The sequence below is a fragment of the Actinophytocola sp. KF-1 genome, from assembly GCF_054661535.1.
The window spans coordinates 166,908-224,578 of the sequence record NZ_BAAFVK010000013.1 but is presented as its reverse complement, the minus strand read 5'-3'; the positions used below and the strand labels follow the sequence as shown (position 1 = coordinate 224,578).

The 57,671-nt window shown below is 71.1% G+C and carries 51 protein-coding genes and 1 tRNA gene (2 of these 52 cut by a window edge); 38 read left to right on the top strand and 14 right to left on the bottom strand.

The features are described 5' to 3' along the window. Both ACYQ77_RS34625 and ACYQ77_RS34620 read left to right on the top strand, forming a co-directional pair. Positions 1–76, top strand: partial view of a Fic family protein gene (locus tag ACYQ77_RS34625; protein WP_459719119.1) — the end only. The gene continues 656 nt to the left of window position 1, outside the view; 76 of the gene's 732 nt are visible here — the last part of the coding sequence; its start codon lies off the left edge, out of view; its stop codon occupies positions 74–76. A gap of 149 nt (positions 77–225) precedes the next feature. Beyond that, positions 226–846, top strand: coding sequence for a LysE family translocator (locus tag ACYQ77_RS34620; protein ID WP_459719117.1), 621 nt, complete (start codon positions 226–228; stop codon positions 844–846). Here ACYQ77_RS34620 and ACYQ77_RS34615 read toward each other — a convergent pair whose 3' ends face one another. The 6 genes from ACYQ77_RS34615 to ACYQ77_RS34590 form a co-directional block, all read right to left on the bottom strand. Next, positions 847–1,773: an N-acetylmuramic acid 6-phosphate etherase gene (locus tag ACYQ77_RS34615; protein WP_459719114.1), complete on the bottom strand. Its 927-nt coding sequence runs from the start codon at positions 1,771–1,773 to the stop codon at positions 847–849. Between the two features lie 22 nt (positions 1,774–1,795). Next, the gene (locus tag ACYQ77_RS34610; RefSeq protein WP_459719111.1) at positions 1,796–2,713 is read right to left on the bottom strand and encodes a MurR/RpiR family transcriptional regulator; all 918 of its coding nucleotides are present in this window, start codon (positions 2,711–2,713) and stop codon (positions 1,796–1,798) included. Positions 2,714–2,891: 178 nt separating this feature from the next. Beyond that, a complete protein-coding gene (locus tag ACYQ77_RS34605) occupies positions 2,892–4,643 on the bottom strand; it encodes a serine hydrolase domain-containing protein (RefSeq protein WP_459719108.1) in 1,752 nt (583 codons plus the stop codon). Between the two features lie 19 nt (positions 4,644–4,662). Next, positions 4,663–5,925, bottom strand: a complete 1,263-nt coding sequence (locus ACYQ77_RS34600; RefSeq protein WP_459719425.1) for an exo-beta-N-acetylmuramidase NamZ family protein — start codon at positions 5,923–5,925, stop codon at positions 4,663–4,665. A gap of 17 nt (positions 5,926–5,942) precedes the next feature. Continuing rightward, positions 5,943–7,697, bottom strand: a complete 1,755-nt coding sequence (locus ACYQ77_RS34595) for a glycoside hydrolase family 3 protein (protein WP_459719422.1) — start codon at positions 7,695–7,697, stop codon at positions 5,943–5,945. Between the two features lie 658 nt (positions 7,698–8,355). Further along, positions 8,356–9,162 (bottom strand): HAD-IB family hydrolase, encoded by an 807-nt coding sequence (locus tag ACYQ77_RS34590; RefSeq protein WP_459719106.1) that lies wholly within the window; start codon positions 9,160–9,162, stop codon positions 8,356–8,358. Positions 9,163–9,602: 440 nt separating this feature from the next. On the opposite strand from ACYQ77_RS34590, the gene ssd reads away from it, so the two are divergent. From ssd to ACYQ77_RS34550, 8 genes are all read left to right on the top strand, one after another. Then, positions 9,603–10,709, top strand: a complete 1,107-nt coding sequence (gene ssd / locus ACYQ77_RS34585) for a septum site-determining protein Ssd (protein ID WP_459719103.1) — start codon at positions 9,603–9,605, stop codon at positions 10,707–10,709. A 688-nt stretch (positions 10,710–11,397) separates the two neighbouring features. Next, on the top strand, positions 11,398–12,522 hold the full coding sequence (locus tag ACYQ77_RS34580) for a TadA family conjugal transfer-associated ATPase (RefSeq protein WP_459719100.1): 1,125 nt from the start codon (positions 11,398–11,400) through the stop codon (positions 12,520–12,522). Continuing rightward, on the top strand, positions 12,516–13,313 hold the full coding sequence (locus tag ACYQ77_RS34575; RefSeq protein WP_459719098.1) for a type II secretion system F family protein: 798 nt from the start codon (positions 12,516–12,518) through the stop codon (positions 13,311–13,313). The genes ACYQ77_RS34580 and ACYQ77_RS34575 overlap by 7 nt, the downstream gene beginning before the upstream one ends. Then, a complete protein-coding gene (locus tag ACYQ77_RS34570; RefSeq protein ID WP_459719095.1) occupies positions 13,310–14,014 on the top strand; it encodes a type II secretion system F family protein in 705 nt (234 codons plus the stop codon). The genes ACYQ77_RS34575 and ACYQ77_RS34570 overlap by 4 nt, the downstream gene beginning before the upstream one ends. A gap of 30 nt (positions 14,015–14,044) precedes the next feature. After that, positions 14,045–14,227: a DUF4244 domain-containing protein gene (locus ACYQ77_RS34565; RefSeq protein ID WP_459719093.1), complete on the top strand. Its 183-nt coding sequence runs from the start codon at positions 14,045–14,047 to the stop codon at positions 14,225–14,227. Then, complete coding sequence (locus ACYQ77_RS34560; RefSeq protein WP_459719091.1) at positions 14,227–14,589, top strand: TadE family type IV pilus minor pilin; 363 nt, start codon at positions 14,227–14,229, stop codon at positions 14,587–14,589. The genes ACYQ77_RS34565 and ACYQ77_RS34560 overlap by 1 nt, the downstream gene beginning before the upstream one ends. A 410-nt stretch (positions 14,590–14,999) precedes the next feature. Further along, on the top strand, positions 15,000–15,569 hold the full coding sequence (locus ACYQ77_RS34555; RefSeq protein WP_459719419.1) for an Rv3654c family TadE-like protein: 570 nt from the start codon (positions 15,000–15,002) through the stop codon (positions 15,567–15,569). 248 nt (positions 15,570–15,817) lie between these two features. After that, on the top strand, positions 15,818–16,438 hold the full coding sequence (locus ACYQ77_RS34550) for a bifunctional DNA primase/polymerase (RefSeq protein WP_459719088.1): 621 nt from the start codon (positions 15,818–15,820) through the stop codon (positions 16,436–16,438). Between the two features lie 684 nt (positions 16,439–17,122). Here ACYQ77_RS34550 and ACYQ77_RS34545 read toward each other — a convergent pair. Beyond that, complete coding sequence (locus ACYQ77_RS34545; RefSeq protein ID WP_459719085.1) at positions 17,123–19,441, bottom strand: DEAD/DEAH box helicase; 2,319 nt, start codon at positions 19,439–19,441, stop codon at positions 17,123–17,125. Positions 19,442–20,747: 1,306 nt separating this feature from the next. Between ACYQ77_RS34545 and ACYQ77_RS34540 the strand changes: the two genes are divergently transcribed. From ACYQ77_RS34540 to ACYQ77_RS34510, 7 genes are all read left to right on the top strand, one after another. Beyond that, entirely contained in the window at positions 20,748–23,045 is a 2,298-nt protein-coding gene (locus ACYQ77_RS34540) for a sodium-translocating pyrophosphatase (RefSeq protein WP_459719083.1), read from the top strand. A gap of 102 nt (positions 23,046–23,147) precedes the next feature. Further along, complete coding sequence (locus ACYQ77_RS34535; protein WP_459719080.1) at positions 23,148–23,747, top strand: hypothetical protein; 600 nt, start codon at positions 23,148–23,150, stop codon at positions 23,745–23,747. 132 nt (positions 23,748–23,879) lie between these two features. Continuing rightward, complete coding sequence (topA, locus tag ACYQ77_RS34530; protein WP_459719077.1) at positions 23,880–26,657, top strand: type I DNA topoisomerase; 2,778 nt, start codon at positions 23,880–23,882, stop codon at positions 26,655–26,657. Between the two features lie 41 nt (positions 26,658–26,698). Continuing rightward, entirely contained in the window at positions 26,699–27,898 is a 1,200-nt protein-coding gene (locus ACYQ77_RS34525) for a hypothetical protein (protein ID WP_459719075.1), read from the top strand. A 53-nt stretch (positions 27,899–27,951) separates the two neighbouring features. Next, the gene (locus ACYQ77_RS34520) at positions 27,952–28,479 is read left to right on the top strand and encodes a hypothetical protein (RefSeq protein ID WP_459719072.1); all 528 of its coding nucleotides are present in this window, start codon (positions 27,952–27,954) and stop codon (positions 28,477–28,479) included. 107 nt (positions 28,480–28,586) lie between these two features. Next, positions 28,587–30,719: a bifunctional MFS transporter/dTMP kinase gene (locus ACYQ77_RS34515; protein WP_459719071.1), complete on the top strand. Its 2,133-nt coding sequence runs from the start codon at positions 28,587–28,589 to the stop codon at positions 30,717–30,719. Positions 30,720–30,739: 20 nt separating this feature from the next. Next, positions 30,740–31,936 (top strand): DNA polymerase III subunit delta', encoded by a 1,197-nt coding sequence (locus ACYQ77_RS34510; RefSeq protein WP_459719068.1) that lies wholly within the window; start codon positions 30,740–30,742, stop codon positions 31,934–31,936. Between the two features lie 281 nt (positions 31,937–32,217). Here the strand turns inward: ACYQ77_RS34510 and ACYQ77_RS34505 are convergent, their stop codons facing one another. Next, positions 32,218–34,224: a hypothetical protein gene (locus tag ACYQ77_RS34505; RefSeq protein WP_459719066.1), complete on the bottom strand. Its 2,007-nt coding sequence runs from the start codon at positions 34,222–34,224 to the stop codon at positions 32,218–32,220. 103 nt (positions 34,225–34,327) lie between these two features. Here ACYQ77_RS34505 and ACYQ77_RS34500 point away from each other — a divergent pair. After that, positions 34,328–34,404, top strand: a tRNA-Thr gene (locus ACYQ77_RS34500). 97 nt (positions 34,405–34,501) lie between these two features. Here ACYQ77_RS34500 and ACYQ77_RS34495 read toward each other — a convergent pair. Together ACYQ77_RS34495 and ACYQ77_RS34490 are read right to left on the bottom strand one after the other, a co-directional pair. Beyond that, complete coding sequence (locus ACYQ77_RS34495) at positions 34,502–34,939, bottom strand: DUF2690 domain-containing protein (protein ID WP_459719063.1); 438 nt, start codon at positions 34,937–34,939, stop codon at positions 34,502–34,504. A 70-nt stretch (positions 34,940–35,009) separates the two neighbouring features. Continuing rightward, a complete protein-coding gene (locus ACYQ77_RS34490; RefSeq protein WP_459719061.1) occupies positions 35,010–35,534 on the bottom strand; it encodes an HD domain-containing protein in 525 nt (174 codons plus the stop codon). A gap of 29 nt (positions 35,535–35,563) precedes the next feature. Here ACYQ77_RS34490 and ACYQ77_RS34485 point away from each other — a divergent pair, with 29 nt between their 5' ends. Beyond that, entirely contained in the window at positions 35,564–36,616 is a 1,053-nt protein-coding gene (locus tag ACYQ77_RS34485) for a threonine aldolase family protein (protein ID WP_459719059.1), read from the top strand. A 21-nt stretch (positions 36,617–36,637) separates the two neighbouring features. Then, the gene (locus ACYQ77_RS34480) at positions 36,638–37,156 is read left to right on the top strand and encodes a gamma carbonic anhydrase family protein (protein WP_459719056.1); all 519 of its coding nucleotides are present in this window, start codon (positions 36,638–36,640) and stop codon (positions 37,154–37,156) included. Here the strand turns inward: ACYQ77_RS34480 and ACYQ77_RS34475 are convergent. Next, positions 37,153–37,923: a GNAT family N-acetyltransferase gene (locus tag ACYQ77_RS34475; protein ID WP_459719053.1), complete on the bottom strand. Its 771-nt coding sequence runs from the start codon at positions 37,921–37,923 to the stop codon at positions 37,153–37,155. The genes ACYQ77_RS34480 and ACYQ77_RS34475 overlap by 4 nt on opposite strands. Before the next feature lie 42 nt (positions 37,924–37,965). Then, positions 37,966–38,733 (bottom strand): class I SAM-dependent methyltransferase, encoded by a 768-nt coding sequence (locus ACYQ77_RS34470; RefSeq protein ID WP_459719051.1) that lies wholly within the window; start codon positions 38,731–38,733, stop codon positions 37,966–37,968. Positions 38,734–38,809: 76 nt separating this feature from the next. On the opposite strand from ACYQ77_RS34470, the gene ACYQ77_RS34465 reads away from it, so the two are divergent. The 4 genes from ACYQ77_RS34465 to ACYQ77_RS34450 all read left to right on the top strand — a co-directional run bounded on the left by ACYQ77_RS34465 (position 38,810) and on the right by ACYQ77_RS34450 (position 41,929). Continuing rightward, a complete protein-coding gene (locus tag ACYQ77_RS34465) occupies positions 38,810–39,235 on the top strand; it encodes an uL11 family ribosomal protein (RefSeq protein WP_459719048.1) in 426 nt (141 codons plus the stop codon). Beyond that, positions 39,232–39,612 carry a CGNR zinc finger domain-containing protein gene (locus tag ACYQ77_RS34460; RefSeq protein WP_459719046.1) on the top strand — a complete coding sequence of 127 codons (381 nt, stop codon included), beginning with the start codon at positions 39,232–39,234 and terminating at the stop codon, positions 39,610–39,612. The genes ACYQ77_RS34465 and ACYQ77_RS34460 overlap by 4 nt, the downstream gene beginning before the upstream one ends. Positions 39,613–40,191: 579 nt before the next feature. Next, entirely contained in the window at positions 40,192–40,632 is a 441-nt protein-coding gene (locus ACYQ77_RS34455) for an HIT family protein (protein WP_459719043.1), read from the top strand. A gap of 34 nt (positions 40,633–40,666) precedes the next feature. Continuing rightward, the gene (locus ACYQ77_RS34450; RefSeq protein ID WP_459719041.1) at positions 40,667–41,929 is read left to right on the top strand and encodes a serine hydroxymethyltransferase; all 1,263 of its coding nucleotides are present in this window, start codon (positions 40,667–40,669) and stop codon (positions 41,927–41,929) included. Positions 41,930–41,981: 52 nt separating this feature from the next. Here the strand turns inward: ACYQ77_RS34450 and ACYQ77_RS34445 are convergent, their stop codons facing one another. After that, positions 41,982–43,544, bottom strand: a complete 1,563-nt coding sequence (locus tag ACYQ77_RS34445) for a glycoside hydrolase family 10 protein (protein ID WP_459719038.1) — start codon at positions 43,542–43,544, stop codon at positions 41,982–41,984. 243 nt (positions 43,545–43,787) lie between these two features. Between ACYQ77_RS34445 and ACYQ77_RS34440 the strand changes: the two genes are divergently transcribed. The 3 genes from ACYQ77_RS34440 to ACYQ77_RS34430 all read left to right on the top strand — a co-directional run bounded on the left by ACYQ77_RS34440 (position 43,788) and on the right by ACYQ77_RS34430 (position 46,735). Further along, positions 43,788–44,318 carry a MarR family winged helix-turn-helix transcriptional regulator gene (locus tag ACYQ77_RS34440; protein WP_459719035.1) on the top strand — a complete coding sequence of 177 codons (531 nt, stop codon included), beginning with the start codon at positions 43,788–43,790 and terminating at the stop codon, positions 44,316–44,318. Next, entirely contained in the window at positions 44,319–45,917 is a 1,599-nt protein-coding gene (locus tag ACYQ77_RS34435; RefSeq protein WP_459719032.1) for an MDR family MFS transporter, read from the top strand. It begins immediately after the preceding gene. Between the two features lie 344 nt (positions 45,918–46,261). Continuing rightward, the gene (locus ACYQ77_RS34430) at positions 46,262–46,735 is read left to right on the top strand and encodes an SMI1/KNR4 family protein (RefSeq protein ID WP_459719029.1); all 474 of its coding nucleotides are present in this window, start codon (positions 46,262–46,264) and stop codon (positions 46,733–46,735) included. Here ACYQ77_RS34430 and ACYQ77_RS34425 read toward each other — a convergent pair. After that, positions 46,732–47,235, bottom strand: coding sequence for an inorganic diphosphatase (locus ACYQ77_RS34425; RefSeq protein WP_459719027.1), 504 nt, complete (start codon positions 47,233–47,235; stop codon positions 46,732–46,734). The two genes, ACYQ77_RS34430 and ACYQ77_RS34425, sit on opposite strands and share 4 nt — an antisense overlap. 79 nt (positions 47,236–47,314) lie before the next feature. On the opposite strand from ACYQ77_RS34425, the gene dacB reads away from it, so the two are divergent. The 11 genes from dacB to ftsH form a co-directional block, all read left to right on the top strand. Beyond that, positions 47,315–49,843: a D-alanyl-D-alanine carboxypeptidase/D-alanyl-D-alanine endopeptidase gene (gene dacB / locus ACYQ77_RS34420; RefSeq protein WP_459719025.1), complete on the top strand. Its 2,529-nt coding sequence runs from the start codon at positions 47,315–47,317 to the stop codon at positions 49,841–49,843. A 47-nt stretch (positions 49,844–49,890) separates the two neighbouring features. Beyond that, complete coding sequence (locus ACYQ77_RS34415; protein WP_459719022.1) at positions 49,891–50,973, top strand: zinc-dependent metalloprotease; 1,083 nt, start codon at positions 49,891–49,893, stop codon at positions 50,971–50,973. Then, positions 50,970–51,968: a tRNA lysidine(34) synthetase TilS gene (gene tilS, locus ACYQ77_RS34410; RefSeq protein WP_459719019.1), complete on the top strand. Its 999-nt coding sequence runs from the start codon at positions 50,970–50,972 to the stop codon at positions 51,966–51,968. The genes ACYQ77_RS34415 and tilS overlap by 4 nt, the downstream gene beginning before the upstream one ends. Further along, positions 51,938–52,492, top strand: coding sequence for a hypoxanthine phosphoribosyltransferase (gene hpt / locus ACYQ77_RS34405; RefSeq protein WP_459719016.1), 555 nt, complete (start codon positions 51,938–51,940; stop codon positions 52,490–52,492). The genes tilS and hpt overlap by 31 nt, the downstream gene beginning before the upstream one ends. Next, entirely contained in the window at positions 52,489–53,217 is a 729-nt protein-coding gene (locus ACYQ77_RS34400; protein ID WP_459719014.1) for an ESX secretion-associated protein EspG, read from the top strand. Before hpt ends, ACYQ77_RS34400 begins: the two co-directional genes overlap by 4 nt. A 77-nt stretch (positions 53,218–53,294) precedes the next feature. Beyond that, complete coding sequence (locus ACYQ77_RS34395; RefSeq protein ID WP_459719011.1) at positions 53,295–53,837, top strand: DUF3558 domain-containing protein; 543 nt, start codon at positions 53,295–53,297, stop codon at positions 53,835–53,837. Positions 53,838–53,988: 151 nt separating this feature from the next. Then, complete coding sequence (locus ACYQ77_RS34390) at positions 53,989–54,351, top strand: hypothetical protein (RefSeq protein WP_459719009.1); 363 nt, start codon at positions 53,989–53,991, stop codon at positions 54,349–54,351. Beyond that, complete coding sequence (locus ACYQ77_RS34385; protein ID WP_459719006.1) at positions 54,288–54,920, top strand: DUF3558 domain-containing protein; 633 nt, start codon at positions 54,288–54,290, stop codon at positions 54,918–54,920. The genes ACYQ77_RS34390 and ACYQ77_RS34385 overlap by 64 nt, the downstream gene beginning before the upstream one ends. A 13-nt stretch (positions 54,921–54,933) precedes the next feature. Then, positions 54,934–56,277, top strand: a complete 1,344-nt coding sequence (locus tag ACYQ77_RS34380) for a hypothetical protein (protein WP_459719003.1) — start codon at positions 54,934–54,936, stop codon at positions 56,275–56,277. A gap of 1 nt (position 56,278) precedes the next feature. Next, a complete protein-coding gene (locus ACYQ77_RS34375) occupies positions 56,279–57,022 on the top strand; it encodes an ESX secretion-associated protein EspG (protein WP_459719000.1) in 744 nt (247 codons plus the stop codon). Positions 57,023–57,206: 184 nt separating this feature from the next. After that, on the top strand, positions 57,207–57,671 hold the start of the coding sequence (ftsH, locus tag ACYQ77_RS34370) for an ATP-dependent zinc metalloprotease FtsH (protein WP_459718998.1). 1,836 nt of this gene lie beyond the right edge of the window; 465 of the gene's 2,301 nt are visible here — the first part of the coding sequence; the start codon lies at positions 57,207–57,209; its stop codon lies beyond the right edge, outside the window.

Genomic DNA, 57,671 nt, shown 5'->3' with positions numbered 1-57,671 from the left:
GCTGTTCTCGTGCGAGGCCATCGAGGCGGGCGCCCGCGAGGCGACGAGCATCGCGGAAGCGGCGCTACCGGCCTGACCTGCACGTTCAGCGAATCTCGAGTGAACCTGTGTCGCCGGGGCGGACCCTGGGAGCTGCGAGTCCCCCCTTCCTCGCCGAGTGGGTTCCCCCTCACGGTGGGCCGAGATACCTAGCGTCTCGGCCCACCTTTCGTGTGTGATGCGGGCATGTCGACCACCGCGCTGCTCACGTGGACCCTCGTCGCCGCGCTCGGCGTGATGACCCCGGGTATCGACACCATGCTGGTGCTGCGCCACACCATGCTCGGCGGCCGCCGCGCCGGCTTCGCCACGGTCGTCGGCATCGCCACCGGCTGCCTGGTCTGGGCGACCGCGAGCCTCGCCGGCCTGACCGCGCTGCTGGCCGCGTCGACCGTCGCCTACGACGTCGTGCGCATCGCGGGTGCCGCGTACCTGGTGTGGCTCGGCGTGACGGCGATCTGGAAGAGCCGCAAGCCCACGACCGGCGAGGTCGAGGTGCCCGCCACCCCGGGCTGGTTCGCCGCCTTCCGCACGGGCGTGGTCACGAACCTGCTCAACCCGAAGGTCGGCGTGTTCTACATGAGCCTGCTGCCGCAGTTCCTGCCGAAGTCCTCGTCGGTGACCTGGGGCGTCCTGCTGGTGGCGATCCACCTCGCGGTCACGTTCGTGTGGTTCCCGCTGGTCATCGGGCTGGCCGCCCGCGCACGCACGCTCCTGCTCCGCGACCGGGTCCGCCGCTGGCTCGACCGCGCGACGGCCACCGTCCTGATCGCGCTGGGCATCAAGCTGGTGACCGACAGCCGCTGATCAGATCGCGTCCGCGCCCAGGTTGGTCAGTGCCTCGCGGACGTGGCCGTCGGTGGCGGCGAGCACGGCGGCCGCGCGCTCGGGGTCCACGCCCGAGAGCAGGTGCACGAGGGCCACCTTGAGGTCCCCGTGCGCCTCGTCCAGCGCGACCGCGCACTCCTGCCTGCTCACGCCGGTGGCCTCCTGCAGGATGCGCAGGGTGCGGCCGCGGAGCTTGGCGTTGGTGGCCCGCATGCTGACCATCAGGTTCGAGTAGGTGCGCCCGAGCTTGACCATGACGGCCGTCGAGAACGCGGTCAGCACGAGCTTCTGCGCGGTCCCGGCCTTCATGCGGGTCGACCCGGCGACCACCTCGGGCCCGGTGTCGACCTCGATGAGCACGTCGATGTCCAGCAGCCCCGTCGCGTGCGGGTTGGAGAACACGAGGCCGGTGTGCGCGCCGACCTCGCGGGCGGCACGCAGCGCACCCAGCACGTACGGAGTGCGCCCGGAGGCGGTCAGGCCGAGCACGAAGTCGCCGGCCGAGGCCGACGAGGCGAGCTCGGCAGCGCCCGCCTCGTCGTCGTCCTCGGCGTCCTCGACCGCGTGGATCAGGGCGTGGCTGCCGCCGGCGTGGTGCACGACGAACCACTCGGCAGGCGCGTTGAACGTCGGCACCAGCTCGGCGGCGTCGACCGTCGCGAGCCTGCCGGACGTGCCCGCGCCCACGTAGTGCACGCGGTGCCCGTTCCGCAGCGCCTCGACCGCGAAGTCCACGGCCGTCGCGAGCGCGGGCAGTGCAGCTGCCACGGCGTCGGGGACCAGGCGGTCCTCGGCGTTGATCGACCGCAGCAGGTCGAGGGTCGGCAGCTGGTCAAGATCCGTCGTCCGCGGGTTGCGCCGTTCCGTCGGCGATTCGACGTGCACGGCCTGTCGCGGCACAGTCATGTCCCTGCCTCCCCCAACACGGTCATTTACCGGTCTCCCGCGCCTTGCGGCGACCGTCGTGGCGGGTTTCCAGCCGGTGCGAACCCACCGCGTCCCTGGTGTCGTCGAGGGCCTTCATCGAGTCGTTCAGGTGGCGCTGGGCGACCCCGATGAAGAGGCAGTCGATGACCGTCAACTGCGCGATCCGGCTCGCCATGGCGCCGGACCGGAACGTCGTCTCCCGCGCCGCCGTGGTCAGCACGAGGTCCGCGACCTCGCTGATCGGGGCGGTCGGGAAGTTGGTCAGCGCGACCGTCGTGGCACCGGCGCGCCTGGCCTCGCGCAGGGCCTCGACGGTATCGGCCGTCGCGCCCGTGTGCGAGATGCCGACGGCGACGTCGCCGCGCCCGAGCACGGCGGCGGAGGTCAGCATGATGTGGGTGTCGCTCCAGGCGAAGCTGATGCGCCCGATGCGGTGCAGCTTCTGCTGCAGGTCAGCGGCGACGAAGGCGCTCGCGCCGACGCCGTACACGTCGACCCGGCCCGCGGCGGCCAGGGCCGCGACGACCTTCTCCAGCACCTCGGCGTCGAGCTGCGCGGCCGTCTCCTCGACGGCACGCGCGTCGGCGAAGGTGACCTTGCCGACGACCGTCGCCATGTCGTCGTCGGGGGCGATCTCGCCGCCAAGGTCCCGCTCGGCGCGGGCCTCGGAGCGGGCGGTGTCCGCGGCCAGCGCGATGCGCAGCTCGGGGTAGCCGCCGACGCCGATGGCCTTGCAGAACCGGGTGACGGTCGTCTCGCTCGTCCCGGCCGCCTCGGCGACCTCGGTGATGCTGCGACGGGCGACGGAAGCCGGGCTGTCGAGGACGACCTTTGCGACGCGCTGCTCGGCGCGGGCCAGACCGGGCAGTAGAGACCGGATCCGGACCAGCGGACTTGACTCAGTGTGTTGTGTGGTCATGGCACTCGCGCTCACGTGGGAAACTTACTAACAGGCATGTGGAACGACAAGGTGGCAGCCGTCGTCTGTAGACAACGCTACCCGGACCTAGCCGAAACTTCAGGTGCGGTTGTGTGGGTGCAACATCCCAGTCGACGTTTGACCGCACCTTGTTAGCGTTTCAACCAGTTTTTCATCCTCATCGTGATCTGAGCTGCCAGCCTTCCGACTGGAGCTTGTGGGGTTCTTTCTCACCGTTGAGGAGCACGCGACCACGTTCCGTGACCATTATGCGGTCAAGGTTGACGCCGCGCCCGGTGTACCGGGCGTCGGTGACGTATCGCCAGCGCAGCGTGATCTCCGCTGCGTGCGGCAATCGGGCCTCGACCCGCCACCAAGCGCGGTGGCCGTTCCCGGAGAGCGATTCGACTGGTTCGTCCGGTGCGCCGCGGCCCTGGACGGACAACGGCACCGCCGACCAGGTCACCCCATCGGTGGTTGCTTCGAATATCAGCCGATCGGTGCTCTCCGTGTCCACAAAGGCATCGAAGTTCACCCGAAAGGGTTGAGTGGGTCGAAGCGTCCCCGTCGTCAGCAACGCAGCGGAGGCGTCGCCGTTGCCCGCGTACCAGGAGTCCCTGCCGTGCCGCGGCTTGACGGCGAGTGCCTTCGCCAGCCCGCCGCACAGCGTCTCCCGCGCGATGTTGATGGACCCCCAGTTGCGGCTCGGGTGCACGCGGTTGGTGAGCAGGATCGCGAACGACCGCGAAGCCGGGTCGATGACCACGTCGGTGCCGGTGTAGCCGGTGTGCCCGGCCGTGCGCGGACCGGACAGACCGCCCATGTACCACATCTGGTTCAGCTCGAACCCGAACCCGTGGTCGTGCCCCGGGAAGCCCTCGTTGTGGTTCGCCAGCATCGCCGTGACCGTCTCCGGGCGCATGATGCGGTGGCCGCGGTAGGCGCCCCCGTTGAGGATCGTCTGCGCCAGGATCGCCATGTCACCGGCCGTGGAGAACACACCCGCGTGCCCGGCGACCCCGCCCAGAGACCACGCGTTCTCGTCGTGCACGGAGCCGCGCACCATGCCGCGCGGCGGCGCCGTCTGGTACTCCGTCGCCGCGATCCGGTCCAGCTTCGCCGCGGGCGGGTTGTAGCCGGTGTCCACCATGCCCAGCGGCCTGGTGATCCGCTCGGCGACCACCTCGTCCAGCTTCTTGCCGGTCAGCCGCTCGACCAGCACGCCGAGCGTGATCAGGTTCAGGTCCGAGTACTCGTAGTTCGTACCGGGGGTCGTCCTCGGCGCGACGTCCATGACGGCCTTGATCCGCGACGGGATGTCCGGGTACCGCGACCACAGCGGCAGCCACGACACCAGCCCCGAGGTGTGCGTGAGCAGCTGCGCGACGGTGATCGACTCCTTGCCGTTCACGCCGAACTCGGGCAGGTAGGTCGCCACCGGCTCGTCCGGGTCGACCTGGCCGGCCTCGACCAGCTGCATCACCGCGATCGACGTGAACAGCTTCGACACCGACGCCATGTCGAAGATCGTGTCCGCGCGCATGGGGACCTTCTGGTCGTCGGGCAGCTCGGTGCCCGCGCCGTCGGCGTAGCGGACCGCGTACCCGGTGGTCTCGCGGCTGACCACGACCCCGTCGTGCGCGAGGAGGCTGACCGCGCCCGAGTACAGCGGCACGGTCAGCTTCGGGTCGTAGTTCTTCCGCGTCCACTCGTCGATCTTCGCGACGGCCGCGTCGATCGGCGCCGCGTCCAGTCCCGCGGAGGCGGGTGACCCGCTCCGCAGGACCGTGTGCGGCGACGCGTACCCGGGTAAGGGCACGTCGAAGCGGCCGGTGACCGCGCCACGCGACTCGGCGGTACTCACCCCCGAACCGGCCGTCACGGCGACGGCCAGCGCGAGGACGGTGACGCGACGAATGACTCCGGACATGGCCACCCCTTGTAGGTCGTCACCGGTAGAGCAGGTACTGCTCCCGCAGCCTCGTGAACGCGGCCAGCTCGTCGCGCCACGCGCCGATCACCTGGTCGACCGTGGCGCCCGCGTCGATCATCGTGCGGAGCCGGGCCGAGCCGGAGAGCTTGTCGATGAAGTTGTCCGGCCGCCAGCCGAAGACGGTCGGGAACACCTGCTTGGCCGTGACCAGCATCGTGATCGCCGTCTTGATCGGCTGGAACCGGTGCTCGTCGGTGATGTGCAACTGCACGCCACCGCACACCTGGCCGACCCACTTCGAGAAGGTCGGCGAGAAGTAGTGCTCGCGGAACCGCACACCCGGCAGCCGCGCCTGGTTGAGGGCCTCCGCCCAGCGCCAGTCGAGACCCGGGGCGCCGATGATCTCGAACGGCCGCGTCGTGCCCCGGCCCTCGGAGAACACGGTGCCCTCGAACAGGCACGTGCCCGGGTAGGCGAACGCCGTCTGCGGCGTCGGCACGTTCGGGCTCGGTAAGACCCACTCCAGGCCCGTGTCGGTGAACAGGTCCTCCCGCCGCCAGCCCTTCAGCTTCACGACCTCCAGGCTCCGCAGCCGGCCGCCCGCGTCCGCGGGCAGGAACTCGGCGTCGAAGAACCTGGCCAGCTCGCCCGCCGTCATGCCGTGCTGCTGCACGATCGGCTTGCGGCCGACGCCGGACGCGAACGCCGGGTCCAGCATGGGGCCGTACGCCGTGCCGCCGACCGGGTTGGGCCGGTCCAGCACCATGAAGTCGATGCCGGTCAGCACGGCCGCGTGCATGGCCGTGTACATCGACCAGATGTAGGTGTAGAAGCGCGCGCCGATGTCCGCGATGTCGAACACCAGCAGGTCGATGCCCGCCTTGCGGAACTGGTCGGCCACCCGCGTCGCGGTGAGCGTGTACGTGTCGTACACCGGCACCTGCGTGCGCGGGTCGAGGTAGTCACCCTCGGAGCCGCCCGCCTGCGCGGTGCCGCGGAAGCCGTGCTCCGGCCCGAACACCGCGGTCGGCCGCATGCCGAGGTCGACCATCGAGTCGACGACGTGCTTCTGGTCGCGCAGGACACCGGTCGGGTTGGTCAGGATGCCGACCTTGCGGCCCGCGAACCGGCGCCAGCCGTCCGCGGCCAGCGACTCCGCACCGGTCGTGACGCCCCGGTGGTGGCGGGCACCCTGCTCGTCCGCGCTCGCCGTCGCCGCGCTCGCGCCCAGCATCGGCGCCGCCATGGCCGACGCCATCAGGAAGTTCCTGCGGTCCATGCCGCGTCTGTCCTTGCTCACCAGGTCACCCCGTGGTCGAAGGGGTAGAGGATGTCCGAGCCGCCGCCGACGGGGATGTCGACGGGCAGCTTGCCCTGGGGCGAGATCTCGCCCGTGATCACCTTCGCGAGCGACTCCATGGCGTGGGCGCGCCAGCCGTACGTGGCGACCCAGGTCCGGGCGTCGACGTAACCGGCGTCGTAGGGGATCTGGGAGGCGACCGCGATGACCGGCTTGCCGGTCGCGATGAGCGCGTTCACCAGGTTCCGCTGCGCGGTCCGGTCCTTGAGGTTGTTCGTGAGCACGATGACCAGGTCGGACGCGTTGGCCGCCGTCACCGCGCTGGCGATGGTCGTCGCGCTCGGGTTCGTGCCGGTGGGCAACGCGGTGGCCGTCGCGCCGCGCCGGTTGAGGGCGTCGGCGAGCCACTGCGGGCTGCGGGCGTCGCCGTGCCCGGCCACCAGCACCTTGCCGGGGGCGCCGGACAGGGGGAGCAGGTTCGCGTCGTTGCGGACCACGGTGGTCGTCCGGTCGCTGATCTGCTGGATCGTGGCGATGTGCGCCGGCGTGCCGACGATGCCGGGCACCTTGCTCTCGTCCACGAACGGCGAGGTGACGATGCCGCGCTTGAGCTTCAGCAGCAGGATCCGCAGCACGCTCTGGTCGATGCGCCGCTCGGTCAGCCTGCCGCTCTCCACCGCGCCCTTGACCGCGTCGATGGCCAGCTGCAGGTTCGGCGGCATGAGGAGCTGGTCGACACCGGCCTCGAGGGCCATGACCGGGATCTCCTCTGCAGGGAAGACGTTCGCGCCGCCCATGCCGAGCGCGTCGGTGACGATGACGCCCTTGTACTTGAGCTCGCCGCGCAGCAGGCCGGTGAGGATCGGCCGCGACAGCGTGGCGGGCACGCCGGACGGGTCGAGGCTCGGCACCTGGATGTGCGCGGTCATGATCGAGTCGACGCCGGCCTTGATGGCGGCCCGGAACGGCGGCAGGTCGGTCGCCCGCCACTCGGCCTCGGTCCGGTCGATGTTCGGCAGCTGCGTGTGGCTGTCGGTGGACGCGTCGCCGTGGCCGGGGAAGTGCTTGGCCGACGAGGAGACGGTCTGACTCGGCCGCCCGCCCTCCTGGTAGCCCTCGACCTCGGCGGTCACCATCTGGCTGGCCAGCTCGGGCCGCGAGGAGAACGACCGGGCGCCGATCACCGGGTTGTCCGGGTTGGAGTTGACGTCCGCGACCGGCGCGAAGTTCTGGTTGATGCCCATGGCCCGCAGCTCGCGGCCGTTGATCGTGGCGACGGTCTTGGCGTCGGCGGCACTGCGGCCCGCGCCGATCGCCATGCTGGCGGGGAACTCGGTGGCCGGCGACTCGAGGCGGGTGACGTTGCCACCCTCCTGGTCGATCGCGATGATCAGCGGGATCCGCGTGTTCGAGCTGGTCGCCGCCCGCTGCAGACCGTTGGAGAACGCCGCCATCTGTGCGGGGTTGTCCACGTTGTCGGTCGAGGCGTTGTTGAAGTAGATGACGCCGCCGACGCCGAACTTCTCGACCACCTGCGCCGGGGTGTCGACGCCGTAGTTCGCCTGGTTGGTGGGGTGGGCCTCGTCGGCGCTCTTGCCCCACACGGAGACCACGAACAGCTGGGCGATCTTCTGGTCGAGCGACATGCCGCGCAGCTGGGCGCGCGCTTGGGCCTCGGCCGCCGCTTCACTGCTCACCTGGGGCGTGGCGGAGCCGGCCACGGCGTTCGCGGGTTGCACACCGCTAACCATGGCAGTGGTCGCCACCGCGGCCAGCGCGACGGACAGGCCTCGACGGGCGGACGTTCTGGACAGAGACACAGCGGCCTCCTTGGCCGGCAGGGCGGGACAATCCGTAACCTCTTAACCGATAGCTAGCAGCATCGGTAAGTTACCCACGAGGTGATCCCGTGGGCAAGCAGGTGTTCGGCCTAACCTAGCCCGCCGCACCGACAAAAGCGTGATGCGTCTCTTTCCCCAGAAAATGGAACTGGGCGATCCCCGTCCGCTTGTAAAGGCGGATGGGGATCGCCCAATTGCCGGCACGAGCCACTCGGGTTACCAAGCGTGCAACAGTGTCGTACCTACCTGGCCTCGGCGTCCGGCGTCCCGGTACGCAGTCCCTTGACGACATGCCTCCCGCGGCTCGCTGCGCGTGGGTGCCCGGTGCTCGTGCACGGAGCCCTACCGGGGTGGACCAGGCTTCTCTTCCGCTTGGCCCCTGGCCGATCCGAACTCCGCACCTCCTTTGTACCCAGTGGTCAAGGTCACTTCAAGACCACGTTGGGGTGCACCGTTCAAGACCTCGCCAGTGGTCGACGAACACGCATTGTGAGCGTATTCTCCGGGCCCGATAAGCGATTGGTGACGGCGTCTGTACCGCCGGTCGGGTGGCCATTCCCGGAATTGGTCACCGCTTCCTTCTGCGGTGGATCCCGTACCACGTGGCACCGGCGGTGGCGATCGCGCCGAGGCTGATCGCGGTGACCGCCACGGCCGTGCCGGACGGCTGGAACCGCGACCGCAGCGACACCGGCTTGGTGAACTCGAGGACCGGCCAGCCCCGCTCGAGCGCCAGCGCGCGCAGCCCCCGGTCCGGGTTGACGACGGTCGGGTGGCCGACCGCCTCCAGCATCGGCAGGTCCGTGATCGAGTCGGAGTACGCGTGGCTCGCGGCGAGGTCGTAGCCCTGCTCGGCGGCCAGCTCCTTCATGGCGGTCGCCTTGTTGTCGCCGTAGCAGTAGAAGTCGATCTCGCCGGTGTACTTGCCGTCCGCCTCGACCATGCGGGTGCCGAGGCTGTGGGTCGCGCCGATCATGTCGCCGATCGGCGTGACGATCTCGGCCCCGGACGCCGACACGACGACGATGTCCCTGCCCTCGTCCCGGTGCTCGGCGACGAGCTCGGTGGCCTCGGCGTAGACGAGCGGGTCGACGATGTCGTGCAGTGTCTCCTCGACGATCGCCCGGACCTGCTGCACGTCCCAGCCGGCGCACAGCGCGGTGAGGTGCGCGCGGATGCGGTCGACCTGGTCGGCGTCCGCGCCCGAGGCGGCGAACACGAACTGCGCGTAGGCCCCCTTCAGCACCGCGCGCCGGTTGATGAGGCCGTTGCGGAAGAAGGGCCTGCTGAAGGCCAGGGTGCTGGACTTGGCGATGATCGTCTTGTCCAGGTCGAAGAACGCGGCGGCGCGCAGCTCGGTCACTTCGCCGAGCATAGGAGGGCAACCTCACGTTCAGGGGTTGCCGCAGGTCGTGCGTGTCGGAACGGACTCGTTGCACCACTTCGAGCAAGTTGCAACCACGAGTGGGACGTAACGGGATACAGTGGTGACATCCGGCGTCATGCCGGACTGGTTCAGTCCGACCCCCCGGGGCTGAACCTCTGACGACCCCCGTCCCTCCCCCCTGGCGGGGGTCGTCCCTTCTCCCTGCTTCTCCTCGTCGTCCAGGCGTTGCGCCCGCGTGTGCCCAAACCGCGGAATCCTACGCCATCCCACCGACGACAACGGCCGTCGAACGCCTCTCGGCAGCGACTTGTCCACAGCCCACCCGGTTGTCCACATGTCGATCTTGCCGCGTTGTCCGGCCCCCGCCGCCCGCCCATCGTGGACCCAGACCCGGGCAACCCCGCCCGGCGAGGACCCGAGGGGGGACCGTGAGCACGAACCGGCCGATCGCCTTCGTCGCGGACGAGCAGCTGCTGGACGACCTGCTGAGACTGGCCGCCGCGGCGGGCTGCGACCTGGAACGCGTCCCGGACGCGGCAGGCGCGCGGCGCCGCTGGCCGACCGCACCGCTGGTCCTCCTCGACGCGACCGGCGTCGCCGAGTGCACACGCGGGTCGTTCCCACGCCGGGACGCCGTCGTCGTCGTGGTCCCCGACCCGGAACCCCAGGAGCTGTGGAAGCTCGCGATGGAGGTCGGCGCGGAACGCCTGATCACCCTCCCCGGCGCCGAACCATGGCTGGTGAGCGCGTTGGCCGACGCCGCGGAGGGCCCGCCGAGCAACGCGGGCAAGGTCCTGGCGGTACTCGGCGCGCGGGGCGGCGCGGGCGCCTCGGTGTTCGCGACCGCGGTCAGCCTGACCGCGCTGAGGACCGGCGACAACTCCCTCCTCATCGACTGCGACCCCCGAGGCGGTGGCCTGGACGTGGTGCTGGGCGGGGAGAACAAGGACGGCCTCCGCTGGCCGGACATGCGGCTCACCGCGGGCCGCGTGGCGGCCTCCGCACTGCACCGGGCCCTGCCGACGTGGCACACCGACGACGCCCGCCTGACCCTGATGTCCGGCGCGCGCACCGGCGAGGGGCCGGCCCCGGACGCGGTGGCCGCGGTCGTGGAAGCCGGCAGGCGCACGGGCGAGATCGTGGTCTGCGACGTACCGAGAGAGCTCGACCTGGCGGCCTGGGCAGCGGTCGACCGATCGGACCTCGCGGTGATCGTCGTCCCCGCCGACGTACGAGCCTGTGTCACCGGCCGACAACTGGCCCTGGAGCTGGAGGCCAGGGCGGTCCACGCACGACTGGTGGTCCGCAGACCGTCCCCCGGCGGCCTGCGGGTGTCGGAGGTCGAGAAGGCGGTGGGCCTCCCGGCCCTGGCAACGATGGATCCGGAACGCGGGCTGGCCGAGTCCCTGGACTGCGGCGTCTTCGCCCCGAGACCCAAGGGCCCGCTGACCGCTGCGGCACGGGCGACCCTCGCGGAACTGGCGGCCCGCCCGCCGAAAACCCGTCCGCACCAAGGCGAAGCGAGAGCCGCCTGATGCCGACCACCGCACAGATTCTTCCCCCGACCTGCCCCGGGCAGTTCGGCCGAAGCCGCGCCGATCGGCGCATCCCGGAAGGCGTCCGCCGCGCGTTGGCAAGTCGTGCCCAGTGCCCGCGGCCGTGCGGACGCCGGGTGCCGGACCGAGTTCCACGTCGACCCCAGCTCGGTCCGGCACCCAACCACCCGACCCACCCCGAAGACGTCCGCCTGCCCGACAGGCGGACAGCCGGCGCCGGACCGAGCCTCCGTGCACCCAACCACCTCGGTCCGGCGCCCGGCACCACCGAAGACGTCCTCAGGGGCCACCCCAACGGGCCGCCCTGACGAGGACACACGGCCGCCGGACCGAATCACAACAACCGGTCACTCGGTCCGGCGGCCCGGAACTCCCTCGCCGCGGCACCCGCACTCTGCCCAGGGCGAGGGACGGCCGGTGCCGGACCGGAATCCCCGACCCGGTCCGGCACCAGGTCCCGAGCGTCCCGGCAACCGGCCGGGACCACCCCACCACCCGTCCCACCGGGCGGTGCGGGTCAGTGAACGCCTGGCCGGGGTGCCAAGACCTCGGCCAGGCACCACCCACAGCTCCGCCCGCTCGGACAGCGGGCGGGGACGGCCGGCGCCGGCCGAACCGCGTGCCCCCGTGAATCGCACCCGGCGCCGGCCACCACGAAGGAGCACACATGTCCAGCCCTGAACTCGTCGAGCGCGTCCGCGGCAGGCTCGCGGGCAGCGGCACCGCGATCACCAGCGCGGAGGTCGCGCGCGCCGTCCGCGAGGAGAGCGGTGTCGCTGGCCACGACGACATCCTCGTCGCCACCGATCGCATGACCCAGGAGTTCGTCGGCGCGGGCCCGCTCGAGCCGCTCCTCCGCGCACCCGGCACCACCGACGTCCTGGTCACCGCCCCCGACCAGGTCTGGTGCGACGGCGACGGCGGCCTGCGGCGGACCGACGTCCGCTTCCCGGACGAGGACGCCGTCCGCCGCCTCGCGCAACGGCTCGCGCTCGCCTGCGGCAGGCGCCTCGACGACGCCCAGCCGTTCGTCGACGCCTGGCTCCCGGGCCGCGTCCGGCTCCACGCCGTGCTCCCGCCCATCGCCCCGGGCGGCACCTGCATCTCGTTGCGCGTGCTCCGGCAGGCGGGGCACGACCTCGCCGCCCTCCGCGCGCTCGGCACCTTCGACGACACCGTCCACCGCACGCTCGAGGTGATCATCGAGGCCCGGCTCGCGTTCGTCATCACCGGCGGCACCGGCGCGGGCAAGACCACGCTGCTGAACGCGCTGCTCGGCCAGGTCTCCCCGCGGGAACGGATCGTGTGCGTGGAGGACGCGGGCGAACTGTCCCCGGCGCACCCGCAGTTCGTCCGCCTGATCGCGCGGCCGCCGAACGTCGAGGGCGCAGGCGAGGTCACCCTCGCGGACCTCGTCCGCCAAAGCCTGCGCATGCGGCCCGACCGACTCGTCGTCGGCGAGGTCCGCGGTGCCGAGGTGTGCGACCTGCTCGCCGCGCTGAACACCGGTCACGACGGTGGCGCGGGCACCGTCCACGCCAACTCGCCTGCCGAGGTCCCCGCCCGCATGGAGGCGCTGGCCGCGCTGGGCGGCCTGCCCCGGTCGGCACTGCACAGCCAGCTGGCCGCCGCATTCCACGTCGTGCTGCACATGGCCCGGGAACAGGACGGCGTCCGGCGGCTGACGGACGTCGGCGTCTTCGACCGCGACGGCGACACCGTCCGCGTCATCCACGACCGCACCCGGCTCAAGACGCTCCTGGCCGCGCGGGGAGTGGAAGCGCCGTGGTGAGCCTCCTCCTGACGAGCCTCGCGCTGCTGTGCTGGCCGGACAACCGGGCAGCGCAACGGCTGCGCTTCCTCACAGGTCACACACCACGCAAGCGCTTGCGGACGCCACGTCCACCCGCCGCCGTTCTCATGGCGGGTGCCGTGGTGCTGGGGTGGCTGGTTGCGGGGCCGGGTGGGGCGGCGTCCGCCGCGCTTCTGGCGGCGACGGTGCGCCGCAGGCTCCGCACCCGCACCGAGCACCGGGATGCGCTGGCCGCCGTCGACGGCCTCGCCGAGGCACTGCGCACGCTCGTCGCTGGGCTCCACTCGGGTGCCCACCCGGCGACGGCGGCGGAGGCGGCGGCCGCCGACGCCCAACCGCCGACAGCAGGGACGATGCGTGCGCTCGCCGCCGCTGCCCGGCTCGACGGCGACATGTCGACAGCGCTCGCGGGAGCTCGAACACCGGCCCTGGCCGCCGCGCTCACCCGGGTCGCGACGGCCTGGCGGCTCGCGCAACGGCACGGCCTGCCCTTGGCCGACGTGCTCGACGCCGTCCGCCGCGACCTCGAACAGCGGGCCAGGTTCACCCGCCAGGCGCTGGCGCGGATGGCCGGTCCGAAGTCCAGCGCGACCGCGTTGTCCGCGCTCCCCGTACTCGGCATCGCGCTGGGCGAGGCGGTGGGCGCGAGCCCGCTGCGGATGCTCACCGGCACGGGTCTCGGACAGCTGCTGCTCCTGACGGGCGTGACGTTCCTGTGCGCAGGGGTCGTCTGGTCCGGTCGCATCACGAGCCGGGTGGCGATCCGATGAACAGCCACAGCATCGCGCTCGTGCTGCTGGCCGCGGCCGTCGAGCTGACCTCGGGTGCCGACGTCGCCCGGCTGCGCCTCGCGCGGCTGACCGGCCGACCGGGGCGCAGCCCGTGGACGCGGGTGACACGGCTGAGGCCACCGCCCCAGGTACTGGCCGCGGCGAGCGGCGTGCTGGTGACGGTCGTGGCGGGTCCGGTGGCAGGTCTCGGTGTCGCCGTGGGTGTCTGGTGGTTCCTGCGCCGCGCGCGACGACCGCCCGCCGCCGACCCGATGACCGTCGCCGCCGCCTGGGACCTGCTGGCCGCGTGCCTGCGGGCCGGCCTGCCGGTGCCGACCGCGATGACCGTGGTCGTCGACGAGTTACCCGCCGAAGCGGCACGGGCGCTGCGCTCGTCCGCGGAGCTGCTGGCGCTCGGCGCGGACCCGGCGACGGCGTGGGAGCCCGCCACGAACTGCCCGGACACCGCGCCGTTGGCACGAGGCGCTCGCCGGACGACCCAGTCCGGCACCGCACTGGCCGACCTGGTCACCGACCTGGCGGCGAAGGTGCGGGCCACGGCGGCGGACCACGCCGAGGCGACGGCTCAGCGGGCAGGCGTCCTGATCACCGCTCCGCTCGGACTGTGCTTCCTGCCCGCGTTCGTCTGCCTCGGCGTGGCACCGGTGATCGCCGGGCTCGCCGGACGGATGTCCCTGTGAACACACACATAGATAGAAGGAGAAAGAACCATGTTCCTGCGACCCCGGCACGTCTTCCTCGAAGACGACACCGGCATGGCCACCGTCGAGTACACCGTGGGCGTCCTCGTCGGCGCGACGCTGGCGCTGATCCTCTGGGCAGTCGTCAAGAGCGGCTCCGTCGAGGACGGGATCACCGACCTGATCGACCGAGCGCTCACCGTCAAAGGCTGATGCCCGCCCACCGGCTGACCCGGCGACGGCTCGGAGACCGAGGCGGCGTCACCGTCGAGGCCGCGATCGCGATAGCCGCGTTCGTCCTGGTGCTCGGCATGGCGCTGGGCGGCACGTCGGCGATGGCGGACCAGGTCCGCTGCGTCGACGCCGCACGGGAGGCCGCCCGGCTGACCGCCAGAGGCGAACGAGCCCAGGCGGTGGCAGCGGCCAAACGCATCGCTCCAGAGAACGCGGAGGTGACGATCACGATGACCGGCGAACACATAGAGGTACACGTCAACGCGACACCGGTGGCAGGCCTGCTGCCCGGCGTCCGGTTACACGCATCGGCGTTCGCGGTGCGAGAGCCGGACGGGTGAGCCGTCACCGCAGGCGCACCGACCGTCGAAGGCGCCTGGCCCGCCTGCTGAGGGCAGCCACACCCCGGCTCCCGTTCATCAGGCAGGCGGGCCAGGCCCGCCCTCACCCACGACCGGCCGCGCAGCGAGCCACCGCTGAAGCTCCCTCGGGTCAATCAGGTGCTGAGCGGACAGTGCCGGCAGGGCGTACCGGCGCGGGAACGGTGCCACCGGTGGGCCAAGCCGGTGGTCAGCCGCAGGCGGTCGCGCAGCCCACACCCGACAAGGAGACGCGGCCCGCCGTCGTGGTGACTACGCCCGGTCGGTCAGGTGCGGCAACGCCGACGGTGTCCGTGGGGCGCGCCGACCCCCAGCTGGTGCCGCTCAGCGAGATCCGCGCGCGACCACAAGTGTCGGCACGGCAAACCCACATGGAAGTGGTGCCGCCGGTCGCCGAGGCTTGCGCCGAGCCACTGGCGGTTGGGCAGCCCGCACCCCACAAGGGAGCGCGGCCCGGCGAGCTGGCCGGCTCCGGTCAGCCGGAGCCAGCGACGCCGACCGCGTCGCGGGATACCGGTGCACGAACGGTGCGGGCGGTCCGCCGAGCCCGGAGAGGTTCGGCCCGGCGTGGCCATCCGTCGTGGGACGGGTGCGACGAACGGTCTGCGGATCGTGGAGCGGCAACGGTCTGGGTGGTCGGTGGGCTCGCCGTTCTCATGGCGGTGATGACCGGCGTGCTGTGGTTCGGCTCGGCGGTCGTGGCCCGTCACCAGGCCGAAGCCGCCGCTGACCTGGGTGCGTTGGCCGCCGCGGTGGAGGTCACCGACGGGGAGCGGGCGGCGTGCGCGGAGGCGCGGTGGGTCGTCGAGCAGATGGGCGGCGTGCTGCGGTCGTGCCGTCTGTCCGGTTGGGACGCGCTCGTCGAGGCGGAGGTGGCGTTCGGACCCTTCGGTTCAGCGGCAGGACGGGCACGTGCCGGACCTGTCGAGTTCGACGGCTGACGCAAGTTCAACGGTCGTCCACGCACGGTAAGCGGCATTACCAGGCCGCGGACAGTGGTCTGGACCGCCGATGAACGAACTGGGGGAGTTCAGTCCCTCGTCAACCGCTGTTCGTTTCATCGTGCGTGGACGACCAGTTGTCGACTGCAAGTTTCGTTCCGCCGTCGGTGTGCCGTTAAGTAATCCGTAGGGCACTCGCCGCACCGGGCGCCCAAAACAACGAGAGGCAAGAGCTCGTCATGTTGGACATGGATACGTCGGATAGCTGGCGCAGGGCCTTCCGCGTCGAACTCCGTGCGCAGGCCATCGGCCTCGCGTGGCGCGGTTGGCCGGTGCTGCCAGGCACCTATCTGGCGGGCTCGCAGTGGGCGGGCCGTGAAGGCGTCGAGAGCGTCGGCCCCGTGCCGGTGCACGCCGACTGGCAGGAGCGCATCGGCACGAAGCCGGAGCAGGTCGCCACGTGGTGGACCGGCCGGCCCTACAGCGTGCTGCTCGCCACCGGCGTGACGCTCGACGCGATCGAGGTGCCCGGTCACCTCGGCCGTGGCGCGGCCAGGATGCTGCGCGCGGTCGGGCTGCCGGTGCCGATCATCGCGACGCCGGACGACCGCTGGACCTTCCTGGTCCGTACCGGGCAGAAGCTCGCCCGGCCACTCGTCGAGCAAGGCGACGTCGTGCTGCACGCGGCGGACAGCTTCGTGCCGCTGCCGCCGACGCCGGTCCAGCACGGAGTCGTGCACTGGCGCGTCCGTCCCGAGGTGTGCGGCTGGCAGATGCCGGCGGCGAGCCTCGTGCAGGACGCGCTGATGGACGCCATCGTCGACGCGGCGACCTTCGCCCGCGGCGGTCGGCTCGTCGCCGCGGACTGAACGAAGTCCACGGCCCGGGGTCCGATCCCCCGGAAGAAGAAGCCATGCCGGAACGCACCCATCCGGCACACCAGCGGTGGCATTGCGCGTCCGCGCGGCTCCACCGCAACCAACCCGCCCCGACTCGGCGCTGCTCCCGCACCTACAGCGGCCGAACGGGACGGGCAGCATGCCGGGCGCTCGCTGCAGGAGCAGGTCTCCCGCGTCGCGACCGACACCAGGGAAGGCGGTAACCCGCACCGCCGTCGGCAACACCTGGCCCGAAGGGTGACCGCCACCTCGTGGAGGAGACTGCCTCCCCGTACCTCCAGGAGGTGGACGGAAACCCAGCCGACACCCCGAAAGGTCGCGACGACCCGAGCGGTAGCAGATCGCTCCTCGCGCGCCCGGCTAACTCAGAGCGCCGGGGCTGGCACCAGCCGCCCCGGCGCTCTGTCGTGTGTGGACGTCCACGCCAGACACCGCCGACGAAGACGAAGCGACGGGGAGAACGGACGGCGCACACGCCGAAGCCCGGACGTCAGGCAACTTCGCGCTCCACTGGGGACCACCCTGATCTCGCGCAGCTGCCTCCACCTCGCGTGCCCAGAACCCGCACTGTCTTCGCGCGACCCCCTTCGCTTCCCCGGTCCGGCCGCGCTTCTCGGGTGGCCGTCGCGTGAGGACGGGCCGCGCCCGAGGGCGTCAGGACGCTTTGGACTCCGGGGCTGAGTCGGCCACCGCGGTCAGGACTGTCGTCAGCACGCGGATCGCGCCTTCCTTGTGCAGAGGCTCGTTTCCGTTGCCGCACTTGGGGGACTGCACGCACGACGGGCACCCCGACGGGCACTCGCACGCCGCGATCGCGTCCCTCGTCGCGGTCAGCCACGGGATCAGCGCGGCGTGGGCGCGGTCGGCGAAGCCGGCGCCGCCGGGGTGGCCGTCGTGGACGAAGACCGTTGGTTCGCCCGTGTCGGGGTGCAGCGCCGTCGACACGCCGCCGATGTCCCAGCGATCGCACGTCGCGAACAGGGGGAGCAGCCCGATCGCCGCGTGTTCTGCCGCGTGCAGTGCGCCTGGGATCTCGTGCTTCGTCAGGCCGGCTTCGGCCAGTAGCTCGTCGGTCAGGGTGTACCAGACCGCTCTGGTGTTGAGGGTCTGCTCGGGCAGGTCGAGGGGGATCTGGTCCAGGACTTGGCCCGACGGCAGTTTCCGCAGGTACGCCACCACGTGCGAGGTCACCGCCACCTCGCCCAGGTTCACCGTGACGGCCCCGTGCCTGGTCTTCTCCTCCACCGACAGCACCGAGATGTCGATCTGTTCCCTCGGCGACGTCGACCACTCCGGGTCCTCGCGGTGCACCATCGCGAGACCCGTCTCCAGGTCCAGTTCGTCCACCACGTAGGACGTGCCCTGGTGCAGGTACACGGCTCCCGGGTGGACGGTCGTGAACGCGGCACCCGGATCGACCGTGCCCAGCATGCGACCCGAGTCCGCCTCCACCACCGCGACCTGCTCGCCGCCCGAGCCGCGGATGTCGACGGACGCGTGGGGGCGCTCGCGGGACGTCCAGAACCAGCCCGTCGGGCGTTTGCGCAGGACACCGTCGGCCGTCAGGTCGTCCAGGACCCGCCTCGCCACCGGGCCGCCGAAGTCGGCCAGGCACTTCTCGGTGAGCGGCAACTCCATCGCGGCGCACACGAGTTGCGGCGCGAGTACGTACGGGTTGCCCGGGTCGATGACCGTCGACTCGACCGGCTTGTCCAGCATCGCCGACGGGTTGTGCACCAGGTACGTGTCGAGCGGGTTGTCCTGCGCGACGAACACCACCAGCGCGCTGTCGCCCGCGCGGCCGGCGCGGCCCGCCTGCTGCCAGAACGACGCCAGCGTGCCCGGGTAGCCGGCGACCACCACCGCGTCCAGGCCCGCGATGTCGACTCCCAGCTCCAGTGCGTTGGTGCTGGCCACCCCGAGCAGGGTGCCGTTCGCCAGCGACTGTTCCAGTGCCCGCCGCTCCTCCGGCAAGAAGCCCGCCCGGTACGCCGCGACTCGTGCGGGCAGGGACGGGTCGACGTCCGCCAGCGCGTGCCGCGCCGACAACGCGGTCAGCTCCGCGCCCCGCCGGGACCGCACGAACGCCAGCGTCCTGGCGCCTTCCACCACGAGGTCCGTCATGATCCGCGCGGTCTCGGCCCCGGCCGAGCGGCGGACCGGCGCGCCGTTCTCACCAGCCAGCTCGGGCAGGAGTGGCGGCTCCCACAAGGCCACCGTCCGCGCGCCCTGCGGCGACCGGTCGTCCGTGACCGCCACACACGGCACCCCCACCAGCCGCGACGCGGACGCGGCCGGGTCGGACACGGTCGCCGACGCCAGCACGAACACCGGGTTCGCGCCGTACTTGGCCGCCACCCGCCGCAGCCGTCGGAGCACCAGCGCGACGTGCGAACCGAAGACGCCGCGGTAGCCGTGGCACTCGTCCACGACCACGTACGCCAGCCTGCGGAAGAACGACGCCCACCGGGCGTGCGACGGCAGGATGCCGCGGTGCAGCATGTCCGGGTTGGTGAACACCCACCGCGCGTGCGCCCGCACCCAGTCGCGTTCCGGCATGGGCGTGTCGCCGTCGAACGGGGCGGGCCGCACGTCGTCCACGCCCAGCTCGCGGACCGAGCGCAGCTGGTCGGCACCCAGCGCCTTGGTCGGCGACAGGTACAGCGCGGTCGCGCGCCGGTCCTCGGCCAGCGCGCTCAGGACAGGCAGCTGGTAGGCGAGCGACTTGCCGGACGCGGTACCGGTGGCGATGACGACGTGCCTGCCGTCGCGGGCGTGCGCGGCGGCCTCGACCTGGTGCGCCCACGGCCGCTCGACACCACACCCGGCGAGGGCGGTGCGCAGGGCGTCGGGAACCCAGGACGGCCAGTCGGCGAACGTCGCCGGACGTTCCGGCAGTTCGCGGACGTGCCGCAGCGGGTTCTCGCCCAGCGGCACACCGGCCAGCACGCGCTCGAGCAGGTGGCGACTCACGGGAGCAAGGGAAGCACACAGCACCGACAACGAAACGCGGTGTGGGTGACCTGGGCGCGGACACCGGGAGGCGGAACCGGGGAAGGCGGAGCCCGATGCGGCAGCGACCGGCAAACCGTCCGGCGATGAGCAGGGCGCGGCTGGGGGCCGGAGACCCTGGACGGTGGCGCTGGCGGCGACCGGACTGCGGTGACGGGGTGGTGGCACTGGCGGGGCGAAGAAGACCAGGGCAGCGGCACTGACGGAGACCAGGGCGGTGGTCAGACGGGAGCCGAGGCGGCAGTGCCAGCCAGACGGGTCGGCGGAGGTCGGGACACCGATGCCCGCCGGAGACAGGGCGGCGGAGGTTGGGCAGCAATGCCAGCGGAGAGCGGGGGCCGCGGAGACGAGGGCGGCGTGGCCGAGACGGTGGAGCTGGGACGGGGGCGGCCGAGGCGGGGCGGGACGGGCGGCGGAGGTTGGGGGCAGAGATGTCTGCGGAGACCGGCGGCGAAGGGCGGGGCAGTGATGCAGCGGATAGGGGCGGCGGAGAGCGGGGCAGCGATGCCAGGGGAGAGCGGGCGGCGGAGAGCGAACGGCAGACGGGGCGGCGGACACAGGGCGGCACATGGCGGGGATGCCAGCGAGACCGAGGTGGCGGGTGGCCGAGGCGGGCGGAGCGGGTGATGACTGGGACGAAGGGGATGGCTGTCGCCGGGTGTAGATCAGGGCGGCAGTGCTGACCGTGGCTGGGGCGGCGCTGATGGAGACAGGGCGCAGCCAGACCCGAGGCTGCGGAGAGCGGGCGCGATGCCCGGAGGCTCGGGCGGCGGAGACCGGGGGCGACAGTGCCAAGCGCAGGCCAAGGGAGCGATGGCCGAGGCGTGGAGACCGGGAGCGCGGAGGTCAGCGGAGACCGGCGGCGGTGACGAGGCGGGGATGCCAGCCCGACCGAGGTGGCGGTGGCCGAGGTGAACGCTGATCGGCGGCGATGCCAGCGGAGCGCCAGGTGGGGTGGCCGCCGCGACGGGGGCCACGGGCGGAGGCCGACCACGCGCTGGCCCAGGCACAAGGGCCCAACCGAGGTTTGGCCCGCACGAGCGCCCCCGGGAATTCGCGGCCATTTCTGTATCGATGCTCTTGATCGATCATGAATCCGGAGTATCCGCAGTTGGGAGGCCACCCCGCGAAGGCAGTCAGTCCAACCAATAGACTCCGCCGGTCCCATCAAATACCCCTGGTGGCGCACGCGTCCTCAACCGGGACGATTGCGGCGGTCCTCGGCGATCGCGAAAACGCGCCACGTCAGGCAGACCCAGGAGGACAGATGTCCTGGCAGTATCTAGCGGCGGAAGGCGGTCCAACGCTGACCGGCGGTGATCGCGGCATCGTCGTCGTGGTCGCCGTGATCGCTCTCGCCGCCCTGGCCGTTGGTTACGTGCTGCTCAAGGAGGTGCTGGCCGCGGGCCAGGGCACCACCAAGATGCAGGACATCGCCAAGGCCGTGCAGGAAGGCGCGGGCGCGTACCTGCGCCGGCAGCGGAACACGTTGTCGATCTTCGGTGTGATCGTCTTCGTCCTGCTGTTCTTCCTCCCGGCGGACGGCTGGGGCGAGCGCATCGGACGATCGCTGTTCTTCATCGTCGGTGCGGTGTTCTCGTTCTCCATCGGCTACCTCGGCATGTGGCTGGCCACGCAGGCGAACCTGCGGGTCGCGGCGGCCGCGCGTGAGCAGGGTGGGCGCGAGACCGCGATGCGGGTCGCGTTCCGCACCGGCGGCGTGGTCGGCATGTCGACTGTCGGCCTCGGCCTGTTCGGCGCCGCGATCGTCGTGCTCGTCTACGCGGGTGACGCACCGAAGGTCCTCGAGGGCTTCGGCTTCGGCGCCGCGCTGATCGCGATGTTCATGCGTGTCGGCGGCGGCATCTTCACCAAGGCCGCCGACGTGGGCGCCGACCTGGTCGGCAAGGTCGAGCAGAACATCCCCGAGGACGACCCGCGCAACGCCGCCACCATCGCCGACAACGTCGGTGACAACGTGGGTGACTGCGCGGGCATGGCCGCGGACCTGTTCGAGTCCTACGCGGTGACCCTGGTCGCCGCGCTGATCCTGGGTTCCACCGCGTTCGGCGCGCAGGGCCTGCTGTTCCCGCTGATCGTGCCCGCGCTGGGCATCGTCACCGCCGTGATCGGTGTGTACATCACGCGGGCCAAGGCGGGGGAGAGCGGCCTGACCGCGATCAACCGGTCGTTCTACATCTCCGCGATCATCTCGGCGATCCTGTGCACCATCGCGGCGTTCGTCTTCCTGCCGTCCTCGTTCTCCGAGCTCGACGGCCCGGCCGAGGCGGACCTGGCGGGCAACCCGGCCGTCATCGCCACCGTCGCGGTGATCATCGGCATCGTGCTCGCCGGCATCATCCTGTGGCTGACCGGCTACTTCACCGGCACCGAGTACAAGCCGGTCAAGGACGTGGGCAAGTCGTCGCTGACCGGTGCGGCCACCGTGATCCTGTCCGGCATCTCGGTCGGTTTCGAGTCCGCGGTCTACACGGCGGTCGTCATCGGCGCCTCCGTCTACGGCGCGTTCCTGCTGTCCGGTTCGCTGTTCGTGGCCCTGTTCGCGGTCGCGCTGGCCGGTTGCGGCCTGCTCACCACGGTCGGCGTCATCGTCGCCATGGACACCTTCGGCCCGGTCTCCGACAACGCGCAGGGCATCGCCGAGATGTCCGGTGACGTGGACGGTGAGGGCGCGGCGATCCTGACCGAGCTCGACGCGGTCGGCAACACCACGAAGGCCATCACGAAGGGCATCGCGATCGCGACGGCGGTGCTCGCCGCGACCGCGCTGTTCGGCTCCTACTTGAACGCGATCACCGAGGCGCTGGCGGACGCGCGGAGCGGGCTCGAGCTGCTCGACTTCGTCGTGTTCTCGCCGGACGTGCTCGTCGGCGTGCTCATCGGCGCCGCGGTCGTGTTCATGTTCTCGGGTCTCGCGGTCAACGCGGTCTCCCGGGCCGCGGGCGCCGTGGTGTACGAGGTGCGCCGCCAGTTCCACGACAACCCCGGCATCATGGACGGCACCGTCCGCCCCGAGTACGGCCGCGTCGTGGACATCTGCACCCGCGACTCGCTGCGTGAGCTGGCCACCCCGGGTCTGCTCGCGGTGCTCGCCCCGATCGCCGTCGGCTTCGGTCTCGGCACCGGTCCGCTGGCCGGCTACCTGGGCGGCGCGATCGCGACCGGCACCCTGATGGCCGTCTTCCTGGCCAACTCGGGTGGCGCGTGGGACAACGCCAAGAAGCTGGTCGAGGACGGCAACCACGGCGGCAAGGGCTCCGAGGCCCACGCCGCGACCGTCATCGGCGACACCGTGGGTGACCCGTTCAAGGACACCGCGGGCCCGGCGATCAACCCGCTGATCAAGGTGATGAACCTGGTCTCGCTGCTGATCGCCCCGGCGATCGTCACGCTGACCGTCGGCGAGAGCGAGAACGACGTGCTGCGCGCCGTCTTCGCGGTCGTCGCGGTCGTGCTGATCGTCGTCGCGGTGTTCGTCTCCAAGCGTCGCGGCACCGCGATCGCGGAGAACCCGGCGGAGACCGTTTCCAACGGCGCCGCCTGAGTGGTGTGACCAGTGGCCCGTCCCGGAACTTCCGGGGCGGGCCACTGTCGTGTCTGTGGAGCACCCTTCCCGAGATCGAACGCTTGTTCTATCCTTGGCCGGGTGGCGCAGCTCTCGTTCTATTCCGCGGAGGCCAACCGGCCGGCCCCCGGTGACCTGGCGGGTCTGCTGTGCTGCCAGGGCCAGCTCGCCGAGTTCGCCAGGACGGCCGCGCGCCTGACCGTCCGCGTGGACGAGCCGTGGCGGGCGCGGCTGGTGGTGCGCGCACTGGCCGAACGGGCGATCGACGGCACGCACATGGTCACCGAGGACGGCGAGCACGGGGTGCGCACCGCCTTCCGGTCCGACCTGCTGCCGCTGGCCGAGGAGTGGACGAAGGAAGGCGAGAAGTTCGCCCCGAGCGGACTGACGCTGGCGGGCGGGGCATTACGTCTGTGGGTGCTCGCGGCGGGCACGTGGGTCGCGGGGAGTTACCTCCTCCGGCTCGACCCCGAAGCCCCGCGCATCTACGACACGGTGAGAGGGGCGCTTGCCACCGCTGGGCTGCCCGCTACCCTGCACGCAGGCGGGGACGAGGGTCCGGGCCTGCGGATTTCCGGTCGGCGACGGCTTGGCAGGCTCGCGGAACTGGTCGGGACGCCACCCTCCGTGACGGCCGAAAACCACTGGCCCGCGGTATCCAGGGTGCGTCAGAGCGCTTAGGCGTGCTACCCAGGTAACGGTTTGTGCCTTACGGCCGAAAGTGTGCTGCGAGGCACCTGGGGGTAGGTATCACCGTGTGCAACGTGCACACTAGCGAGCTGAGAACAAGCTCGGACTAGAGAGCGGGACGGCGTGGCAGGGTCTAACGGGACGAAGAAGAACGGGTCGGCGGGGGCCGAGCCGCGGCGGCTGGTGATCGTCGAGTCGCCGGCCAAGGCGCGGAAGATCGCCTCCTACCTCGGCCGGAACTTCGTCGTGGAGTCCTCGCGCGGGCACATCCGCGACCTGCCCCGCAAGGCGGCCGAGGTGCCCGCGAAGTACAAGGGCGAGTCGTGGTCGAACCTCGGTGTGAACGTCGACAACGGCTTCGAGCCGATCTACATCGTCACGCCGGACAAGAAGTCGACCGTCACCGAGCTGAAGGAAGCGCTGAAGACCGTCGACGAGCTCTACCTGGCGACAGACGGTGACCGCGAGGGCGAGGCCATCGCGTGGCACCTGCTCGAGGCGCTCAAGCCGAAGGTCCCCGTCCGCCGGATGGTGTTCCACGAGATCACCGAGCCCGCGATCCGCGCCGCCGCGGAGAACACGCGTGCGCTGGACCAGGACCTGGTGGACGCGCAGGAGACCCGCCGCATCCTCGACCGCCTGTACGGCTACGAGGTCAGCCCGGTCCTGTGGAAGAAGATCACCCGTGGTCTGTCCGCGGGCCGCGTGCAGTCGGTCGCCACGCGCATCGTCGTGGACCGCGAGCGGGAGCGGATGAAGTTCGTCCCCGCCTCGTACTGGGACATCTCCGCGAAGCTCGACGCCGGTGCGGACGCCGAGCCGCGCAACTTCGGCGCCCGCCTGGTCGCCGTCGACGGCAACAAGCTCGCCACCGGCCGCGACTTCGGCCCGGACGGCCAGCTCAAGAACACCGTGCTCCGCCTCGACGAGGCCGACGCCCGCCGTCTCGCCGACGCGCTGACCGGCTCGGAGATGCGGGTCGCGAGCGTCGAGGAGAAGCCGTACACCCGCCGCCCGTACGCGCCGTTCATGACGTCCACGCTGCAGCAGGAGGCCGGCCGCAAGCTGCGCTTCGGCTCCGACCGCACCATGCGCGTCGCGCAGCGGCTGTACGAGAACGGCTACATCACCTACATGCGTACCGACTCCACGACGCTGTCCGAGACGGCGATCGCGGCGGCCCGTGCGCAGGCCCGTGAGCTGTACGGCGACGCGTACGTGTCGCCGCAGCCGCGCCAGTACACCCGCAAGGTGAAGAACGCGCAGGAGGCGCACGAGGCGATCCGCCCCGCCGGTGAGGTGTTCCGCACCCCCGGCCAGGTCGCCGGTGAGCTGGAGTCCGACGAGTTCCGCCTGTACGAGCTGATCTGGCAGCGCACGGTCGCCTCCCAGATGGCCGACGCGCGCGGCACCACCATGAGCGTCCGGATCGTCGGCACGGCCGCGTCCGGCGAGGAGTGCACGTTCGCCGCGTCCGGCCGCACGATCACGTTCCCCGGCTTCCTCCGCGCCTACGTCGAGACCGTGGACACCGAGGAGGGCGGCGAGGCCGACGACGCCGAGCGCAGGCTGCCGCAGCTGGTCAAGGACCAGGGCGTCACCGCGACCGAGCTGAACCCGGACGGCCACACCACGTCGCCGCCGCCCCGCTACACCGAGCCGAGCCTGGTCAAGGCCCTCGAGGAGCTGGGCATCGGCCGCCCGTCGACGTACGCGTCGATCATCAACACCATCCAGGACCGCGGCTACGTGTGGAAGAAGGGCTCCGCGCTGGTCCCGTCCTGGATCGCGTTCTCGGTGGTCGGGCTGCTGGAACGGCACTTCGGCAGGCTCGTGGACTACGACTTCACGGCCGCCATGGAAGACGAGCTGGACCGCATCGCCGCCGGTGAGCAGCAGCGCACCACGTGGCTGTCCGGCTTCTACTTCGGTGGTGACGTGGGCCCGGAGGGCTCGGTCGCGCACACCGGCGGGTTGAAGAAGCTGGTCGGCTCCGGCGTCGACACCATCGACGCCCGCGAGATCAACTCGATCCCGCTGTTCACCGACGAGCAGAACCGCTCGATCGTCGTCCGCGTCGGCCGCTACGGCCCCTACCTGGAGCGCGACGGCGACGGCCCCGACGGCGCGGACAACCCGCAGCGGGCGAACCTGCCGGAGGACCTGCCGCCGGACGAGCTGACGCTGGAGATCGCCGAGAAGCTGTTCGCGACCCCGGTCGAGGGCCGCTCGCTGGGCACGGACCCGGTGACCGGGCACGAGATCGTGGCGAAGGAGGGCCGCTTCGGCCCGTACGTGACCGAGGTGCTGCCCGAGCCGGCGGACGCCAAGGCGAAGAAGGCGAAGCCGCGCACCGGCTCGCTGTTCAAGTCGATGTCCATCGAGTCGGTCACGCTCGACGACGCGCTCAAGCTGCTGTCGCTGCCCCGCGTGGTCGGCACCGACCCGAGCAGCGGCGAGGAGATCACCGCGCAGAACGGCCGCTACGGCCCGTACCTGAAGAAGGGCACGGACTCCCGGTCGCTCGCGCACGAGGACGACATCTTCACGGTCACCCTCGACGAGGCGCTGAAGATCTACTCGGAGCCGAAGCGCCGCGGTCGCCAGGCCGCCGCGTCCGCGCCGCCGCTCAAGGAGCTGGGCAACGACCCGGTGTCCGGCAAGCCCATGGTGGTCAAGGACGGCCGCTTCGGCCCGTACGTCACCGACGGTGAGTTCAACGCGTCGCTGCGCAAGACCGACAGCGTCGAGACGCTCACCGACGAGCGGGCGGCGGAGCTGCTGGCGGAGAAGCGCGCGAAGGGCCCGGCGCCCAAGCGCACCACCCGCAAGAGCACGGCCACCAAGACCGCGGCCAAGAAGGCGCCCGCGAAGAAGGCACCCGCCAAGCCCAAGTCGTAGTTGGATACCGTCCCGACCACCGCAGCGGGTGAGGGGGACGGATGCAGGTGACGGAAGGCTTCGACAGGCGGGCTGTTGAGGCGTGGTTCCGGTGGCGCGGGCTGCCGCTCGTGGTGCGCAGCGACGAGCGCGGGTCGCGGTTGCTGCAGCGTTCCGTGCCCGCGCTGGTGTTCGTCATGATCATCGACCCGTTGATCACGGTCGTCACCCGGCTGCTGGACGTGCCGGAGGCGGAGCTCGAGCGGCGCATGGCGAACACCGCGTACGTGTTCGTGCTGCTGGCGGTGATCGTCGCGGCCGTGGTGGTGCCGTTCGTCGCGGGCTGGGGCGCGTCGCGGTGGATGCGGGCGTTGTCGCGGCGCGGCCGGTGGGTGCTGGCCAGGGTCGTGCTGCTGCTGAACGTGGTCGTGCTGCCGGTCGGCGAGGTGTGGGCCGGGCTGCGGTCGCAGCTGTGGGTGTCGATCACGATCACCGTCGGTGTGACGTTGCTGATGCTGTTCGCCGTCTGGGTCGGCGCCGGTTCGATCGTCGCGTGGGGGCTGCGCAAGGCCATCGCCGAGCTGGGCACGGTCGGCCGGATGGCCACGAAGGCGCTGCCGCTGCTGGTGCTGGTGATCATCTTCGCGTTCTTCTCGACCGAGATGTGGCAGATCGCCGACGGTCTGCCGCGCTGGCGGCTGTGGCTCGTCGTGGCCGCGTTCGCGGTGCTCGCGGTCCTGTTCATGGTGGTCCGGCTCGACGAGGAACTCCGGGTCATGATCGACAAGGTGGCGGGCGAGCAGCTCGGCAACCTCGCGGGCCTGCTGTCCGGCACGCCGCTCGCGACCGCCGTCGACGGCCCGCCGATCACCCCGCTCCCGCTCGGCCGCAGGGAACGGGTGAACATCACACTCGTGCTGTTCGTCGCACAGCTGCTGCAGATCCTCGTGCTCAGCGTGCTGGTGTTCTGCGTGCTCATCGCGCTCGGCGCGCTCGCCATCAACGGTCCGGTGATCGACGCGTGGCTCGGCGACGGCGCCTCGAAAGTCCAGGGCACGCTGTTCGGCATCGCCCTGCCGCTGCCGCGCGCGCTCGTGCACGTGTCGCTGTTCCTCGCCGCGTTCTCCGGCCTGTACTTCGCCGCGTCCGCCGCCACCGACGACAACTACCGCGTCGCCTTCTTCGAGCCGCTCTTGGACGACGTTCGCGTCTCTCTTGCCGCGCGTCAGGTTTATCTCGCCCGGCGGGGTGAAGACTCTTAGTCTGGTAGGTAGATGCGGTACGTCACCGACAGGTAGCGCAGGGAGTGGACGACATGGCGAGCTGGAATCACGACGGCACCCAGGACCCCGGGCCGCCGCCGCTGATGTCAGATCCGCTGTCCGGCCTGGTCACCGGCGGTAAGTACGACGCCGAGGCCGTGCGGGTCCGGGTGGTCGAGCCCGCGGCACCCGACATCGACAAGGTCCGCGAGGCCATGGCGTCGGTGCTCGACGAGGACTCCGAGCTGATGATCGGGCTCCCACCCGCTGGGATGGTCGAGCCACCGCCCGCCCCGGAGAACCTGGGCGCCAACGACCCGGACGCGGGCGACGGCGGTGAGGGCGTCGGCCCCGCGATCGCCGCCGAGACCGCGCCACCGCTGCCCACCCCGCCGGTCGGGATCCCCGCGATCCCCGCCGCGCGCATCCCGCTGCAGCGCGGTGTGCCGCCGCGCCCGCTGCGGAGACCGTCGTTCTCGCCGGGCATCGCGGCGGTCGTGCTGTTACTGCTGGTGATCGGGGTGCTCGTCATCGTGATGCTGGCCAGCCTGATCGACACGATCTCGTCGTTGTTCGGCTGAAACCCTCAGCACTCTCAGCTTGGCCGCGTTACCTTACGCGCGCGGCCGAGTGGGCGGCCGTACGCGTGTCCCGGTTACCCTGAACGCGCGGGCGGGTTGGAGATGGGGTGGCTGGCATCATCGGGGGCGCGAGCGCAGAACAGGACGGCGGCACCAGGCCGCTGGCCGAGTCCAATGCTTCCATCACACACCGTGCGCGGAGTGTGCTCGCGATCAGGGGGTTCCGCAGACTCTGGGGTGTCACCTACCTGTGCAGCATTGGTGACTGGCTGTCACTGCTTGCGCTGACCAGCCTGGTCACCAAGATGACCGACGGCTACTACTCGGCGCAGAGCTTCGCGTTCGCCGGCGTCGTCCTCACCCAGCTGCTGCCCGGCTTGCTGTTCGCCCCGCTCGGCGGCCTGCTCGCCGACCGGTTCGACCGCCGCAAGGTCATGGTGATCTGCGACGTCCTGCGCTGCGCGCTGTTCGTGTCGATCGCCGTCGTCGGCTCCCCGGTGTGGCTGTTCATCGCGAACTTCTTCATCGGCTGCTGCTCGATGATGTGGATCCCGTCCAAGGACGCCGCGGTGCCGAACCTGCTGCGCCGCTCCGACCAGGTCGAGACCGCCGCCCAGCTCGGGCTGGTGATGACGTACGGCATCGCCGCCATCACCGGCGCCGGCCTCTACGCGATCATCACCGGCATCACCACGAACCTCAACATCCAGCCGGACCCCGAGGGCTTCGGCATGGCGAAGATCATCGTGGTGGTCATCGGCGCGCTGTACCTGACGAGCGCGCTGCTCATCGCGACCCGCATCCCGGAGCTGTCCAGCCGCGACACCCCGCTCGCGCAGGCGCGCAAGGCGGAGAAGAAGGCCGCCGAGGAGTCGGGCGAGCGGCTCGGCTTCGGCGCGATGGTCCGCGACGCGGGCCGGTTCGTGCGCACCACACCGCTCGTCCGCGGCCTGCTCGTCGGCATGGTCGGCGCGTTCGCCGCGGCCGGCGCGCTGATCGCGTCGGCGAACCTGTACGCGTCCAGCCTCCGCGGTGGCGCGTCGGCGTTCGGCCTGCTCATCGTGGCCATGTTCATCGGGCTCGCCACCGGCATGGCCGGGTCGCCGAAGCTCGCGCGGCGGCTGCCGCACAACCGGCTGTTCGGCATCGCGATCGTGCTGGCCGGCATCATGCTGGTCCTCGTGGCCGTGTCGCCGCACCTGTTCGTCTCGCTGATCACCGTGATGATCGTCGGCGCGTGCGCGGGCGCGGCGTTCCTGACCGGTGTGACGATCATCGGCACGCAGATCGAGGACGCGATCCGCGGCCGCATCAACGCGATCTACCAGGCGCTGATGAAGGTCATCCTGGCCGGCGCGCTGGCGTTGACGCCGCTGCTCGTCGGCCTGGTGCAGCCGCACACCGTGCTGGTGTGGGGCCGTTCGATGACCATCGACGGCACCCGGCCCGTGCTGCTCGGCGCCGGGTTGATCGCCGCGCTGGTCGGCGTGATCGCGTACCGGCAGATGGACGACCGGCGCACCGAGCCGATCCTCGCCGACCTGCTCAACGCGATCCGCGGCAAGCCGCGCCGCTCGACCGGCCTGCTGGTCGCCGTCGAAGGCGACCGCGCAGCCGACACGTCGGTGCAGGCGCACCTGCTCGCCGACTGGCTGAAGCGGCCGGGCGCCAAGGAGGTGCTGCTGGCCACCGACCCGACGCTCGACGACGAGCGGCTGCGGGCGGTGCTGGCAGGCGCGCAGCTGTCCGGTGCGCGGGCGCACGCGCTGGTCGCGGCCGCCGTGCGCGCGGACATCGTGGAGCGGCAGATCCGGCCCGCGCTCGACCGCGGCGCGCTGGTCGTCATGGAGCGGTTCGTCGACAGCCCGCTCGCGCACCTGTCCGCCGCTGCCGGCCTCGACCCGGCGGAGCTGGAAGGGCTCGCGGACTGGGCGACCGCCCGGCTGCGCCCGGACGTCACGATCCTGCTGGACCGCGACCCGAGCACGCTCGACGCGACCCAGCCGAGGAAGTCGTCGACGACCGACCACTGGCAGGTGCAGCGCGTGCTGACCGAGATGGCGTCGGCGGACCCGGACCGGTACGTGGTGGTGGACGCGGACGGCACGCCGGAGCAGGTCGCGGTGCGCGTGCGGATCGCCGTGCAGACCGCACTGGCCGGGCGCAGGACCGCGAGCCTGCTGCCGGGCGATAGCCTCGCTCCGGTGGAGGCCCGGGCGAGCGAGGCCCGGGCCACGTAGTCGGTCTGGTCGGAGGCGCTGTGGGCACCGTGTGGTCGCAGGTGGTCGGGCAGCCGGAAGCCGTCGAGGTGCTGACGGCGTCGGCGGCAGCGGCGGCGTCGATCGTCGACGGCACGTTCGGCGGTGGCCCGACCTCGGCGGTGGCGCACGCGTGGCTGTTCACCGGGCCGCCCGGCTCCGGCAGGTCGGTGGCGGCGAAGGCGTTCGCGGCAGCGTTGCAATGTGAGACGGGCACGGGCTGCGGTGCGTGCGCGGGCTGCCGGACGACCATGGCGGGCACCCACGCGGACGTGCACGTGGTCGTGCCGGAAGGCCTGTCGATCTCCGTCGCCGAGATGCGCTCGCTGGTCCAGGTCGCGGCGAAGCGGCCGACGGGTGCGCGCTGGCAGGTCGTCATCATCACCGACGCCGACCGGCTGACGGAAGGCGCCGCGAACGCGCTGCTGAAGGCAGTCGAGGAACCGCCGGAGCGCACGGTGTTCCTGCTGGCCGCGCCGTCGGACCACCCGGAGGACGTGCCGGTGACCATCCGGTCGCGGTGCCGCCACCTGGGGCTGCGCACCCCGTCGCCGTCGGCGATCGCGGAGGTCCTGGTGTCCCGCGACGGCGTCGCCCCCGACATGGCGACGTGGGCGGCGTCCGTGTGCGGCGGCCACGTCGGCAGGGCACGGCGCCTGGCGAGGGACGAGGCGGCACGCGCCCGCCGCGAGTCGGTGCTGCGGATCCCCCTGAACCTGCGCAGGCTGTCGGACGTCTTCGACTGCGCGGACGACCTGGTGAAGGCGGCCGAGGCGGACGCCAACGAGGTCAGCGGCACCCGCGACGAGGCGGAGAAGGAAGCGCTGAAGACCGCCATGGGCCACGGCGGCACCGGCAAGGGCGCGGCGACGGCCACCCGCGGCAGCGCGGCGGCACTCAAGGAGCTGGAGCGCCGCCAGAAGAGCCGCGCGACCCGGACCCAGCGCGACGCGATCGACCTGGCGCTGGTGGACCTGGCCGGGTTCTACCGGGACGTGCTGGTGCTGTCGTCGGGCAGCGGGGCGAGGCTCAACCACCCGGACCGCGAGCGCGACGCCCGGCAGGCGGCGGGCGCGTGGACGCAGGAGTCGACACTGCGGCGGCTGGAGGCCGTGCTGGCGTGCCGCGAGGCGATGGAGCTGAACGTGAAGCCGAGGATCGCCATAGAGGCGATGCTGACGGCACTGCATTACGGCTGAGGGCGGCCTCCGGCCCCCGGTTTCCAGCGTACTGGCGGGGTACGACAATTCCGGCGAAGTTATCCACAGGCTGGCGTTCCTGCGCTGGTGGCGCCGCTGCGCGGAGGCCACTGATCAGCAGGTAAGCATGCGCGAACGCCTGTGGACGAGGCCTGTGGACAACCTCGCCACCTGTGGACAACTCGCGATCACCCGGCGCTCAGTGTCGTACCCATGGCGTAGCGTGGTTCGAGGGGGCCGGAGGCCAAGCCGGCCCCGCCCGAGGGCCGGCTCAGCCGGATTCACTTGTCGGTTTTGCCGGGCTTCTCCTCGGCTTCGCCGGAGGCCTTCGAGTCGCTTGGCGTCGCTTCGGCGGCTTCCACCTCGGGCTCCGCGCCTTCCGCGTCGGCCTTTGCGGGTGATGCAGCCTCGGTGCTCTCCGCTGCCGCTCCGGCCTCGGGTGTTTCCGCTGTGGGCCTCTCGGCCTCGGCTTCGCCGGTCGTCGCTTCGGTGGCCGACTTCTCCGGCTCAGCCTCGGCAGCTTCCAGGTCGGTGGCCTCCGCCTCGGTCGTGCCGCTCGTCTCCGCCGCGGTCGGCTGCTCCGGCTCGGCCTCGGCAGCCTCCGCCTCCGCAGCGGTCGCCTCGGTGGTTTCCGCCGAGGACTGCGCGTCCTTCGGCGTGGGAGGACCGTCCGGCGCGTCTCCCGTGCCGCGCGGCCCGGCAGGCGCGAACGCCCGCGGTGAGCGCAACGTCGGCAGCGCCGCCACGATGACCACGCCGATCAGCAGCATCGCCGTCCCGGTCCAGAACAGCGGGATCGTCTTGTACGCCATCGTCGTGTAGGCCAGCTCCATCGGCGCCCTGCCCTGCGGCTTCGGCGTCGGCGGCGGGACCGGCTGCTCCGACGTCCGGCACACGACCCCGCCGGTCGGGGCGTACGCCCGCGCGATCTGCTCGCCGAGCGCGACCTGCGCCAGCGCCGACGGCAGGTTCGGCAGGCCGAGCGCCTGCGTCGGCAGCACCTGCACGTCCAGCATCCGCGCCGTGGCACCCAGCTGGAAGCCCTTGAACGGCGTCGTCATGGCCGTGCCGCGCTGGTCGAGCTGCGCCACGCCGAGCCGGATGACACCCAGGTCGATGCGGTGCAGCGCGTCCGTCACCTTCTGCCCGTTCGCGAGCAGGTCACCGATGATCGGCAGCGTCGGCGCACTCTGCCCGAGCGGGATGCCGATGGGGATGTCGAACTTCGGGTTGGCCGCGTCGAGCCGGCCGAGCACCTTCCCGCCCTGCTCGACCGCCAGCACCGGCGCGGTGTACTTCACAGTCGACGTCTTCTCGTCGCCCGTGGACGTGACCTGCAGCGTCGGCTGGCTGACGACGCGGACGGTCAGCTCGAACGGCGTGCCCGCGAGCAGCTTCAGCGCCGCGACCTGCATCGTCGACGTCGACTGCACCGCCTTGTTCGGCGAGCCGGGGATGTCGACGAGCCGCACGACCGACCGCGCGGACAACGTGTTCGGCAGGCTGATCAGCGAGCCCGCCCCGTCGGCGGTCGCCTTGCCGGACAGCGCGCCGCCCAGGGTGGAGAGCGGCCCGGGGAGCTTCTTGATGCCGTCGATCAGGGTCTTGTCGGCGTTCGCGTCGAGCTTGGGGGCGTCGAACACGCCGGTGAGGTCGGGCGTCGACGGCAGCGTGGGGATCGCGTTGAGCAGCGAGAGGCTCGCGATCTCGGTGGACGCGTCGGCGATCGTCCCCACACAGGGGCCGGCGGTGTCGCTCCACCGCGCGTGCACCTGACCGGTGAGCGCACCGGCGCGGACGAGCGCGTCCAGTGGTGACGACGGCAGCGCCAGCCCGTTGTGGATGGGCTTCGGGTTGTCCGGCGACGCGGTCTGCGACAGCGCGCCCGGCGCCTGCGGGCTGCCACCCTGGATGGCGATCCCGCCCGGCGCGGCCTGCGCGATCGACCGCTCGAACGACAGGTACGCCTCGGAGTTGACCTGCGCGGACGCGAGCCCCAACCCGAGCTCGGCGGCCGACTGCTTGGGCAGCTTGTCCGCCATGCCGGGCACGATCGCCTTCGTCGGCGTCGAGTTCGGCAGGATCCGCAGGATCCCGAGCCCGGTCCCGGCGTCCCCGACCGCGTGCCCCGGCGGCACCGCCCCGACCGGCGAGGACATCCCGGGCGACTCGGGGTTCGTCGGCGTGGGGATCGGCGTGGTCGGCTGAGCCGCCGCGGGCATGGCGGCAAGCCCAAGGACCACCGCGGCAAGCCCCACCGCCGTCGCGACCTGCGACCGTCCGCGCATCGGCATCCTCCTCGACTGCGACCAGTGCCACCACCAGCAACTACGTAACGAGGGAGGTGGTGTGCGGGTGACGCTGGGGCGCCGGTTACACTATGACCACCTCGCCGCCTTAGCTCAGTCGGCCAGAGCGGCTCACTCGTAATGAGCAGGTCAAGGGTTCGATTCCCTTAGGCGGCTCCAGGTGAGGGTCAGGCCCCGTCCATGGAAGTGGACGGGGCCTGATTCATGTCCGGGTGGACCGCGCCCTGCCGGTGGGGACGATGCGGGGCCTCGATGATCAGTAGGAGATCGTCGTTGCTCGGTAAATGGTCCAGCCGACGTCGTTCGTGCCCGTTGCGTGCGAGGTGAAGCCACCGTCGTAAACCATGTTGGTGGAGCACGCGGTGCCGCTTCCGGTGTAACACCGGATTCCGGCGCCGTCCTGTTCGCGGTAGATCAGCGCGGAACCGCCTGCGCGATCAGCCGTGCGCGTGGCAGCCCCGGTGATACGCGCCCACGTGGTTCGACAGGACGGGCTGTAGCGCAGATAAATCGTGGCGCCGCCGCCGACCGCTTTGGAATCGATCGTCCGCGCGTCGTTGACGCAGCCGGTGGCGGTCGGGTCCCGGCCGTCGTAATACCAGTCGCCGAGGGCGGCCGAAGCGGGCTGGGCCACGAGGACACCGCTGGTCAGCGCCAGCAGGCCAACAAACAACGCGATGCTCAGTCGTCGCATGTATTCGTTTACGAACAGTTGCCTGTTTGATGAATTGCTCCGCAGAATTACGGATGATGCCGCAGCCCGTTCAGGCGAGGTGTGCGAACTCCCGCTGCCACTCGGCGTACCACTCCGCGAACCACGGGTGCGCCACCGACAGCGGCACGATCGACCGGACCGTCTCCGCGTAGTACGTGCGCTGCTTCTCCGGGCGTGGGTGGGTGTCCAGCCGCTGGACGTTGCTCGCCCGGTCCGCCAGCTTCACCAGCAGCGCCTCGACCGGGGCCGAGCGGAGACGGGCGAGGTAGGCCGCCCGGTCGTCGCCCTTCGTGACCCAGTCGACCAGGGTTGCCACCTCCGCGCCGAACGTGTCGCGGACCTCCGCCAGCGTGCAGTCGGTGTCCTCGACGACGTCGTGCAGGACGGCCGCGCGCCACAGCACCGGGTCGGTGACGCCCGCGCCGTACGCCAGAAACGCCGTGGCCTCCTTCAGGTGTTCGACGTACGGTTCACCCGCCGGCCTGGTCTGGCCGGCGTGCCAGCGGACCGCGAACGTGACCGCCTCCTCGAGACCCGGCGGCCACTCGTCGGCGGCCGAGAACGTGCGCGGCATGCGCCGAGCCTAGGTCAGGGGAGCAGTCGATGAGCGGTGTTCAGCGGTCCCTCGGCGCGTACGGGCCGCCGCGCCGGCTGCCGCACTTCGTGCTGCGGCGGATGCTCGACGCGGTGTCGCCCGGCACCATGCCGGACGAGCCGGTCGCCGCGCTGGAGCGGCGGATCGCCGGGCTGCTCGGCAAGCCGCGTGCGTTGTTCTTCCCCACCGGCACGATGGCGCAGCAGGTCGCGCTGCGCATCCACGCCGAACGCACCGGCAGGCACGCCTTCACCGCGCACCCCGCCAACCACCTCGACCTGTGGGAGCAGCGCGGGTACGCCGTCGTGCACGGGCTGGGGTTCCAGCCGGCCGGCGAGCGGTACCGGACGCTGACCCGCGCGGACCTCGACGACGTCAAGGAACCCGTCGGTGCGCTGCTCATCGAGCTGCCGCAGCGGGAGATCGGCGGCTTCCTGCCCACCTGGGAAGAGCTGTCCGCGCAGGTCGCCTGGGCCCGTGACCGCGGCGCGGCCGTGCACCTCGACGGTGCCCGGCTGTGGGAGTCGCAGCCGTTCTACGGCCGGCCGCACGCCGAGATCGCCGCGCTGTTCGACACCGTCTACGTGTCGCTCTACAAGGGACTCGAAGGTGTCCGCGGCGCGGTGCTCGCCGGGGACGAGGCCACCATCGAGCACGCCGACGTCTGGCGGCGCAGGCTCGGCGGCGCGATCCCCGACGCCTGGCCGCTCGCGCTCGCCGCCATGGTGGGGCTCGACGAGGTCCTGCCGAGGATGGCCGCCTTCCGCGACCACGCCGTCGCCATCGCCGCGGCGCTCACGGCACGTGGCGTGGTCGACGTGCTGCCGAACCCGCCGCACACGCCGATGTGCCACATCCTGCTGCCGGTGCCGCCCGCCGCCGCCGAGGCCGCGGGCACGGCGATCGCGGAGGAACTGGGCGTGCGCATGTTCCGGCGTGTGGGTGCCGAGTCGTGGCCCGATCGGTGTCGAGTGGAGTTCACCGTCGGTGAGCACACGATGGGGTTCTCGCCGGACGAGGTGGCCGCCCTGTTCGCGGACGTCGTGCGTCGTGCCTCGTGAGCGGCGCATTACGGTAGCCGGGTGCCCCTGTTCTCCTTCGAAGGCAAGTCGCCGGTCGTTCACCCGGACGCGTGGATCGCGCCGACTGCCACGCTCATCGGTGATGTGACGGTCGAGGCGGGTGCGTCCGTCTGGTACGGCGTGGTGATCCGCGCGGACTTCGGTGCGATCGTGATCCGCGAGGGCGCGAACGTGCAGGACAACTCCGTCATCCACGTCGGCAACGGCGTGTGCGAGGTCGGGCCCGGCGCCACCATCGGGCACCTGTGCCTCGTGCACGACTGCACGATCGGCGCGGAAGCCCTGGTGGGCAACGGTTCGACCGTGCTCGACGGCGCCGTGATCGGGTCGCGCGCGCTGATCGCGGCCGGGTCGACCGTCGCGCCCGGCACCGAGGTGCCCGGCGAGACGGTCGCCGTCGGGTCACCGGCGAAGAAGTTCCTGCCGCTCGTCGGCACCGCGAAGATGTGGGTCGACCACAACCAGGAGATCTACCGCGACCTCGCGCGCAGGCACCGGGACGGCGTCGAGCCCGTCTAGCTGGGCAGCGTGTAGGGGACGGTGGCGGTGAGGCGCACGAAGCCGAGCTTCTCGAGGATCGGGCGGCTCGTCGGCAGCGCGTCCGTGCGCAGGTAGCGGTAGCCGCGTTCGGCGGCGAGCTTCGTGCGGAGGCTCACCAGCGCGCGGTAGATGCCCTTGCCGCGCCACTCGGGGAGCGTGCCGCCGCCCCACAGGCTCGCGAAGTCGGTGCCCACGTGGAAGTCGACGCGGGCGGCGCACACCGGCTCGTCACCCGCCAGCGCGAGCACGGGCGCGACCGCGCCGGACGGGATCCGCTCCCGCATGCTGTCGATCATCGGGCCGTGGTCGCCGCCGAACACCGTGTCGTGCACGGCCTTCACCTGCCGCAGGCCGTCCTCATCGGACACGGTGACGAGCCGGATGCCCTCCGGTGCGGGGATCTCGGGCACGTCCGCGACGTCCGCGACCATCAGCGCCTCCTCCTCGCCGGGCACGAGACCGGCCTTGAGCAGGCGCTCCGGCAGGTCGGCTGGGCGGTCGTAGGCGTAGTACTTCCACTCGAAGTCACGGCCCCGCGAGGTGAAGTACCGGATCTGCTCGGCGATCACGTCGTCCGCGGTCGACTCGTTCAGGTCGGACCACTCGACCCCCGACCAGCCGTCCTCGGCGGGGCTGAGGCAGCGGATCACCGACCCGGCGCGCTCGAACCGGCCGCCGTCGAGCGTCGGTCGTACGACATTGCGCAACTGCGCGTCGAATGCCGCGAGCGCGGCCGCGTTCTCCATGGCGCGTAGTGGACCACCGCGGGTCGCGCGCGGGCAACCGGGTTACCGCCGGGCGATGGCCAGCAGGTGTGCCGTCGCGCCGAGGAGGGAGGGCTCGCGTTCCGTGCGTTCGAGCAGTTCGAGCAGAACGGCGCGCTTGCCCGGATCCGCCAGCCGGTCCGCGACGTCCGGGATCCAGTGCGCCATGCCCTCCACGGGCAGGAGGTCGACGAGCGTGAGGCCCGCGTCGGCGACCTCGCTCACGATCTCCTCGGGGCGGTGGAAGTAGCAGGTCGTGAAGCCGTACGGGTGGTGCTGGGTGCCGCGGCGCGTGCCGGAGGTGAGGTCCTCGCGCAGCATCGAGGTGAAGCCGGGGACGTCGACCAATCCGCGCAGCATGCCCTCGAACATCGGCGACCAGCGGCTGATCGCGGCGGCGATCACGAGGTCACGGCTGACGCGCGCGGCCTCGGCGAGCGCGCGCACGCGGTCCGCCCGGTCGAGCAGGTGGTAGAGCGGGCCGAGGAGCAGGACGGCGTCGTGACTCGCATCGGGTTCGGCGAGGCCGCGGGCGTCACCCTCGACCGCGTCGATGCCGTTCGCGCGTGCGGTGGCGACGTGCCGGGGCACCGGGTCGACGAGCCGGACGCGGTGGCCCTCCTCGGCGAGCCACGTCGCGTAGACGCCGGAAGCGCCGCCGACGTCGAGGACGTCCGCGCGCGGCGGCAGGTGGCGGCGCAGCAGGACCCTGGTGCGCAACAGTTCCACGGAGCCGACGAGGCGGGTGTCCTCGCCCCCGCGTTCGTAGTACTCGAGGATGTCGGCGTCCATGCCGGAGGACGGTAACGCCGGTGTGCGGGAATTCGCACTTGAGTTTCACGTAACGTCAATTCCTAGCGTCCTGGGCATGGCACCGAAGAAGAAACAGACGTTCCAGGTCACCCTGGAACTGCCTGCCGGCGACGCGCCGATGGTCGACCTCGGCAAGATGCTGGGGCAGACCGGCGTGAACCTGGTGGAGGTCAAGCGTTCCTACGACGCGAGCACGTCCGGGCAGCGCGGCGACGTGGTGCCGGTCGTGGTCACGGTCTTCGAGGACCGGTCGTTCGAGCTGCGCACGAAGACGCCGCCCACCGCGTTCCTCATCAAGAAGGCGTTGGGCGGCAAGGGATCCCCGAGGCCGGGCCACAACGGCGCCGGGTCGCTGACGCGCGACCAGCTGCGCGCGATCGCGGAGCGGAAGCTGCCCGACCTGAACACCACGGACGTCGAGGCGGCGATGCGGACCATCGCGGGCACGGCCCGCTCGATGGGGGTGTCCATAGTGGAATGAAGGTCGTGCCCCCGTTCCGCGCGCTGGATCCCGCGCTGGCCGTCGCCGAGCGGCTGCTGCCGGACACGCGTCTGTCCACTGTGGTGCGTGCGCTGCCGGATGAGCACATCGCCGCGGCGCGGTTGAACGACGTCCTCGCCGGCTGCGGCGCCGGACCCCGGTTGCGGGCGGTCGGCGGCGAGTGGCGGGTGGTGTACGTGGCGGCCGCCCGCCACGACACGGAACTGGTGGTCGCGGCGGGCGGGCTGGCCTCGCTCGTCGCGGTGGCTGGGTGGCGGCGGCTCAAGTGCTGCGAGCGGTGCGGTACGCCGTTCGTCGACCGCACGAACGGGTGCACCCGGCGCTGGTGCACGGCGCACCGCCCGCACGCGTCCTGAGTTGTCCACAGGTGGGTTGGTTGTCCACAGGTAAGATCGACATCCGTCCCCCTGTCGGTGGGTACCGGTAGACTGGCATGGCGGGTGGCCCCCGGGAATGGGTGGGGGTTCACGTACGTACTGGGTGGGGTGTTTTCGCAGGTCAGCGCCGTGGTGGCGGTTTGTGTGCCCGGGTTTTGTGGTGTGTCTTGCCTGGGTTTTCCCTCCGGGGGGTCCTCGCCGGACGGGCTGGTCTCCGGGATGGCAGGGGGTCGGGCACGGGGCTGGGTTGGCAAGGACTGGTGTCCGGGGTGTGCCTGCCATCCCGTCGACCTCCCACGGGCTATCACACCGCGTCAAGGGGGCCCGGGGATTTGGGCACGGGGTTGCGTTGGGCTTCGGGCCCCCTTGACCCGGCGTGATCGGGCTTCGCCAGGTCGACGGGATGGCAGGCACCCCTCACGGGGTGATGGGGCTTCGCCCGCTTCGCGGGGTTCGGGCGCTGGACGGCGTCCTAGGTGCGGCAGGGTTTCTCCCATTGCGCTGTTTCGGCCGCAAACCCTGTGAGCGCAACGGTTGTGGCCGGTACCGTGTCGGTCCGTGGCCTGTTACGTCTGCGAGAAGCACCGGAGCGGTGACGGGGTCATCGCCGGTGACGAGCTGATCGTGCTCACCCACGTGCTTCCCGACGCCCCCGGCAACGGCGGCGCCCCCGTCTACCTCGGCCACCTGGTCGTTGAGCCCCGGCGCCACGTCCCGGGCCTCGCCGACCTCACCGCCGACGAGGCCGCCGCCCTCGGGCGGTGGGCCGTGAACGCGGCGAAAGCACTCGACGCCGAGCACGTCTACTCGTCGATCGTCGGTCACCAGGTCGACCACCTGCACCTGCACCTCGTCCCGCGGTACCCGGGTACGCCGCGCGAGTTCTGGTGGCCCCGGCTCGACGAGTGGCCGGACGCTCCACTGGGTGGGAACGCCGAGGTCACCCAGCTGGTGGGAGAGATACGGGCGCGGCTCGATGTGCCCGGCGGCGGCAGATAGTGTCGTTGCCGGCACCGACACGATGGAGGCACCCATGCACCAGCCGGCGATCCCGCACCTTGCCGCCGCCGATCCCGAACTCGCCCAGCTCGTCGAAGGCGAAGCGCAGCGCCAGTTCGAGAAGGTGCGCCTCATCGCCTCGGAGAACTACGTCTCCACCGCGGTGCTCGAGGCGACCGGCTCGGTACTGACCAACAAGTACTCCGAGGGCTACGCGGGCAAGCGCTACTACGAGGGCCAGCAGTTCATCGACCAGGTCGAGACGCTCGCCATCGAGCGCGCCAAGGCCCTCTTCGGCGTCGACCACGCCAACGTGCAGCCCTACTCCGGCTCCCCGGCCAACCTCGCGGTCTACCTCGCGACGGTCGAGCCCGGCGACACCGTCATGGGCATGGCGCTCCCCGCAGGCGGCCACCTCACGCACGGCTGGTCCGTGTCCGCCACCGGCAAGTGGTTCCGCGCCGTCCAGTACGGCGTGCGCAAGGACACCGGCCGGGTCGACATGGACGAGGTGCGGGACCTCGCCCGCGCCGAGCGGCCCAAGCTGATCTTCTGCGGTGGCACGGCCATCCCGCGCACCATCGACTTCCCGGCGTTCGCGGAGATCGCGAAGGAGGTCGGCGCGGTCCTCGTCGCCGACATCGCGCACATCGCGGGCCTCGTCGCCGGTGGCGCGCACCCCTCGCCGGTCGGGCACGCGCAGATCATCTCCACCACCACGCACAAGACGCTGCGCGGTCCGCGTGGCGCGATGCTCATGTCCGACGCCGAGCACGCCAAGGCGCTCGACAAGGCCGTCTTCCCCGGCCTGCAGGGCGGCCCGCACAACCACACCACCGCGGGCATCGCGGTCGCGCTCGCCGAGGCCGCGCGGCCGGAGTTCCGCGAGTACGCCGCCGGTGTGGTCGCCAACGCCAAGGCGCTCGCCGAGGCCCTGATGGCCCGCGGCTTCGACCTCGTGTCCGGCGGCACCGACAACCACCTGATCCTGATGGACGTCACCGCCAAGGGCACCGCGGGCAAGCCGCTCGCGAAAGCGCTCGACCGGGCGGGCATCGAACTGAACTACAACACCGTGCCGTTCGACCCGCGCAAGCCGTTCGACCCGTCCGGCCTGCGGCTGGGCACCGGCGCGATCACCACCCGCGGCCTCGGCGTCGACCAGATGCCGCAGATCGCCGAGTGGATCGACCGGACCGCGACGGCCGCCAACGAGGGCGACGAGGCCGCCATCGCGGCCATCGCCGCCGAGGTCAAGGAACTGCTGTCCGGCTACCCGATGCCGGGCTGGGCCTGAGCCACCACGATGAAAGGGCCCCTCGGCGCACCGAGGGGCCCCTTCATCGCGTTCAGGCCTTCGTGAACCGCGGCATGCCGGCCCGGCTCTCGTTGTGGGACCGGTCCAGCGCCGTCACCACGTAGGTGTACCGCTGCCCCGGCACCACCGTGGTGTCGGTGAACGACTGCAGCACGCCCCTGGTCGCCCGGACCGAACCCACCAGGTGCGCCGCGTCCGCGAGGTCGCAGCGGCCCACGAGGTCGTGCCCGTCGAGCCGGTAGACGCCGTACGAGGTCGCCCCGTTCGCGACCCACCGCACCCGCACGCCGTCCGAGGTCCGCGTCGCGTCCGCGATCAGCGGGGCGGCCGGACCGCGTGCCACCAGCCGGTCCGCGGTCGGCGCGAACGCGGGCCGGGAGTAGTGGTCGTTCTTGACGATCGTCATGTGCTGCAACCGGTTCGCGCGCACCTGCACGCCGGAGAAGAAGATGTCGCCTTCCACCTCCGGGTGGTCGCGGTTGAACGTGAGCTGCTTGCTCATCTCCTCCGGGACCTGCCAGGCCGCGGGCTGCGCCGGGTTGGCGACCTTGTGGTTGGCGTGCCCGATGTACAGGTTCACGTCCGTGCCCGCCACGATGTCCGACCACCACGGCACGAGCTTCGCGTAGTCGGCCACCGTGAAGCCGATGTTCCAGTACACCTGCGGCGTGATGTAGTCGATCCACTCCTCGCGCACCCACTTGACCGTGTCCGCGTACAGGTCGTCGTAGGTCTCCACGCCGCCCTGCGTGGGCGAGCCCGCCGGGTCGGTCGAGGCGTTGCGCCAGATCGCGAACGGGCTGATGCCGAACTGCACCCACGGCTTGACCGACCGGATCTCGGCCGACAGCTCGGAGATCAGCAGGTCGACGTTGTGCCGCCGCCAGTCCTCGAGCGAGAGCCCGCCGCCGTACTCGGCGTAGGTCGCAGAGTCGTCGAAGACCTGGTTCGCGACCGGGTACGGGTAGAAGTAGTCGTCGAAGTGGACCGCGTCGATGTCGTACCTGCGGACCGCGTCCATGATCGCGTCGATGGTGAACTTCCGGACCTCGGGGATGCCCGGGTTGTAGTACAGCTTGCCGCCGTAGGGCAGCACCCATTCCGGGTGCACGCGCGCGGGGTGCGTGGGCACGAGCGCGTTGACGTCGGTGCCCATCGACACGCGGTACGGGTTGAACCAGCCGTGGAACTCGAGGTTGCGCTTGTGCGCCTCCTCGACGGCGAAGGCGAGGGGGTCGTAGCCGGGGTCCTGGCCCTGCGTGCCGGTGAGCCAGTGCGACCACGGCTCGTACGGTGACGGCCAGAACGCGTCCGCGGTCGGCCGGACCTGCACGACGACCGCGTTGAGGCCCAGCGCGACGGCCTCGTCGTACCAGCGGATCAGCTCCGCCTTCTGCTGGTCGGCGGACAGCCCGCGCGCGGACGGCCAGTCGATGTTGGTGACGCTCGCGATCCACTCGGCCCGCAGTTGCTGCTTCGGGGCCGCGGGGTCGGGCGCGCATTCGGTGACGGGGGCAGCGGTCGCGACGGGCGCCGCGGCGGCCAGCGACAGAGCGGTGGCGGCGGCGAGGACCAGTCCGAGGAGTCGACGCATTCGTGCAGTGTGTCGCCTGCGCCACACCCCTGCCAATGGTGAGAAGGTAACGAGTCGTACTCATCGGTCGCCGGATCTTTACCGCCGGGTCCGTCCCGCTTGTCCGCTTGTCGAGGTTTGCGCAGGTCAGCGCGGGTATCATGGGATCGGCGTCACAGCTAATTCGTTTGCCTGCGGGGCTAGTCTGGGTGCATGCTTGTATCGAACAACTAATTGGGTGATGCAAGCAATGGAGGACGGGTCGTGGTCGCTGCGGGGATCGACACCGAGCCGGCCGAGCTGACCGAGACGCAGCTCGAAGCGGGCCGACGGCTCGCCGGCGCGATCTTCGGCATCGGCAAGCAGCAGGCCGCGCTCGGGCACCGGATGAGCAAGGCCGGTGTCGACCGATCGACGGTCATGCTGCTGAAGACCCTCGTGCACCAGGGTCCCAGCAGGTCGAGCGCGCTGGCGGCGGCGATCCACTCGGATCCGTCGACGGTCAGCAGGCAGATCGCCGCGATGGTGCGGGACGGTCTGGTGGAGCGAATGGCCGATCCCGAGGACGGCAGGGCGAGCGTGCTCGTCCCCACCGAGGCAGGGAAGGCACTCCTGGAAGAGCAGCGCAGGCGGCTAGGGCTCGCGCTCGCTCGCGTAGTACAGCAGTGGGCGCCCGAGGACGTGGACAGGTTCCTCGAGCTGCTCGAACGGTTCGTCGCCGACCACGAGCGCCACCTGCCCAAGATGATCAACGAATGCGTGGCGTTCGCCGCGCGTTCCGAAGGGGAGAAGTAGATGTCCGAGTCAACCTCGCGCAGTGTGCCCGAGGTGCAGGGGGAGCGGAGCGGCGCGCTGTCGCACCGCCAGATCATGACGATCCTCGCCGGGCTGCTGCTCGGCATGCTGCTGGCCGCGCTGGACATGACGATCATGGGCTCGGCGACCAAGACGATCGCCGACCAGCTGCACGGCCAGACCATCCAGGCGTGGGTGACCACCGCCTACCTGATCACGTCGACCATCTCGACGCCGCTGTACGGCAAGCTGTCGGACATCCTCGGCCGCAAGCCGATGTACCTGACGGCGATCACGCTGTTCCTGCTCGGTTCCGTGCTGTCCGCGGTCGCGAACTCCATGTACGAGCTGGCCGCGTTCCGCGCCGTCCAGGGTCTCGGCGCCGGTGGTCTGATGTCGCTGGCGCTCGCGATCCTCGCCGACATCGTGTCGCCGCGGGAACGCAGCCGGTACCAGGGCTACTTCATGGCGGTGTGGGGCACGTCCAGCGTGCTCGGCCCGGTGATCGGCGGCTTCTTCGCGGGCGCCGACTCGATCCTCGGCGTCGACGGCTGGCGCTGGGTGTTCCTGGTGAACGTGCCGGTCGGCATCGTCGCGCTGTTCGTGGTCGCCCGCGTGCTGAACGTCCCGCACAACAAGGTGAACCACCGCGTCGACTACTGGGGCGCCGCCGCGCTGGCCGTGGCGCTGGTGCCGCTGCTGATCGTGGCCGAGCAGGGCCGCGAGTGGGGCTGGAACTCCGCCGCGTCGTGGGCGATGTACGGCATCGGTGCGATCGGCCTGGTCGCGTTCGTGGTCGTCGAGCGGTGGATGGGCGACGAGGCGCTGCTGCCGCTGCGGTTGTTCCGCAGGCCGGTGTTCTCGCTGACCAACGTCATCAACTTCGTGATGGGCATCGGCATGTTCGGCATGATGATGTCGCTGCCGCTGTACCTGCAGATCGTGAAGGGCTCGACGCCGACCGAGTCGGGTCTGCAGAGCCTGCCGATGACCGCGGGCATCCTCGTGGCGTCGATGGGTTCCGGCATCCTGATCTCGAAGACCGGTCGCTACAAGCGGTACCCGATCGCCGGGCTGCTGATCGTGTCGGTGTCGATGTTCCTGTTCGCGCAGATCGGCGTGGACACGCCGCTCGTGACCACGATGCTGATCATGGGCCTGGCCGGCCTGGGTCTCGGCCTGTGCATGCAGACCCTGATCCTGGCGATCCAGAACGACGTGCCCGCCAAGGACATGGGTGTCGCGACCTCGTCGGCGACGTTCTTCCGGTCCATCGGCGGCACCGTCGGCACCGCGGTGTTCCTGTCGATCCTGTTCAGCGTCACGCTGTCGAACCTGCCGGTCTTCCCCGGCGCGAGCGGCACCGTGGACCTGAACGACACGTCGTTCCTGGCGACGCTGCCGCCCGAGCAGGCCCGCCCGATCCTGGAGGCCTTCTCGACCGGTGTGGACACCGTGTTCACGGTCGGCGGGATCGTGGTCCTCGTGGCCTTCGTGCTCATGTGGTTCCTGAAGGAGACCCCGCTGTCCGACAAGTCGGGCATCCAGCGCGTGGCGGACGACGAGGCGGCCGCGGCCGCACCGGCGATCGCGCACTGACCCGGGGAGGTGAGGGCCCCGCGCACCCAGGGGGTGCGCGGGGCCTGCCTTTTGCCGCACGGCCCGGTGCTTGTGGCGGTCCTCGTCCCTCCTGCCCGCGCAGAACCTCCGGCTGGGGCATCCCGTACCCGCGGATGACCTGCTCGACCTGCGGCGAACCAGTCCAGCACCCCGTCCCGGTCGCGCCGCGTCACCCCGGCTTTCCGCGCGCGGCCAGGCGCAGGTCCGGCCACGGCCGGGAGCCGGTCGTTCAGGTCGGACAGGAGCCGGGCGTTGAGGCGTGCGATGTGGCGTTCGCTCGATTAGCTGGCTGGTCCGGTGTTTGTGGCGGTCTGGGACGTCCGGTGTACGCGGTGGACATGCTCGACCTGCGGCAAACCAGGAACGCTGACGAGGTCATCGAGCAGGCCCAGCGGACGGCCGGGGTGCGGTTCCCGGCCGCGCTGGCCGCGTCACTGCGCAGGCACGACGGCGCGGACCCCGAGCAGGCGTTCGGCTTCCCGCCGCGCATGCACCCGATGTCCGCGGCCCGGATCGCCGACGAGGCGGTGATGATGTGCGAGGTGCTGGAGTCCGTCGGTATCGACGGCAACGTCGGGTCGTGGTGGCACGGCCGGTACCTCCCCGTCGCGACCGACCACGGCGGGGACCTGCTGTTCCTCGACGGCGACCGGCTCGGCTACCACTACGAGGCGGGCGACGTCGCGTTCACGGGCCCCGCCGACTTCACCGCACTGCTCGAGCACACCGCCGACGCGCTGCGGGGCGGCGATGACGACCGTCCCGTGGTCGTCGACGGCGAGCTCGACTGGCACTAGTGGTGCGGGTAGACCCCGCCCGCCTCGCGCAGCCGCTCGTAGGAGCGGGCGATCTCCTTCTCCGCCTCGTCGCGGCCCACCCAGGTGGCGCCCTCGACGCTCTTGCCCGGCTCCAGGTCCTTGTAGACCTCGAAGAAGTGCTGGATCTCCAGCCGGTGGTACTCGGCGAGGTGGTGGATGTCGCGCAGGTGCTCGGTGCGCGGGTCCTCGGCGGGCACGCACAGGACCTTGTCGTCGCCGCCCTTCTCGTCGGTCATGCGGAACATGCCGATGGCCCTGGCCTTGATCAGGCAGCCCGGGAACGTCGGTTCCTGGACGAGCACCAGCGCGTCGAGCGGGTCGCCGTCCTCGCCGAGGGTGTTCTCCACGAAGCCGTAGTCGGCCGGGTACTGGGTCGCCGTGAACAGGGTCCTGTCCAGGCGGATCCGGCCGGTCTCGTGATCCAGTTCGTACTTGTTGCGCACGCCTTTGGGGATTTCGATCGTGACGTCGAACTCCACTGTTTTCCTCGCTCAAATCGGCTCGTGTCGGGGTGCCATCTAGTGTGGACCACTGCTGGTTACCGATTGGGGAGGGCACGTGCCGCAGTCCGGGGATGGGGACCTCTGGCCGACGACCGACGACGACTCGCGGTCGCCGGTGCCCAAGGACGCCGAAACGCACCAGTTGCCCGTCCCTGACCAGCAGAAACAGGCTGAGGAAACGCCGTCGGACGAGGCCGGGGAAACCGACGCGGGCAAGGACGGCGAGTCGACTCCGGCCGAGGCGGAGGGTGACGAACCGCACGCGAAACCGGAGCAGCAGATCACCCGGCCGATGTCGTGGCCGATCGCGGACCTGGAAAGACAGACCGGGGCCGGCAGATCCCCGGCGTGGCCGTCCGCGGAGAGCGGCACGGAGAAGAACCAGCAGAGCACGGCGACGAGCTTCACCAAGCCGGAACGGCCCGAACCGACCGGCCAAGAAGACGCCAAAACGGCTTTCATGCACCCGGTCGCACCCCCGGGCGACGACGACCCCGAACCGGAGACGGCCGAGGACGCACCGGAGCAGCCCGCCGAGACGCGAGACGACGCCGCACCCGCCCCGGAGCAGGAGGTCGCGTCCGCGAAGGAGAAAGAGCCCGCGGCCGAGAACGAGGAGGACCCGTCCTCGGCCGATCAGGACAAGGACACCGCACCCGGTTCGCTCTTCCGCGCTGAGCCCCACAAGGAGGACCCGCCCGCCGAGAGCACGACGCGGCCCGGCACGCGCCCGGCGGCGCTGTGGCCCGGCGACGCGGACAGCGAACCCCGGCCAGAAGACGCGCCGACCAGCTTCATGCGGCCCGTCCAGCCGAAACGCGGCCCGGAGAACGCCCGCCCGCCGGCTGCGAGGCAAGAGAACGTCCCCACGAGCTTCTTGCGCCCGGACAGCAAGCCCAGCGCGTCCCGTCCCCCGAACTTCGCGCGCCCGAGCACGCCCCGGGAAGAGGCGACGAGCTTCATCCCCCGCGACGCCACCGGTGCGCCCGTGTTCTCCCGGCCCGAGAACCCTGCCGCGTTCCTGCGCCGGGACAACCCGGCGGCCGCCGCCACCCGCGGCACCGACAGCGCGACCGTCAACCTGACGCCGCCGGACCGCAAGGACGAGTGGCCACCGCCGGAGCCGCCCCGCGCCGCGCCCCAGCGCGTCGGCCCGGAACCGGAACCGGACGAGCCGGAGACGAAGAAGAAGTCCAGGAAACCGCTGCTCATCGCGGCCATCTCGCTCGTGGCCGTCGTCGCGATCGCGGCCGGGGTCGTCTTCGGTGTGCCAGGACTGTCCGACAAGCTCGGCATCACCGGCGAGGACCCCGTCGCCATCGACCCGCCGCCCGGGCCGGTCACCTACACGCCGTCGCTGCACGGTCCGGACGCCGCCGCGCCCGCGCCCACCCGGCAGGGCATCGAGCAGGCCCTGGCAGGCCCGATGTCCGATCCGGCGCTCGGCAACGTCAACGGTGTCGTCATCGACCCGGCGACCGGCGAGACGCTGTACGAGAAGAACGCCGACGGCGCGATCACGCCCGCGTCCACCGGCAAGATCCTCACCGCGGCGGCCGCGCTGCTCAGCCTCGACCCCACGGAACAGCTGGTCACGAAGGTCGTCGAGGGCGACCGGCCCGGCGAGGTGATCATCGTCGGCGGCGGCGACCCGACGATCTCCTCCCTCGAGGTGGGCAAGGAGTCGATCTACCCGGGCGCCCCGCACCTCGCCGAGCTCGTGGACCAGGTCAAGGCCAGCGGCACCCAGGTCCAGACCGTCTACATCGACCAGAGCCGCTACTCCGCGCCCGCGCTGGCCCCGAGCTGGCTGCCCGCCGACATCGGCCTCGGCTTCATCGCGCCGATCGTGCCCGCCATGCTCGACGGCGACCGGCAGACCGACCCGGCGGAGAACTACTCGCCGCGCACCACCGACCCCGGCCGCACGCTGGTCGAGGCGTTCGCCGAGCGCATCGGCGCGGCCCCGGCCGCTGACATCGAGAAGAAGGCACCGGAGAACGCGAAGGTGCTCGGTGAGATCAAGTCGGCGCCGATCACCCAGCTCGTGGACAACATGCTGAACCGCTCGGAGAACACCCTGGGCGACGTCCTCGCCCACGAGGTCGCGGTCAAGGCGGGCGAGGAACCGAACTTCGACGGCGCCAGCAAGGCCATGCTGGACGTCCTGCGCGAGAACGGGTTCACCGTCGACGGCGTGGTGCTGCGCGACGGCAGCGGCATGTCCGAGGAGAACAAGATGACCGCGCGGCTGCTCGCCGACGTCCTCGCGGTCGCGGCCGCCCCGGACGGCAAGGACCCGCGCACCGCCAAGCTGCGCCCGCTGCTCGGCGGCCTGCCCGTCGCGGGCGGCAGCGGCACCCTGGCCGACCGGTACACCGGCGCCGACGCCGTCGCGGGCAAGGGCTGGGTGCGGGCCAAGACCGGTTCGCTGACCGGGATCAACTCGCTCGCTGGCATCGTGCTCGACAAGGACAACAAGCCGCTGGTGTTCGCGTTCCTGACGAGCGGGTCGGTGGCCACGTCCGCCCGTCCCGCGCTGGACGCGGTGACCGCCGCGTTGCGGGGCTGTGGCTGTCAGTAGTGCCGTCGACACGGACGTTTCATGTCGCGTCAGGTAGCGTCGAAGGCATGAGCGCTGCGGCCGCTGACCAGCAGAACGGGACCCGGTCCCCGGTGGACTGGGGCATCGCCGTGGCCACCGCACAGAAGCTGATCAAACCCGGTCCTTCCGTGCCGATGGAGGAGGCGGAGCGGTCCGTCGCGCAGCTGCGCGGCGCCACCGACGCCGCCGAGACGCACGTCCGCGAGCTGACCGGCCTCGGGCTGGACCTGCCGCTGCACCCCGGTGACGTCGTCGACCGGCGCCGTTGGGTCGAGGCCGCCGCCGAAGGACTGGCGTCGTTGACCGAGGGCGCCCTGCCGACCGGGCAGAACCGGCCCATGGGCGGTGTTCTCGCGGGCAGCGCCGGTGTGCAGGCGGGCATGGTGCTGGCGTTCCTGGGCGGTCGCGTGCTCGGTCAGTACGACCCGTTCGGCGGTGACCCGCAGGGCGGCAGGCTGCTGCTCGTGGCGCCGAACATCATGGCCGCGCAGCGCGCGCTGGACGTGCCCGCCGAGGACTTCCAGATGTGGGTGTGCCTGCACGAGTGCACGCACCGGCTGCAGTTCACGGCCGTGCCGTGGCTGCGCGAGTACTTCTCCGGCGAGGTCGCGAAGTTCCTGTCCGGACTGGACGAGACGGCGACCGGCGCGTTCACGCGGCTGCCGGAGATCATCAAGCAGATCCGCCGCCGCGCCGACGACTCCGAGTCCACCAGCCCCGGGCCGGTCGGCCTGATGGAGATCCTGCAGACGCCCCAGCAGCGCGAGGTGTTCGACCGGCTGATCGCGTTGTCGACGCTGCTGGAGGGCCACGCCGACCACGTCATGGACGCCGTCGGGCCGTCCGTGGTGCCGAGCGTGGCGACGATCCGGGCCCGGTTCACGCAGCGGCGCCGCGGTGGCGGCGTGCTCGACCGGCTGCTGCGCTCGCTGCTCGGCGTGGACGCGAAGGTCAAGCAGTACGCGGCGGGCGCCGCGTTCACCAGGTACGTCGTGGACGAGGTCGGCATGACCGGCTTCAACCGGGTGTGGGAGTCGCCGGAGACGGTGCCGCTGCGGTCGGAGATCGCCGACCCGGCGGCGTGGGTGCGGCGCGTCCACGGGCGGTGAACCGCTTCGAGCCGGTCGCGCGCACGCGGCAGGCGGTGCGGCAGCTGCTCGACAAGGCGGGCCCGGTGCCCGACGTCGCCGTGGCGGTCTCGGGCGGCGCGGACTCGCTGGCGCTGGCCGCCGCCACGTCCCACGTGGCGTCCCGGCGTGACCTGACCGTCCACGGGTTGGTCGTCGACCACCAGCTGCAGGCCGGTTCCGCGGAGGTCGCGGCGGCCGCGGCGAAACAGTTGCACGGCCTGGGGATCGAGGACGTCCGGGTCCTGACGGTGTCGGTGACCGGCCGCGGCGGCCCGGAGGCGGCAGCGCGGTCGGCCAGGTACCGGGCGCTGCGGTCGGCGGGTTTTCCGTTGGTGCTGCTGGGACACACGCAGGACGACCAGGCCGAGACGGTCCTGCTGGGCCTGGGTCGCGGCTCCGGCCCGCGCTCGATCGCGGGCATGCGCGACCTCGACCTCCCGTGGGGACGCCCGTTTTTGTCGGTGCCCCGTGCTACCACTGTGACGGCGTGCGCGGAGCTGGGTCTGACCGTGTGGGAGGACCCCCACAACGTCGATCCGGCCTACACGAGGGTCCGGCTGAGGAGGGAGGTGCTGCCGCTGCTGGAGGACGTGCTCCAGGGTGGGGTGGCGCCCGCGCTGGCACGGACCGCGGCGCAGCTGCGTGACGACACTGAGGCCTTGGACACACTGGCGGCCCGGCTCCTGGAGTCGGCGCGCACCGATGGGGAGCTGGCGGTGCCGGTGCTGGCGGCGGAACCGGCGGCGCTGCGGCGCAGGGTGCTGCGCCGGTGGCTCCTCGACGCGGGCGTGCGCGAGCTCAGCGACGCGCACCTGCGGTCGGCGGACGCGCTGATCGGTGCGTGGCGGGGTCAGGGCGCTGTTTGGTTGCCGGGCAACTTTGCGGTGAGCCGGGCCCGTGGCAGGCTTCGGGTAACCGCGTGGGAGCCAGGAGAGGGGACCGGGTGTACGGCGACGACATCGCCTCCGTCTTGATCACCGAGCAGCAGATCCAGGACAAGATCAAAGAACTCGCGAAGCAGGTGGCCGACGACTACCCGGAGCGCGGTGACCGCTCCGACCTGCTGTTGGTCGGCGTGCTCAAGGGCGCGGTCATGTTCATGACCGACTTCGCCCGCGCGCTGCCGGTGCCGGTGCAGATGGAGTTCATGGCGGTCAGCTCCTACGGGTCGTCGACGTCGTCGTCGGGCGTGGTCCGCATCCTCAAGGACCTCGACCGCGACATCGCGAACCGGCACGTGCTGATCGTCGAGGACATCATCGACTCGGGCCTCACCCTGAGCTGGCTGCTGAAGAACCTGGCGTCCCGCAACCCGGCGTCGCTGGAGGTCTGCACCCTGCTGCGCAAACCGGACGCGGTGAAGGTCGAGGTCCCGGTGAAGTACGTGGGCTTCGAGATCCCGAACGAGTTCGTGGTCGGCTACGGCCTGGACTACGCCGAGCGGTACCGGGACCTCCCGTACATCGGCACGCTGGACCCCAAGGTCTATTCGTCGTGACGCGGTTCCTCACGCCGGTGGCCCTGGACTTCCTGTGGGAGTCCCTGGACGCCGGCGAGCTGCCGTACCCACTGGCAGCCAGGTCCCACGGCGAGACCGTAGACCAGCGGAGCTCGCTGCGGCACCGAACGTTCGAGGCACTGCGCGACCAGCGGCTGATGGACCAGCAGGGCCGCCTGTCCCCGGAGATCGAGGACTGGCTGACACTGCTGGCCCGCGGCACCCACAGCGTGGACGCCGTGTTGGAAGGAAGGACGGCCCTCGCAGCAGGCGACGGCCACCGAGCGCTGCTGGCCACCCAGACAGACGAGGGCCTGACCCTGACCAAGATCGACCCGACGTCGGTCGTGTCGTCCGTGGTGGCCCTACTGCCGCCCTGCGCCCGAGGCGCGGAAAAGTCGATCACCATCCCGGCCGCCGACCTCAACGCCATGGCCGATGGCCGGCCGGCAGGCGGCACACCGGTCGACCGCCAGGTGCTGAAGGCACTGTCCGACCAGCCCAAACTGCGCGCGGGCCAGTTGGCCGTCAACACCAGAACGCCGATGGGCACCCGCAAGCGCTCCCAAGTCGTCTCGTGGTTCGACACCCCATCGGGCCGCTACCTGACCTACAAGAGAAAAGGCCAGGACGGCACCGAGTGGGTGACCATCGCCCCAGCCGACCCGGCAACCCTGCGCCACCACCTGGGAGAACTACTGACCAAGCTCACCACCACCCGGTGAGGGTTCCGTCGCGCAACGTGACCGCCTCCGGTTAACCTCGACACATGCCAGGGGGAAGATCGGTAGTGGTGCGTGGCATGAAGGCGGCGGGCAGCGCTGTCGCCGCCGCAGTGATTCTCGCCGTCGCCGCGTGCAACAGCGCGACGGTCGGCAAGCCCACGCCAGTGCCGGGTGAGTCGCAGTCGTCGGAAGCGGTGACGCAGGAGGCGCCCGACTACTCCCTCGCGAGGTTGTGCGAGCTGCTCTCGCCCGAGGAGGCCCAGCAGTTCGGCGGCTCCGCGGAGGGCGAAGAGGGCCACGCCCTCAGCGACGGCCACGACATCTGCGAGTGGGCCGACGAAACGAGCCTGATCATCGGCTTCCAGACCGGCACCTCGACCGCGGAGGCAGACACCAGCCCGGACATCGAGAACACATCGACGACCGTCGACGGCCTGCCCGCGATGCTGGCACTGACCACGGATCCGGTGGTGATCTGCGAAATGTTGGTCGACCTGCCAAGCGGAAGGATGGTCGCCACCGGCGCGACGGTCCTGTCGGCAGGCGAGGGCAAGTACGACCCGTGCGAGGTCGCGACCGACCTGGCGAACCTGATCATTCCGAGGGTGAGAGACCGGTAGTCGACGCCGTCACGGTGAGTGCCCGTCGCAGGTAGCGGGTGGCCCTTTGTGCTGATTGCGTCCCCGTGTGTGATCCGCGTGCGTTAACCTCAACAGCGGTCAGGCGCCGCGCGGGAGGGGTGCGCGCGCCGAGCAACCAGGGGAGCGCAAGGTGTACGAGGCAATCGGCGGCGCGGTCAGCGCCTTCAGCAGCGCCGCGGCGAGCGGCCAAGTCTCCATCGAAGCAGAAGCCGCAGCCGACGCACTGGCGAAGCTCGGCAAGGTCAAGGACCAGCTTGGCGACCTGCTCCAGGCGAACCACGGCAACGTGGACGTCCAGTTGGGGAGCAACCCGGTTGGACAGGCCATGTCCAAGAAGTCGATGGGCAGGTACAACGGCGCTGACTCCTTCGTGGCCGCGCTGAAGATCCTCGCGGAACAGACTGAGAAGGCCGAGATCGCGCTGAAGCAGTGCATCGACAACTACGTGGACAACGAGGAATTCCAGGCTGCCACCTACAACAGGACTCACTAGTGCGTTCTGCGTCGAAGTTCAGCGTGGTGGCTGGCCTCGCCACGCTTCTAGTCCTGGCCGGCTGCAGCACTGCGACTGGAGGGCAACCAGCTCCCACCACGGAGAAGTCCCCATCTTCCGAGGTGCCGACGTCGGAAACCACGTCCGAGCAGGAACAGCCCGATTACTCGCTGGCGCGTCTGTGCGAACTCCTCTCGCCCGAGGAGGCACAGGCCCTCGGGGGCTCGCCCGAGGGTGAGAAGGGGAACGCAATCAACGATGGGCATGAGATCTGCACCTGGGCGGACCAGACCGGCCTGGTCGTCGGCTTCCAGGACGGGACGTCGACGGCGCAGGCACCCACCGGTCCGAGCATCACGAACACACCGACCAAGATCGACGGACTCCCGGCCGTCCAGTCTTTGAACACCGACCCTGTGGTGATCTGTCAGGTGATGGTCGACCTGCCGAGCGGGAAGATGTTCACCTCCAGTGCGCGGACGCGGTCGTCCGGCGAGGGCAAGTACGACCCATGCCAGGTGGCGAACGAACTCGCGAACCTGGTCATCCCGCGGGTGAAGGACCAGTAAGGGGGAGCCTGGAATGGCACCGAACAACCAGCAGCAGCCGCATTACGACACGCATCAGTACTCGGCTGACCAGGCACGCGACGTCCGCCGGGTGATGAACCACATGCCCGACGAGGACCGGTCGACGACGCAGGAGATCCAGCAGTCGATCAACGCGAGCCGGACCGCGGAGCTGGCGCCCGAGGTGCGGATGGGGGACGACCGCGCGATCGGGGACACCCCCAACTGGGACGGCTACAGCAGCAAGGCCCTGCACGACGCCGCCACCCTGCAGAACGACCCGACCACCGCCGACAACCTGGGCCGCGCCTTCAACGACGGGGGCAACGCCCTCGCCGAGGCGGCCAACGCCCTCTTCGAAGCCGTGAACGCGCTCGACGGTGCCTGGACCGGCGTCGCGGCCGACTCAGCGAAGTCGGCGCTGTCGCCGCTGGCGCAGGCGGCTGGGGTCGCGGGGCAGACCGCGCAGCTCATGGGTGTCCAGATGTCGCAGCAGTCGGCCGCAGCCTCGGAGGTGCGCAAGCTGCCGCCGCCGAAGGAGTTCGACAGCCAGCAGTCGCTCAACGCGATGATCGCCGGCGGGCCGGCTGCCATGCAGGCGGACATGAAGGCCCAGAAAGACGCTGCCGACGCGGTGAAGCGGGAGCAGATCTCCTACCTGAACGCCTACACGCAGTCCCTGGTCGCCGTCGACCAGCAGACGCCCTCCTTCGTGCCGCCCAAGGAGCGGATCGGCGGCGGTGGTGGTCGCGGGGGCGGCTTCTCCGGCGGCTCCGTCTCGATCCCGGGCACGAACGACCCCTCCCTGTACAGCCGCGGCGACACGACCACGGGCGCCCCGACCGGCGCGCACACGGGTGGCCTCGCGCCAGGCGCCGACGGGGGCTTCTTCGACAACGACGGCTCGACCGACCAGTCCGGCTACGCGCCGGTGCCGGGCGGCATCGGCACCGGCGCGTCCGGCTACAACCCCGCCCCCACGACGCCGTCACCGACGTCCTTCGGGCCGGGTGGTGTGCCGGGTGGCCCGTCGACGGGCGCGCCTGGCGCGGGCGCCGGTGGGTTCGGCGCCGGCTTCGGGAGCTTCGGCGGTGCGGGTGGCGCGGGTGGGGCAGGCGGCCCCGGCGCGGGCAACGCGAACGCGGCCGGGCCGAGGGGTGTGGGCCCCAGTGGCATGACGGCCGGTGGCCGCGGCGGCCCGGGTGGCGGCATGGCAGGCGCGCCGCGCGGCAAGGGCGAACGCGAGGAGGACGAGGAGCACGACCGTCCCGCGTACCTCGTCGAGGGCGACCCGGAGAGCACCTTCGGCAACGACCAGCTGACCGCGCCGGCGGTCATCGGCGGGGACGACGAGTGACGTGCGGCAGCAGGAACGGCTGATCAGCCCCATCGCACTCGACTTCCTGTGGGAGGCGCTCGACGCGGGTGAACCGCCCTACCCCCTGGAGATCGAGTCGCACGGCGCGACGATGGACGGTCGCGCCGCGCTGCGCAGGCGGATCCGGGAGGAACTGGTCGCCGGGCAGCTGCTCGACCGGTCCGGCAGGCTGGAACCGCAGCTGGAGGACTGGTTGCTGGCCCTGGCGAACCCGGAGCTGAGCGTCGACTCCGTGTTCCTGCCGGACGCGGGCGCGCCCGCGGTGTCCGCGATCGCCGCGAGCGGCCGTGGCTCCGCCGTGCTGGCGGTGCAGCAGAAGGACGGGCTGCGGCTGCGGTCGATCCCGCGCGACGGGCTGGTGTCGGCGATCGTGGGCATGCTGCCGCCCGCGCCGCGCGGCTCCGAGACCTCGATCTCGCTGCCGTCGAACGAGCTGGCGGTGGCTGGCGCGCGGAACGCGCCCGCGGGCCGGGCGAGCGACCAGGAGACCCGCAAGGCGCTGGCGCGGCTGACGGCCATGCCGAACCGGCGGGGCGGGCAGATCGCCGCGAACAGCCGCAGCGACATGCGTGGCCGCCGCCGCAGCCCGGTGCTGTCGTGGTTCGACAACGAGTCGGGCCGCTACCTGACGCAGACGAAGAACGACTGGGTGACGATCGCGCCCGCGGACGCGGCGGCGCTGCGGCACCGCATCGGCGAGATGGTGGCGTCCGTCACGGCCTGACCAGCGCTTTCATCTCGGGAACCGATTCGGCCCCAGCACCGTTGAACCTGGGTAGGCACCTCTCCCGCACTTCGCGAGGTGGGTGCCTGCCCATGGGCGGTACCCTGGTTGGACCGGAGTGCCTCGTCCGGCCAGGTATCACATGCTGTCAGGGAGGGTCGGGCCGCGCCGCGGCCGTAAGTTGATGGACCGCAAGCGCCTGCTTCGCAACCCGCTGGTGTGGATCCTGGTGGTGTTGCTGCTCTACTTCTTGATCAGCATGCTGTTCGACGACACCCGCGGCTATACCGAGGTACCCACCTCGAAAGCCGTGTCGCAGGTGACGGGCGGCAACGTCGAGAAGGCGGAGCTGGAGGACAAGGAACAGCGCCTCAAGCTGACCCTGAAGGACCCGATCGAACAGGACGGCCAGCGGGTCACGCAGATCATCACGCAGTTCCCCGCCGCCGCCACCGGTGACATCTACCGGCAGCTCGAGGACCAGGTCGACAACAAGACCGAGTTCAACACCACGGTCACGCAGGAGAACTTCCTCACCCAGATCCTGATCTTCCTGATCCCGCTGGGCCTGCTGCTCATCCTGCTGATGTGGATGATGAACAACGTGCAGGGCGGCGGCAACCGCGTCCTCAACTTCGGCAAGTCGCGC

Bases quoted from the DNA above. Each gene is read 5' to 3' on its own strand.
- ACYQ77_RS34620 (WP_459719117.1), top strand. From the start codon at position 226: ATGTCGACCACCGCGCTGCTCACGTGGACCCTCGTCGCCGCGCTCGGC.
- ACYQ77_RS34590 (WP_459719106.1), bottom strand. From the start codon at position 9,162: ATGCTCGGCGAAGTGACCGAGCTGCGCGCCGCCGCGTTCTTCGACCTG.
- ACYQ77_RS34395 (WP_459719011.1), top strand. From the start codon at position 53,295: ATGAAGGCGGCGGGCAGCGCTGTCGCCGCCGCAGTGATTCTCGCCGTC.
- ACYQ77_RS34445 (WP_459719038.1), bottom strand. From the start codon at position 43,544: ATGCGTCGACTCCTCGGACTGGTCCTCGCCGCCGCCACCGCTCTGTCG.
- ACYQ77_RS34415 (WP_459719022.1), top strand. From the start codon at position 49,891: ATGAGCGCTGCGGCCGCTGACCAGCAGAACGGGACCCGGTCCCCGGTG.
- ACYQ77_RS34550 (WP_459719088.1), top strand. From the start codon at position 15,818: ATGGATACGTCGGATAGCTGGCGCAGGGCCTTCCGCGTCGAACTCCGT.
- ACYQ77_RS34450 (WP_459719041.1), top strand. From the start codon at position 40,667: ATGCACCAGCCGGCGATCCCGCACCTTGCCGCCGCCGATCCCGAACTC.
- ACYQ77_RS34465 (WP_459719048.1), top strand. From the start codon at position 38,810: ATGGCACCGAAGAAGAAACAGACGTTCCAGGTCACCCTGGAACTGCCT.
- ACYQ77_RS34610 (WP_459719111.1), bottom strand. From the start codon at position 2,713: ATGACCACACAACACACTGAGTCAAGTCCGCTGGTCCGGATCCGGTCT.
- ACYQ77_RS34525 (WP_459719075.1), top strand. From the start codon at position 26,699: ATGCAGGTGACGGAAGGCTTCGACAGGCGGGCTGTTGAGGCGTGGTTC.
- ACYQ77_RS34490 (WP_459719061.1), bottom strand. From the start codon at position 35,534: ATGCCGCGCACGTTCTCGGCCGCCGACGAGTGGCCGCCGGGTCTCGAG.
- ACYQ77_RS34560 (WP_459719091.1), top strand. From the start codon at position 14,227: ATGCCCGCCCACCGGCTGACCCGGCGACGGCTCGGAGACCGAGGCGGC.
- ACYQ77_RS34615 (WP_459719114.1), bottom strand. From the start codon at position 1,773: ATGACTGTGCCGCGACAGGCCGTGCACGTCGAATCGCCGACGGAACGG.
- ACYQ77_RS34605 (WP_459719108.1), bottom strand. From the start codon at position 4,643: ATGTCCGGAGTCATTCGTCGCGTCACCGTCCTCGCGCTGGCCGTCGCC.
- ACYQ77_RS34495 (WP_459719063.1), bottom strand. From the start codon at position 34,939: ATGCGACGACTGAGCATCGCGTTGTTTGTTGGCCTGCTGGCGCTGACC.
- ACYQ77_RS34380 (WP_459719003.1), top strand. From the start codon at position 54,934: ATGGCACCGAACAACCAGCAGCAGCCGCATTACGACACGCATCAGTAC.
- ACYQ77_RS34570 (WP_459719095.1), top strand. From the start codon at position 13,310: ATGAACAGCCACAGCATCGCGCTCGTGCTGCTGGCCGCGGCCGTCGAG.
- ACYQ77_RS34435 (WP_459719032.1), top strand. From the start codon at position 44,319: ATGTCCGAGTCAACCTCGCGCAGTGTGCCCGAGGTGCAGGGGGAGCGG.
- ACYQ77_RS34520 (WP_459719072.1), top strand. From the start codon at position 27,952: ATGGCGAGCTGGAATCACGACGGCACCCAGGACCCCGGGCCGCCGCCG.
- ACYQ77_RS34555 (WP_459719419.1), top strand. From the start codon at position 15,000: ATGGAAGTGGTGCCGCCGGTCGCCGAGGCTTGCGCCGAGCCACTGGCG.
- ACYQ77_RS34600 (WP_459719425.1), bottom strand. From the start codon at position 5,925: ATGGACCGCAGGAACTTCCTGATGGCGTCGGCCATGGCGGCGCCGATG.
- ACYQ77_RS34485 (WP_459719059.1), top strand. From the start codon at position 35,564: ATGAGCGGTGTTCAGCGGTCCCTCGGCGCGTACGGGCCGCCGCGCCGG.
- ACYQ77_RS34470 (WP_459719051.1), bottom strand. From the start codon at position 38,733: ATGGACGCCGACATCCTCGAGTACTACGAACGCGGGGGCGAGGACACC.
- ACYQ77_RS34540 (WP_459719083.1), top strand. From the start codon at position 20,748: ATGTCCTGGCAGTATCTAGCGGCGGAAGGCGGTCCAACGCTGACCGGC.
- ACYQ77_RS34475 (WP_459719053.1), bottom strand. From the start codon at position 37,923: ATGGAGAACGCGGCCGCGCTCGCGGCATTCGACGCGCAGTTGCGCAAT.
- ACYQ77_RS34595 (WP_459719422.1), bottom strand. From the start codon at position 7,697: ATGGTTAGCGGTGTGCAACCCGCGAACGCCGTGGCCGGCTCCGCCACG.
- ACYQ77_RS34505 (WP_459719066.1), bottom strand. From the start codon at position 34,224: ATGCGCGGACGGTCGCAGGTCGCGACGGCGGTGGGGCTTGCCGCGGTG.
- ACYQ77_RS34460 (WP_459719046.1), top strand. From the start codon at position 39,232: ATGAAGGTCGTGCCCCCGTTCCGCGCGCTGGATCCCGCGCTGGCCGTC.
- ACYQ77_RS34580 (WP_459719100.1), top strand. From the start codon at position 11,398: ATGTCCAGCCCTGAACTCGTCGAGCGCGTCCGCGGCAGGCTCGCGGGC.
- ACYQ77_RS34565 (WP_459719093.1), top strand. From the start codon at position 14,045: ATGTTCCTGCGACCCCGGCACGTCTTCCTCGAAGACGACACCGGCATG.